Source organism: Zoogloea oryzae, assembly GCF_030161255.1.
GTDB classification, from domain to species: Bacteria; Pseudomonadota; Gammaproteobacteria; order Burkholderiales; family Rhodocyclaceae; genus Zoogloea; species Zoogloea oryzae.
Window position 1 is genome coordinate 1 of sequence record NZ_BSPX01000003.1, and the last position, 57,671, is coordinate 57,671.

General features: G+C 65.8%; 48 protein-coding genes and 1 tRNA gene (1 of these 49 running past the window's edge). 22 read left to right on the forward strand and 27 right to left on the reverse strand.

The window, feature by feature from the left end:
• Positions 1–289: 289 nt before the first annotated feature.
• The 8 genes from QQK25_RS01965 to QQK25_RS02000 all read right to left on the reverse strand — a co-directional run bounded on the left by QQK25_RS01965 (position 290) and on the right by QQK25_RS02000 (position 6,807).
• Positions 290–1,111 carry an ABC transporter substrate-binding protein gene (locus tag QQK25_RS01965; protein WP_284186498.1) on the reverse strand — a complete coding sequence of 274 codons (822 nt, stop codon included), beginning with the start codon at positions 1,109–1,111 and terminating at the stop codon, positions 290–292.
• A complete protein-coding gene (locus QQK25_RS01970) occupies positions 1,093–1,806 on the reverse strand; it encodes an ABC transporter ATP-binding protein (protein WP_284186499.1) in 714 nt (237 codons plus the stop codon). Before QQK25_RS01970 ends, QQK25_RS01965 begins: the two co-directional genes overlap by 19 nt.
• Positions 1,807–1,816: 10 nt before the next feature.
• Positions 1,817–2,521, reverse strand: a complete 705-nt coding sequence (locus QQK25_RS01975) for an ABC transporter permease (RefSeq protein WP_284186500.1) — start codon at positions 2,519–2,521, stop codon at positions 1,817–1,819.
• Positions 2,518–2,823: a hypothetical protein gene (locus QQK25_RS01980; protein WP_284186501.1), complete on the reverse strand. Its 306-nt coding sequence runs from the start codon at positions 2,821–2,823 to the stop codon at positions 2,518–2,520. Before QQK25_RS01980 ends, QQK25_RS01975 begins: the two co-directional genes overlap by 4 nt.
• An 8-nt stretch (positions 2,824–2,831) precedes the next feature.
• Entirely contained in the window at positions 2,832–3,083 is a 252-nt protein-coding gene (locus QQK25_RS01985; RefSeq protein ID WP_284186502.1) for a MoaD/ThiS family protein, read from the reverse strand.
• Between the two features lie 8 nt (positions 3,084–3,091).
• On the reverse strand, positions 3,092–4,378 hold the full coding sequence (locus tag QQK25_RS01990) for an NAD(P)/FAD-dependent oxidoreductase (RefSeq protein ID WP_284186503.1): 1,287 nt from the start codon (positions 4,376–4,378) through the stop codon (positions 3,092–3,094).
• A 96-nt stretch (positions 4,379–4,474) separates the two neighbouring features.
• Positions 4,475–6,322, reverse strand: coding sequence for an aldehyde ferredoxin oxidoreductase family protein (locus QQK25_RS01995; RefSeq protein WP_284186504.1), 1,848 nt, complete (start codon positions 6,320–6,322; stop codon positions 4,475–4,477).
• A gap of 11 nt (positions 6,323–6,333) precedes the next feature.
• Complete coding sequence (locus QQK25_RS02000) at positions 6,334–6,807, reverse strand: 4Fe-4S dicluster domain-containing protein (protein WP_284186505.1); 474 nt, start codon at positions 6,805–6,807, stop codon at positions 6,334–6,336.
• 210 nt (positions 6,808–7,017) lie between these two features.
• Between QQK25_RS02000 and moeA the strand changes: the two genes are divergently transcribed.
• Entirely contained in the window at positions 7,018–8,265 is a 1,248-nt protein-coding gene (moeA, locus tag QQK25_RS02005) for a molybdopterin molybdotransferase MoeA (protein ID WP_284186506.1), read from the forward strand.
• Positions 8,266–8,271: 6 nt separating this feature from the next.
• Here moeA and QQK25_RS02010 read toward each other — a convergent pair whose 3' ends face one another.
• The 5 genes from QQK25_RS02010 to QQK25_RS02030 form a co-directional block, all read right to left on the reverse strand.
• Positions 8,272–9,243, reverse strand: a complete 972-nt coding sequence (locus tag QQK25_RS02010) for a CapA family protein (protein ID WP_284186507.1) — start codon at positions 9,241–9,243, stop codon at positions 8,272–8,274.
• Complete coding sequence (locus tag QQK25_RS02015; protein ID WP_284186508.1) at positions 9,240–9,644, reverse strand: hypothetical protein; 405 nt, start codon at positions 9,642–9,644, stop codon at positions 9,240–9,242. The genes QQK25_RS02010 and QQK25_RS02015 overlap by 4 nt, the downstream gene beginning before the upstream one ends.
• Before the next feature lie 71 nt (positions 9,645–9,715).
• Entirely contained in the window at positions 9,716–11,608 is a 1,893-nt protein-coding gene (locus QQK25_RS02020; protein WP_153161052.1) for a propionate--CoA ligase, read from the reverse strand.
• 62 nt (positions 11,609–11,670) lie between these two features.
• On the reverse strand, positions 11,671–12,852 hold the full coding sequence (locus QQK25_RS02025; protein WP_284186509.1) for a GGDEF domain-containing response regulator: 1,182 nt from the start codon (positions 12,850–12,852) through the stop codon (positions 11,671–11,673).
• A 24-nt stretch (positions 12,853–12,876) separates the two neighbouring features.
• On the reverse strand, positions 12,877–13,884 hold the full coding sequence (locus tag QQK25_RS02030) for an oxidoreductase (RefSeq protein WP_284186510.1): 1,008 nt from the start codon (positions 13,882–13,884) through the stop codon (positions 12,877–12,879).
• 161 nt (positions 13,885–14,045) lie between these two features.
• Here QQK25_RS02030 and QQK25_RS02035 point away from each other — a divergent pair, with 161 nt between their 5' ends.
• Positions 14,046–14,930: an HDOD domain-containing protein gene (locus QQK25_RS02035; RefSeq protein WP_284186511.1), complete on the forward strand. Its 885-nt coding sequence runs from the start codon at positions 14,046–14,048 to the stop codon at positions 14,928–14,930.
• A 6-nt stretch (positions 14,931–14,936) separates the two neighbouring features.
• Here the strand turns inward: QQK25_RS02035 and QQK25_RS02040 are convergent, their stop codons facing one another.
• On the reverse strand, positions 14,937–16,850 hold the full coding sequence (locus tag QQK25_RS02040) for an ATP-binding cassette domain-containing protein (RefSeq protein WP_284186512.1): 1,914 nt from the start codon (positions 16,848–16,850) through the stop codon (positions 14,937–14,939).
• A 260-nt stretch (positions 16,851–17,110) separates the two neighbouring features.
• Between QQK25_RS02040 and QQK25_RS02045 the strand changes: the two genes are divergently transcribed.
• From QQK25_RS02045 to QQK25_RS02065, 5 genes are all read left to right on the forward strand, one after another.
• A complete protein-coding gene (locus QQK25_RS02045; protein WP_153161047.1) occupies positions 17,111–17,233 on the forward strand; it encodes a hemin uptake protein HemP in 123 nt (40 codons plus the stop codon).
• On the forward strand, positions 17,230–17,385 hold the full coding sequence (locus tag QQK25_RS02050; protein WP_284186513.1) for a hypothetical protein: 156 nt from the start codon (positions 17,230–17,232) through the stop codon (positions 17,383–17,385). The genes QQK25_RS02045 and QQK25_RS02050 overlap by 4 nt, the downstream gene beginning before the upstream one ends.
• Before the next feature lie 38 nt (positions 17,386–17,423).
• Entirely contained in the window at positions 17,424–17,654 is a 231-nt protein-coding gene (locus QQK25_RS02055; protein ID WP_284186514.1) for a (2Fe-2S)-binding protein, read from the forward strand.
• A complete protein-coding gene (gene bfr / locus QQK25_RS02060) occupies positions 17,651–18,130 on the forward strand; it encodes a bacterioferritin (protein ID WP_284186515.1) in 480 nt (159 codons plus the stop codon). The genes QQK25_RS02055 and bfr overlap by 4 nt, the downstream gene beginning before the upstream one ends.
• 78 nt (positions 18,131–18,208) lie before the next feature.
• Positions 18,209–18,283, forward strand: a tRNA-Arg gene (locus QQK25_RS02065).
• 163 nt (positions 18,284–18,446) lie between these two features.
• On the opposite strand, the gene lon is transcribed toward QQK25_RS02065, so the two are convergent.
• The 4 genes from lon to tig all read right to left on the reverse strand — a co-directional run bounded on the left by lon (position 18,447) and on the right by tig (position 24,231).
• Entirely contained in the window at positions 18,447–20,864 is a 2,418-nt protein-coding gene (lon, locus tag QQK25_RS02070; RefSeq protein ID WP_153161043.1) for an endopeptidase La, read from the reverse strand.
• Positions 20,865–20,951: 87 nt separating this feature from the next.
• Complete coding sequence (gene clpX, locus QQK25_RS02075) at positions 20,952–22,223, reverse strand: ATP-dependent Clp protease ATP-binding subunit ClpX (RefSeq protein WP_284186516.1); 1,272 nt, start codon at positions 22,221–22,223, stop codon at positions 20,952–20,954.
• A gap of 37 nt (positions 22,224–22,260) precedes the next feature.
• The gene (clpP, locus tag QQK25_RS02080) at positions 22,261–22,905 is read right to left on the reverse strand and encodes an ATP-dependent Clp endopeptidase proteolytic subunit ClpP (protein WP_153161041.1); all 645 of its coding nucleotides are present in this window, start codon (positions 22,903–22,905) and stop codon (positions 22,261–22,263) included.
• A gap of 21 nt (positions 22,906–22,926) precedes the next feature.
• Positions 22,927–24,231 (reverse strand): trigger factor, encoded by a 1,305-nt coding sequence (gene tig / locus QQK25_RS02085; RefSeq protein ID WP_284186517.1) that lies wholly within the window; start codon positions 24,229–24,231, stop codon positions 22,927–22,929.
• A 400-nt stretch (positions 24,232–24,631) separates the two neighbouring features.
• On the opposite strand from tig, the gene QQK25_RS02090 reads away from it, so the two are divergent.
• The 8 genes from QQK25_RS02090 to pgi all read left to right on the forward strand — a co-directional run bounded on the left by QQK25_RS02090 (position 24,632) and on the right by pgi (position 35,504).
• Complete coding sequence (locus tag QQK25_RS02090; RefSeq protein WP_284186518.1) at positions 24,632–26,554, forward strand: PrkA family serine protein kinase; 1,923 nt, start codon at positions 24,632–24,634, stop codon at positions 26,552–26,554.
• A gap of 57 nt (positions 26,555–26,611) precedes the next feature.
• Positions 26,612–27,880, forward strand: a complete 1,269-nt coding sequence (locus tag QQK25_RS02095; protein ID WP_284186519.1) for a YeaH/YhbH family protein — start codon at positions 26,612–26,614, stop codon at positions 27,878–27,880.
• The gene (locus tag QQK25_RS02100) at positions 27,877–29,415 is read left to right on the forward strand and encodes a SpoVR family protein (RefSeq protein WP_284186520.1); all 1,539 of its coding nucleotides are present in this window, start codon (positions 27,877–27,879) and stop codon (positions 29,413–29,415) included. Before QQK25_RS02095 ends, QQK25_RS02100 begins: the two co-directional genes overlap by 4 nt.
• Positions 29,416–29,478: 63 nt before the next feature.
• Positions 29,479–30,489, forward strand: a complete 1,011-nt coding sequence (locus QQK25_RS02105; RefSeq protein ID WP_284186521.1) for a DnaJ C-terminal domain-containing protein — start codon at positions 29,479–29,481, stop codon at positions 30,487–30,489.
• An 84-nt stretch (positions 30,490–30,573) separates the two neighbouring features.
• On the forward strand, positions 30,574–31,836 hold the full coding sequence (locus tag QQK25_RS02110) for a peptidase U32 family protein (RefSeq protein ID WP_284186522.1): 1,263 nt from the start codon (positions 30,574–30,576) through the stop codon (positions 31,834–31,836).
• A gap of 103 nt (positions 31,837–31,939) precedes the next feature.
• Positions 31,940–32,158, forward strand: coding sequence for a 50S ribosomal protein L31 (gene rpmE, locus QQK25_RS02115; RefSeq protein ID WP_153161035.1), 219 nt, complete (start codon positions 31,940–31,942; stop codon positions 32,156–32,158).
• A 93-nt stretch (positions 32,159–32,251) separates the two neighbouring features.
• Complete coding sequence (locus tag QQK25_RS02120; RefSeq protein WP_284186523.1) at positions 32,252–33,880, forward strand: ArnT family glycosyltransferase; 1,629 nt, start codon at positions 32,252–32,254, stop codon at positions 33,878–33,880.
• A complete protein-coding gene (gene pgi, locus QQK25_RS02125; protein ID WP_284186524.1) occupies positions 33,873–35,504 on the forward strand; it encodes a glucose-6-phosphate isomerase in 1,632 nt (543 codons plus the stop codon). Before QQK25_RS02120 ends, pgi begins: the two co-directional genes overlap by 8 nt.
• Before the next feature lie 52 nt (positions 35,505–35,556).
• On the opposite strand, the gene ftsB is transcribed toward pgi, so the two are convergent.
• From ftsB to QQK25_RS02160, 7 genes are all read right to left on the reverse strand, one after another.
• Positions 35,557–35,832 (reverse strand): cell division protein FtsB, encoded by a 276-nt coding sequence (gene ftsB / locus QQK25_RS02130; RefSeq protein WP_153161032.1) that lies wholly within the window; start codon positions 35,830–35,832, stop codon positions 35,557–35,559.
• A gap of 53 nt (positions 35,833–35,885) precedes the next feature.
• Positions 35,886–37,175 carry a phosphopyruvate hydratase gene (gene eno, locus QQK25_RS02135; RefSeq protein ID WP_153161031.1) on the reverse strand — a complete coding sequence of 430 codons (1,290 nt, stop codon included), beginning with the start codon at positions 37,173–37,175 and terminating at the stop codon, positions 35,886–35,888.
• Between the two features lie 82 nt (positions 37,176–37,257).
• Entirely contained in the window at positions 37,258–38,097 is an 840-nt protein-coding gene (gene kdsA / locus QQK25_RS02140) for a 3-deoxy-8-phosphooctulonate synthase (protein WP_153161030.1), read from the reverse strand.
• 11 nt (positions 38,098–38,108) lie between these two features.
• On the reverse strand, positions 38,109–39,743 hold the full coding sequence (gene pyrG / locus QQK25_RS02145; RefSeq protein WP_284186525.1) for a CTP synthase: 1,635 nt from the start codon (positions 39,741–39,743) through the stop codon (positions 38,109–38,111).
• An 88-nt stretch (positions 39,744–39,831) separates the two neighbouring features.
• Positions 39,832–40,380: a hydrolase gene (locus QQK25_RS02150; RefSeq protein WP_284186526.1), complete on the reverse strand. Its 549-nt coding sequence runs from the start codon at positions 40,378–40,380 to the stop codon at positions 39,832–39,834.
• A gap of 19 nt (positions 40,381–40,399) precedes the next feature.
• Positions 40,400–42,379: an acetoacetate--CoA ligase gene (locus QQK25_RS02155; protein WP_284186527.1), complete on the reverse strand. Its 1,980-nt coding sequence runs from the start codon at positions 42,377–42,379 to the stop codon at positions 40,400–40,402.
• Between the two features lie 72 nt (positions 42,380–42,451).
• On the reverse strand, positions 42,452–42,880 hold the full coding sequence (locus QQK25_RS02160; RefSeq protein ID WP_284186528.1) for an acyl-CoA thioesterase: 429 nt from the start codon (positions 42,878–42,880) through the stop codon (positions 42,452–42,454).
• A gap of 216 nt (positions 42,881–43,096) precedes the next feature.
• Between QQK25_RS02160 and QQK25_RS02165 the strand changes: the two genes are divergently transcribed.
• Entirely contained in the window at positions 43,097–44,740 is a 1,644-nt protein-coding gene (locus QQK25_RS02165; protein ID WP_284186529.1) for an electron transfer flavoprotein-ubiquinone oxidoreductase, read from the forward strand.
• A 127-nt stretch (positions 44,741–44,867) separates the two neighbouring features.
• Here QQK25_RS02165 and purL read toward each other — a convergent pair whose 3' ends face one another.
• On the reverse strand, positions 44,868–48,797 hold the full coding sequence (purL, locus tag QQK25_RS02170) for a phosphoribosylformylglycinamidine synthase (RefSeq protein ID WP_284186530.1): 3,930 nt from the start codon (positions 48,795–48,797) through the stop codon (positions 44,868–44,870).
• A 199-nt stretch (positions 48,798–48,996) separates the two neighbouring features.
• Between purL and QQK25_RS02175 the strand changes: the two genes are divergently transcribed.
• The 6 genes from QQK25_RS02175 (at position 48,997) to QQK25_RS02200 (ending at position 56,377) form a co-directional block, all read left to right on the forward strand.
• A complete protein-coding gene (locus QQK25_RS02175; RefSeq protein WP_284186531.1) occupies positions 48,997–50,439 on the forward strand; it encodes a diguanylate cyclase domain-containing protein in 1,443 nt (480 codons plus the stop codon).
• A 62-nt stretch (positions 50,440–50,501) separates the two neighbouring features.
• Positions 50,502–51,317: a phosphatase PAP2 family protein gene (locus tag QQK25_RS02180; protein WP_284186532.1), complete on the forward strand. Its 816-nt coding sequence runs from the start codon at positions 50,502–50,504 to the stop codon at positions 51,315–51,317.
• On the forward strand, positions 51,314–52,285 hold the full coding sequence (locus tag QQK25_RS02185; protein ID WP_284186533.1) for a lysylphosphatidylglycerol synthase transmembrane domain-containing protein: 972 nt from the start codon (positions 51,314–51,316) through the stop codon (positions 52,283–52,285). The genes QQK25_RS02180 and QQK25_RS02185 overlap by 4 nt, the downstream gene beginning before the upstream one ends.
• Before the next feature lie 5 nt (positions 52,286–52,290).
• Entirely contained in the window at positions 52,291–53,349 is a 1,059-nt protein-coding gene (locus QQK25_RS02190; protein WP_284186534.1) for a glycosyltransferase family 2 protein, read from the forward strand.
• 14 nt (positions 53,350–53,363) lie between these two features.
• On the forward strand, positions 53,364–54,926 hold the full coding sequence (locus tag QQK25_RS02195) for an ArnT family glycosyltransferase (protein ID WP_284186535.1): 1,563 nt from the start codon (positions 53,364–53,366) through the stop codon (positions 54,924–54,926).
• The gene (locus tag QQK25_RS02200) at positions 54,923–56,377 is read left to right on the forward strand and encodes an ArnT family glycosyltransferase (RefSeq protein ID WP_284186536.1); all 1,455 of its coding nucleotides are present in this window, start codon (positions 54,923–54,925) and stop codon (positions 56,375–56,377) included. Before QQK25_RS02195 ends, QQK25_RS02200 begins: the two co-directional genes overlap by 4 nt.
• 15 nt (positions 56,378–56,392) lie before the next feature.
• Here the strand turns inward: QQK25_RS02200 and QQK25_RS02205 are convergent, their stop codons facing one another.
• Positions 56,393–57,671, reverse strand: partial view of a DNA recombination protein RmuC gene (locus tag QQK25_RS02205; protein WP_284186537.1) — the 3' portion only. It continues 107 nt past the right edge of the window; 1,279 of the gene's 1,386 nt are visible here — the last part of the coding sequence; its start codon lies off the right edge, out of view — the gene reads right to left on this strand; its stop codon occupies positions 56,393–56,395.

Here is a 57,671-nt window from a genome sequence, read left to right on the forward strand (position 1 = left end):
GACATTACCGATTACATCGTCGGGTTCTACAACAACGTCCGTCTGCACTCGACGCTGGGCTACCTGCCGCCCACGGCCTATGAACGGAAAACCGCAGTACAGCACCCTATCGAGGTGTCCGGTATTACTTGACCACTACAGGGAGCAAATTGCTCCCGGTCGGGAGCGTTTAGCTCCCGGTTGAGGGCTTTTTGCTCCCACCCGGGAGCGAAATGCTCCGGGTAAGGAGCAATCTGCTCCCGGTTCGCAGCCTTTTGCTCCGACCCGGGAGCCCAGAGGCCCGAACCCGTCAGCGCGCTACCGGCAGCGGATAGAACAGCTGCTCGTTGCCGATCCGGTAGGCCGAGATCGCCCGGCGGCCTTCGGCCGAAGTGATCCAGCTGATGAAGCGCTCGCCCGCGGCGCGCTTGACGTGGGGGTGCTTCGCCGGGTTCACCAGGATCACGCCGTAGGGGTTGTAGAGCTTGGGGTCGCCCGCATAGACGATGGCCAGATCCTGGCGGTTCTTGAAGCTGGCCCACGTGCCGCGGTCGGCCAGGGTGTAGGCGCCCATGCCGGCGGCCATGTTGAGGGTCGGGCCCATGCCGGCGCCGGCTTCCTTGTACCAGCCCTGCCCTTTCGGATCGACGCCGGCGCTCTGCCAGAAGCGCAACTCGGCCGCGTGGGTGCCGCTGCGGTCGCCGCGGGACACCCAGTTGGCGCCCTTGCGAGCGATGCGCCCGAAGGCATCCACGGCGTCCTTGGCGCCTTTCACGCCGGCGGCGTCGGCGGCGGGGCCCACCAGCACGAAGTCGTTGTACATCACGTCGCGGCGATCCACGCCATAGCCTTCGGCGACAAACTTGTCCTCGGCGGCCCGGTCATGGACCAGCAGCACGTCCGCATCGCCCCGCCGGCCCACGTCCAGCGCCTGCCCGGTGCCCAACGCCACCACCTTCACCGCGATGCCCGAATCCTTCTCGAAGATCGGCAGGATGAAGTTGAACAGGCCCGACTGCTCGGTGGAGGTCGTCGAGGCCAGCACGATGGATTCGCCCGCCTGGGCCGTGGATGCCAGCGCGGCCAGGCCCAGCACCGCGGATTTGAGGAACTTCAAAAAGCCATGCGCCATGGTAGTTCTCCCTGGATGTAAAGCCGCGCGGCCTGGGAGGCCGGGCGGGCGAAAAAGCGTTGCACCGGCGCATGCTCGCACACCCGGCCGGCATCCATGAACACCACGTCATCCGCCAGCCGGGTGGCCTGGCCGAGGTTGTGGGTGGTCATCAGGATGCGGGTGCCTTCGGTGCGGATCTCGCGCACGATGCGTTCGATAGCCTCGACCGAGCTGGGGTCGAGGCTGGCGGTGGGTTCGTCCAGCAGCAGCAGGCGCGGCCGCGTCACCCACGCCCGGGCCAGCGCGAGGCGCTGACGCTCGCCGCCCGACAGCCCGCGGGCGCTGTCCGTCGCCCGGTGGGCCAGCCCGACCCGCTCCAGCACCGCCTGGGCCCGGCTGCGCCGCTCGGCCGCCGCTACGCCCAGCGGACGCAGGGCCAACTCCACGTTGCCGAGGAGCGAATCGCGCAGCATCTTGGGTTGTTGAAAGACCATCGCCACGCCGGACTCCGGCCGTGGCCCGCCGCCGAAATCGATGTGGCCGGATTCCGGCTCGATCAGCCCGCACAGGCTGCGCAGCAGCACGCTCTTGCCGGCGCCGTTGGGGCCCAGCAGGATCGTGATGCCATCACCGCCGAGCTCGAGGCTGAGGCCATCCAGCACAGCACGGCCCGCCACGCGCCAGCGCAAGTCGGTCACCTTTAGCGGAAACACGCGGCCCCCTTCATGCGTAGCGCCGCATCGCCCACTGGCGCAGGGCGTAGGCCACGCCGTTGAGCAGCAGGATCACCGCCAGCAGCACCATGCCCAGCGCCACCGCCAGGGGCAGGTCGCCCTTGCTGGTCTCCAGGGCGATGGCCGTGGTCATGGTACGGGTCGAGCGGTCGATATTGCCGCCGACGATCATCACCGCGCCCACCTCCGACATGGCCCGGCCCAGCCCCGCCAGCACCGCCACCATCAGCGAATGCCGGCAGTCGTGGAGCAGCACCCTCACCCGCCCGGCCCAGCGAAAACCCATCGCGGTGAGCTCCTCTTCGTATTCGCGCCAGGCGTCCTCCACCACCTGCCGGGCGATGGCGGCCATCAGCGGCACCACCAGCACCGTCTGGGCAATCACCATCGCGGTCGGCGAATAGAGCAAACCCAGGCTGCCCAGCGGCCCGGAGCGTGACAGGGCCAGATACACCACCACCCCGACCACCACCGACGGCAAGCCCATGCAGCCATTGAGCACGACAACCAGCAGCTGCCGGCCGGGAAAGCGCCCCACGCCCAGGCAGGCGCCCAGGGGCAGGCCGATGAGCGTGCCCAGCAACACGGCCAGCCCGCTCACCTCGAGGGACAGGGTGACGATCTCCGCCACCTGATGATCGAAGCCGGCAAGGAGCGCAAAGGCATCGGAAAAAGCCGCACCGAGCCCGCTCATCCGCCCCCCCGCTGCATGGCGCGGTCTAGGTGGGCCAGCAGCGCCGCCCGGTCGGGCACATCGCCGGCAACAAAACGGTAGCGGGCGGCAAGCACCGGCAGGCGAAACTGGCCCAGGCGACGTTCGGGGAGCTCAGTCAGATCGATGTCGAGCGTTACCCCGCCCGAGGCCACCCGCAGGCACCCTGGCGACGGCGCCGAGACGCCATCCGGCACGGCCAGCCGCAGCCCACGCTCAAACTCGGCCAGCGTTGCGCCGACCTCCCGGACGAAACCGCCCGGCGCGCTCACATCTTCCGCCATGGGCCGGGTCAGCCTCCGGCGATGGGCGGCCAGATCGCCAGTTCATCGCCCTCGGCCAGCACCCGGCCGGCGCGGGCCGCCGGCGCGATGTAATGGCCATTGACCAGCACCAGGTGGGCGCTCTTCTCGGGCACCCGGTAGGCGGTGATGAGATCGCCCACCGTGGTGCCTGGCACCACGTCCAGCTCGACGATGTTGCCCCGCCGGTCGGCCGGCAGGTAATCCGCAAGGGAGGCAAAGAGCTTGAAGACGACTCGCATGCAGGCTTTCAGGCAAAGGCAGCGGCGGCCTGCCGGCGGGCGACCGAATCCGGCTGGGTGGCGGCCAGATAGGCCTCGAAGAAACGCTGGGGCGACTCAAGCAGCACGTCCTTCCACTTGCCCAGCTTGAGCCGGCCCTGGATCAGCCCGCGCAGGGCGCCCACGTGCTGGGTCATGCCGATGGAGGTGGCGCCGATCAGCACGTCGTCCTTGAACTGGAGGCTGAGGTAGCGGAAGGCGGCTTCATCCACCACCTCGACGCCCTGCCCGTCCGGCTCGCCCCACCACTGCCCGAAGGACGTGGAGATGAGCCCCAGGGTGTCGAGCACGTTGATCGCCAGCACGCCGGGCATCCGCGCGTTGCCGCCGGCCATGTTGATGGCGGCAACGCGGGCCTGATCGGCCGCGTTGGGCTGGATGGCGGAAACCAGATGGGCGCCGGTGAAGAGATCCGGCGCCTCGGCCACGTCGCCGGCCGCGAAGATGCCGGGCACCGAGGTCTCCATCCGCGCATCCACCAGCACGCCCTTGGCCACGTGCACCGGGGTGGCGTCGAGGAATGCCGCGTTGGGCGCGACGCCCGCAGCGACGATCACCAGATCGCAGGCCAGCTTGTCGCCGGTGGAGAGGCTGACGGTGAGCGGCGCATCGCCCCCTTCAGCCCGGTCGATGCGCTCGACGCCGGCGGAGGTGACCACCCGGATCCCCTGCTCCTCGACCCAGCGCTTGATCATGCCGCCGGCCTTGGGCGTCATCATCCGCGGCACCATCCGGTCGCCCATCTCGACCACCGTGAGCTGCACGCCACGCTTGGCGAGGGCTTCCATGATGATGCAGCCGATAAAGCCGGCGCCCAGCTGCAGCACCCGGGCGCCGGGCTTGGCCAGCGCGGCGATGGCGCGGGCGTCGGTGAGCGTCCAGCAGGTCTGCACCTCGGGCAGGTCGACGCCGGGGATCGGCGGCCGCACCGGGTGGGAGCCGGTTGCCACCAGCAGCCGGTCGTAGCTTTCAAAGTGGCCGTCGGCAAACAGCACCGTCTGCTTGGCCGTGTCGAGCGCCACCGCGCGGCCCTCCAGCAGGCGCACGCCCAGGGCGTCGAAGTGGCCCGGCGTCTTGCGCAGGTAGGTGCCGGATTCGTCGATGTTGCCTTCCAGCAGGTAGGGAATCGCCATCCGCGAATAGGACGGCAGGTTCTCGCTGCCGACCATCACGATTTCGTCGCGGGGCGCAGCGCGACGCAGGGCCTCGGCGGCAACCACGCCGGCCGGGCCATTGCCCAGGATCAGATGCTTCATCGGGAAATCCTCATGTCGCAGGCACGACGACGCCGGCCGGAGCCGGCGTCGTGTGCGCTTGGATCAACAGCTCGGGAACCGTAGCGGACGCGGCCCTCAGAGGCCGAGGCGGGACAGCGTCTCGGGCGTGGGTACGCCTTCCTGGGTCCAGCCGCGCAGCTCATAGTACTCCGGCAGCATCTTATCGATGCCATTCACCAGCCCCTTGGCCGGGCCGGTCTTGGCCGGTTCGGTCTTGAGGCGCGGCGGCAGGTCGTCATCCTTGCGGGTGAGGCCGGCGGCGTTGTTGAACTGGCGCTCCATGTTCCAGATGCGCTCGCCCATCAGGTTGAGCTTGTCCATCGACCAGTCGCCCTCACAGGCGGCTTCGATCTGCGGCTGCACATCGGCCACCGTCCAGGCAAACGAGGTGAACACGCAGATGCCAGCCGAGTCGAACACCGCGGTGGCGTCCTGGAAGGCCTTCACCAGCTCGGGCTTGCCGTCGGTGGTAAGCGGATCGGTCTTGACCGGAATGCCCAGCACTTCGGACGCCACGGTGTAGGAACGCAGGTGGCAGGCGCCGCGGTTGGAGGTAGCGTAGGTGAGGCCCATGCCCTGGATCGCGCGGGAATCGTAGGCCGGGAATTCCTGCCCCTTCACCGTCATCGACAGCTCCGGGTGGCCATATTTGGTGCACAGCCGCTTCGAGCCCTGGCCGATTTCCTTGCCGAAGCCTTCGCCCCGGGCGGTCATCTCGGCCAGCCGGGCCAGCGCCTCGGCCGAGCCGAAGGGCGCGTCGATGCCGATCTGCTCCTTGGTAAGCACGCCCATCTCGTAGAGCTCCATCACCGCGCCAACCGTGGCGCCGAAGGAGATCGGGTCCATGCCCTGCTCGTTGCACAGCAGGTTGGCGTACTGCAGGGCTTCCAGATCACCCACGCCGTTGGCGGCGCCCAGTGCCCACGCGGCTTCGTACTCGAGGCCGCCGGAGGCGCCCCAGTATTCGGGCTTGTTCACCACCGTGAAGTGGCCCTTGTCGATCTCGGAGATGCGCCCGCAGGCGATGGTGCAGCCAAAGCACGCGGCGTTGGTGACCAGGTGCGGCTTGTTGTCGCTGGGGCGCTTCTCGTGCATGGCCTCGGCAGAAATCTTGCCGGCGTCTTCAAACTGTACGTCCCGGTGATTGCGGGTGGGCAGCCCGCCCATCTCGTTGATGACGTTCATCAGCACCTGGGTGCCGAACTTGGGCAGGCCCTGGCCGGTGACGGCGTTGTCGGCCAGCACCTTCTTCTTCTCGGCGGTGATCTTCATGAAGGCCTTCATGTCCTTCACGCCCGACACGCCCTTGGTGCCGCGCAGCGCCACGGCCTTGAGGTTCTTCGAGCCCATCACCGCGCCCACGCCCGAACGGCCCGCCGCCCGGTGCAGATCATTGACGATGCAGCCGAAGAGCACCTGGTTCTCGCCCGCGAGGCCGATGGACGAGACGCGAACCAGCGGGTCCTGCAGCTCGTGCTTGATGGTCTCCTCGGTGTGCCAGCAGCTGGTGCCCCACAGGTGGGTGGCGTCCTTCAGCTCGGCCTTGTCGTTTTCCAGGTAGAGGTAGACCGGCTTCGGCGAACGGCCTTCAAAGATAATCATGTCCCAGCCGGCAAACTTCATCTCGGCGCCAAAGAAGCCGCCGGAGTTGGAACAGGCGATGGCGCCGGTGAGCGGGCCCTTGGTGACCACCGTGTAGCGCCCACCGGTTGAAGCCATCGTGCCGGTGAGCGGCCCGGTGGACATGATCATCTTGTTGTCGGGGGACAGCGGGTCGACCTTCGGGTCGACTTCGGAGACGAAGTACTTGGTGGCGAGCCCGCGGGAGCCCAGGTAGTCCTGCGCCCATTCCATGTTGAGGGGTTCGGCGGTGCAGGTGCCGGTGGTGAGATTGACGCGCAGCAGTTTTCGGTTCCAGGCCATGGTCGGTCTCCTTATTCGGTCACAGCGGTGTTGGCCTTGGCGGCCCAGGCGCGCATCTTGTCGATCCCCGTCCAGTCGGCATCCACATAGGTGATCGCGCCGGTCGGGCAGGCTTCTGCACAGGCCGGTTCGCCGCCGCACAGGTCGCACTTCTGGACCTTGCCGCTATCCTGGTTGTAATTGATGGTGCCGAAGGGACAGGCGATGGTGCACACCTTGCACCCGACACACACATCGTCGAAGACCTGCTTGGCGCCGGTGGCCGCATCGACACGGATCGCATCGACCGGACAGGCGTTGAGGCACCACGCATCGGTGCACTGGGTACAGGTGTACGGCACCTTGCGGCCCTCGGTTTCGAAGCTGAAGACCTTGATGCGCGACTTGGACGGATTGATGGCCCCCGTGTGCTCGACCGAGCATGCCATCTCACACTGCAGGCAGCCGGTGCACTTCTTCGGGTCGATGTGAAGCGATTTCCACATGAATGTCTCCTCGTTTTTATTGGCCCGCAGTGGCGAACCGGGGCTGCGTCAGTCGCAATCCACCGCAAGCCATCCGGCCGCGCGAGGATTCGCGGTCAGGCCAGCATACGCAGGCGCGTAGCCGTGTCAATGCGCACCGCCGCAATGATTCCAGCGGTTCCGATTTGTGTTACTAATCAACCCTCTCGACCCACAGCCAGGAGCCCCTCGATGAGCCTCGACCCAGGATGCGCCGCCCCCCGCCAGACGCTGACCGTCCCTGAAGCGCGCCGGACCATCCTCGACGCCGTGGCACCGGTGGGCGGCCACGAATGCGTGGCCCTGCGGGCCAGCCTGGGCCGCCCCCTGGCGCGGGATGTGATCGCCCCGTGCAACGTGCCGGCCCACGACAACTCGGCGATGGACGGCTACGCCGTGCGGGCCGAAGACCTGCCCGCCGACGGCGAGGTGTCGCTGCAGGTGGTGGGCACCGCCTACGCCGGGCGGGGCTTTTCCGGCATCGTCGGGCGCGGCCAGGCGGTGCGGATCATGACCGGCGGCGTGATGCCGATGGGCGCCGACAGCGTGGTGGTGCAGGAGGTAGTGGGCGTCGACGGCGAGCGCATCACCGTGCCCGGCGGCTTGCGGCTCGGGCAGAACGTGCGCCGCGCCGGCGAGGATCTGGCCGAAGGCGGCGTGGCGATCCCCCGCGGCAAGCGCATGGGCCCCGCCGAGCTGGGCCTTGCCGCATCCCTCGGGCTGGCGGAGGTGGCCGTCACCCGGTGCCTGCGGGTGGCGTTCTTCTCGACCGGCGACGAGCTCGCCAGCGTCGGCCGCCCCCTCGCCCCGGGCGAGGTCTATGACTCGAACCGCTACACCCTCCACGGCGCCCTCGCCCGCCTGGGCTGCGAGCTGATCGACATGGGCGTGGTGCCCGACCGGCCGGACGAACTCGAGGCCGCCTTCCTCACCGCGGCCGGCAGCGCCGACGTGGTGCTGACCACCGGCGGCGTGTCGGTGGGCGAAGCCGATTTCATCCGGGATCTGATGCAACGCCTGGGCGAAGTGGGTTTCTGGAAGATCGACATCAAGCCGGGCCGTCCGATGGCCTTCGGGCGCATCGGCAAAGCCTGGATGTTCGGCCTGCCGGGCAACCCGGTGGCGGTGATGGTGACCTTCTACCAGTTCGTGCAGGACGCCCTGCTCAAGCTCTCTGGCGTCGATCCGCTGCCTGAGCGGCCGCTGATGCCGGCCGTGTGCGTGGCGCCGGTGCGCAAGCTGGCGGGCCGCTGCGAATTCCTGCGCGGCCGGCTGTTTGCCGAGGACGGCGTGTGGAAGGTGAAGCCGGCGTCGGCCCAGGGCTCGGGGGTGCTGCGCTCGCTCTCCGAGGCCAACTGCTTCATCGTGATCGACGAGACCCGCGGCGACGTGACGGCCGGCGAGACCGTGCCGGTGCAGCTCTTCGAGGGCCTGATCTGACGTCGCTCAGGGGTTGCGGCAGGCGCCCACGACGCGATCGCCCCGCCGGCCGCAGGGCGTGACGGCGCCAGTTGCGGGCGACGGTACGCCTTCTCCATCCATCCGCGCTTCAAAGGTGCGCCATTCGGCCACGCCGCGTCGGTCGAGCTCCAGCCGCAGCAGCCAGCCCACCCGCCCGGCGGGGACATCGTCAAAGCCGTCGAACACGAAGTTGCCCAGACTGTAGATGATGGGCTTGCCGCGATAAAGCTCTGCCCCTTGCGTGACGTGGGGGTGCCCGCCCACCACCGCCGCGGCGCCGGCGTCGATCATTCGCCGGGCCAGCGCACGCTGGCGGGCCGAGGGTTCGGGCTCGCGCTCCCAGCCCCAGTGCATGAAAGGGATCACCAGATCGGCCCCGGCCTTGCGGGCGGCGCGGATGTCGGCGATCACGTGACTGTCCTCGCTCCAGGCGATGCCGGGGTGGTCGGCGCCCGCCTCGAACACCCGCGGCTTGAATTCGTTGTAGCCGAGCACGGCGATGCGCAGCCCCTTGCGCTCGATCCACAGGGGCGCGTGGGCCTCGACCAGATTGCGCCCGCCCCCGAAGCGGCGGATGCCGGCGCCATCCAGCAGGGCCATCGTTTCGGTGAAGGCCCCCGGGCCATAGTCGCCCGAGTGGTTGTTGGCCAGCGACACCGCATCGAAGCGCCCCTGCAGCACCGACAGCACCCGCGGATGGGCGCGGAAGCTGTAGATCTTGTTGTCCAGCGGCGCGCCGGTGGTGGCCACCGGGCATTCCAGGTTGGCGATGCGGTAGTCCGCACCCGCCAGCAGCGGCGCGACCGCCGCGAGAGGATCGCGCCCGTCGGCCACCACCCGGCCCGGGCCGTCGTCGAGCATCACGTCGCCAGCGAAGATCAGGCTCAGGCTTTCGGCCGCGGCGGCCGGCGCCAGGGCGATCAGCGCGGTGGCGGCCAGCAGGCGTCGCAGGCTCATTTCCGCCCTCCCCCCGCGACTTCGCACCAGTATTCGAGTTCGCTGTCCCGCCGGGGCTCGTAGACCCGCTGCAGCCCGGTGAAGCCATACGCGCCGCGATTGGCGAGGGGCAGCGGATGGGTCGACTGGTGGATGAGCGTCGGGCCGTGATCGAGATCGGCGTAGGTGTAGATCTTCACGGCCGCCAGCTCGCGGGGCTGGCCCTCGAACACCACCCGGAACAGGAAGTGGCTGCCGATCGGTTCGCTCCCGACGCCGTAGGGCGAGGCCACCGGACGAGCCACGTGCAGGCGCGTCTCGCCCCCGTAGGTGGTGTGGCAATGGATGCGCGCGGCGGCTTCGGCCACGCCGGGCGCGACGCTGACGGCCAGGGCGAGGAGCGGGATCGGGAGTCGAATCATGTGTCGTGTTGCCAAGAAAAAAGCCGACCGCGGATTGGGCGGTCGGCTTCTGGTGCTGACTGGAAGCGGGATCAGGCGGTGAGGGCTGCCTTGATCTGTTCCAGGGTGCTCGGGTCTTCGATGGTGGTCAGATCGCCCGGATCACGGCCTTCAGCCAGCGCCTGGATCGAACGACGGAGCATCTTGCCGGAGCGGGTCTTGGGCAGACCGGAGATGAAGTGCACGCGGGCCGGGCGAGCGATGGCGCCGAGGCTGCCGTCCACGATCTTCATCACGGCCTTTTCGAGGGCCACGACCTTCTCGGGGGTGTCGATGGTGGTCGGGTCCTTCACGACGGCGAAAGCCATCGGCATCTGGCCCTTGAGCTGGTCGGCCACGCCCACCACCGCCACTTCGGCGATAGCCGGGTGGGACTGCACCGCTTCCTCGATCTCGCGGGTGCCGAGACGGTGACCGGCGACGTTGATCACGTCATCGGTACGGCCGAGGATCTTGTAGTAGCCGGCGTCGTCCTTGATGCCCCAGTCGAAGCTGGAGTAGACCATCGGGTCCTGGAACAGCGTGAAGTAGGTGGACACGAAGCGCTTGTCGTCGCCCCACACGGTGGACAGGCAGCCCGGCGGCAGCGGCGGCACGACGCCGACGATGCCCTTCTCGTTGGGGCCGCACTCGGAGCCGTCGTCGCGGAACAGGCGCACGTCGTAGCCGTACACCGGGAAGCCCGGGGAGCCCAGCTGCACGTCGTGCTTCTCGACGCCCGGCATCAGCGACAGCATCGCCCAGCCGGTTTCGGTCTGCCAGTAGTGGTCGATGACCTGGATGCCCAGCTCGTCCATCATCCACTGGTGGGAGGTCTCGTCCATCGGCTCGCCGGCGCAGTAGAGGGCGCGCAGCTTGGAGAGGTCGTACTTCTTGAGGAAGGCCGGGTCCTGCTTCTTGAGCACGCGGATGGCGGTCGGGGCGCTGAACATCACGGTGACTTCCTGCTCCTGGCAGATCTTCCACCAGATGCCGGCGTCCGGGCGCAGCGGGGTGCCTTCGTACATGATCGTGGCCATGCCGGCGATCAGCGGGCCGTAGATGATGTAGCTGTGACCCACCACCCAGCCGATGTCGGACGTGGAGAAGAAGGTCTCGCCCGCGTTGCCGCAGTAGATGTGCTTCATCGAGGCGGCCAGCGCCACAGCGTAGCCGCCGGTGTCACGCTGCACGCCCTTCGGCTTGCCGGTGGTGCCGGAGGTGTACAGGATGTAGCTGGGTTCGGAGGACTCGAGCCAGGTGACCGGCACGTTGGCGTCCATGTGGGCGGCGCGCAGGGTGGCGTAATCCACGTCGCGGCCTTCGACCACGACCATCTCTTTGTCGAGGCCACGGTTGACCATCAGCACCTTGGCGGGCTTATGCTCGGCCAGGCTGATGGCTTCGTCCAGCAGGTGCTTGTAGGGCACCGGACGGCCGCCGCGCATGCCGGCGTCGGCGGAGACGATCACGGTGGGCTTGGCATCGTCGATGCGGGTGGCCAGCGAGTGGGAGGCGAAACCGCCGAACACCACCGAGTGGATCGCGCCGATGCGGGCACAGGCCAGCATCGCGAAGCAGGCTTCTGCGATCATCGGCATGTAGATCAGGACGCGGTCGCCCTTCTTGACGCCGAGGCTCTGGTAGATCGCCGCCATGCGCATGACTTCGGTGCGCAGTTCGGAGAACGAATAGGTTTTCTCCTCGTCCGTCTCGGTGGAGATGTAAACCAGCGCCTTGCCGTTGGGGTTGCTTTCCGCGTGACGGTCGACGGCGTTGTAGCAGAGGTTGGTTTCACCGCCCTTGAACCACTTGACGAACGGCGGGTTGGAGAAGTCGTAGATCTGCTCGGGCTGCTTGTTCCAGTGGATCAGCTCGGCCTGCTCGCCCCAGAAGCCGTTGCGGTCTTCGATGGAGCGCTTGTGAAATTCCTTGTATGAAGCCATGGGTTCCTCCCCCAAATAAAGTCCGAACATGGGCAGCGGCGGCGGTGCGTCATGGCGCCCGCTCAGTCGTTGTGGTGCGCTGCCGTTTCCAGGCCGGCTTCTGCGACGCGTGCGAGGGTGGCAAGCGGCAGACCGGACGGGTGCTCGGATTCTATCAATTCCAGCAGAGGAAGGAGGGTCCGGATGGCATCCGGGAGTTTACTGCGCAGCGCGGCATCCGGCCCGGTGGTGGCCAGGTGCTGCAATAGCTGATCGATGCTCACCGGCGGGCGGGCCGGCGGTGCGAGCAGGTCGGGGGTCACCTCGCCGTTGTCGCCGATCACCCGGTTGCCCCCGGCAAGCTGCCCGGCGGTGAGGCGCTCGACGGCGATGCCGATCAGGTGGCTGACAGTCTGCTGCAGTTCGGGATCGGCGGCCGCGATGCCCATGGTCAGGCGGATGCGGATGCGCTCCTCCCGATAGGTCATCACGATGTGCTCGATCGCCCCGCGCAGGCGCATCGCAAAGCCGCAGGCGCCAAGCATGTCGGTGCTGGGCGAGACCACCGCAAAGCGCGCCGGGGCCAGTTCGGCCACGGTGTCTTCCTTGCGCAGCTTGGTGGCCATGATCTTCGACAGCTTGCGATTGACCAGCTGCGCCACGTGGGCGCCGTAGCGGGCCACGAGGGTGTCGAACTGGTCGATCTCGATGACCATCACCGACAGGGCGCCATGCTTGCGCTGGGCGAGCGAGAGCTCCTGGGAGGCGTGGTAGTGCAGATAAGACTGGGTGGCGAGCCCGGAGGCGGGGTCGACCGGACTGGCGGTGGCCAGCGCGGCGCGGCTTTCCTCGAGATCGCGCTGGGTGCGGGCAAGCTGGGTGAGCGCCTCGAGGCGCGCCAGGAGCTCGATGTTGCCGATGCTCTTGGAGATGAAGTCGGTGGCGCCGGCGCTCTTGGCCTTGACGCGCACGTCCGGCTCGTCGTCGCCGGAGATGACCACCACCGGCAGGGTGTTGATGCGCGACAGGCGCGAGGAGCGGATGCGTTCCAGCAGGCCGTAGCCATCGAGGTTGGGCATCCCGATGTCGGTGATCACCGCCTGGATGGTCGGGTCGACCAGCAGCGTCCGCCAGCCGGCCTCCCCGTCCGCTTCCTCACGTACATCAAAGCGGTCCCTCACGTGCCGGATGATCGATGCTCTGACCATCCGGGAATCGTCAATGATCAGAACACGCGGCAGGGCCTGATCGGTTGAATCGTTCATGCTGGGGACTCGCTGTTGGGGACTTCACCCCTTAACGGCAATCACCGTGCGCCCCTTGACCTTGCCGGCGATGAAGTCGTTAAAAACGCCCGGCAGTTCGGCAAACGGCACCGTGCGGGTCATGGCGGCGAGGTGGCGCGGCTTGAGATCGCCCGCCAGGCGCTGCCACACGCGGGTACGGGTCGGCTCACCCATGTAGCCGGAGTCAACACCCAGCAGGCTCACGCCACGCAGGATGAACGGGAACACCGTGGTGTCGAGCTTGATGCTCTGGGCGTTGCCGATGCTGGCCACGGTGCCGGCCTGCTTCATGGTCGAGAGCACCCAGGCGAGGATGTCACCGCCCACGTTATCCACCGCGCCAGCCCACAGGCCCACGTCCAGCGGGCGGGTCTTGGCCGGGTCGATGGTGTCGCGCAGCTTGATCTCGGCCGCGCCGAGATCCTTGAGATAGGCCTCTTCGTGGGCTTTGCCGGTGAGGGCCACCACGTGATAACCAAGGCCCGCCAGCATGTCGATGGCGAGGCCGCCCACGCCGCCGCTGGCGCCGGTGACGATCACCGGGCCATTGGCGGGCGCCAGGCCGTTGTCTTCCATCCGCACGATACCCAGCGCGGCGGTGAAGCCGGCGGTGCCCAGCGCCATGGCGTCAAACAGCGACAGGCCGTCGGGGAGCGGCACCACCCAGCCGGCCGGCACGCGGGCGTACTGGGCGTAACCGCCGTGGTGAGCCACGCCGATGTCGTAGCTGGTGGCGATCACGGCGTCGCCCGGCTTGAAGCGCGGGTCGGCGCTCTCGACCACCGTCCCGCTCATGTCGATGCCGCCCACGCACGGGAAGCGCCGGATGATCTTGCCGGTGCCGGTGGCGGCCAGTGCGTCCTTGTAATTGACGCTCGAATACGCCACTTCGATGAGAACCTCACCAGCATCGAGCTGGTCGACGGTGAGCGGCTCCATCGCGGCGAGCACCTTGCGGTTCTCGTCCTGCCGCAGAACAAAGGCCTGGAACGGGTTCGGGACGCTGGACATGGTTTTGCTCTCCTCGTGAATGGATGCGCAGCGGCATCCTTATGTGTTGGTCGGCCGATTATAGCCTTGGCAACCCGCCTGCCAGCCCCGCGTTCCGCCCCGGGCCTCAATCCCGCGACCGTCCTGCCGTAAATGAGGTCATCACCCGCCGGAGCATGACAATGGCCCTGATCCCACAGCCGTTCGACACCATCGACAGTTACATCGCCTTCTTCAGCCAGGAACCCCTGCCCGTGCTCAAGCACACGGTCAAGGAGCTGCAGGCGATGCTCGAACAGGAGGACAGCATCAACGGGCGAACAGTGGCCGCGCTGGTGCTGTCAGACCCGATGATGACGCTGAAGGTGCTGATCCACATCGAGGCCAACCGGCGCGCCCGGCAGAACCACGACATCACGACGATCGAGCGGGCGATCATGATGATGGGCATCTCACCCTTCCTGCGCGACTTTGCCGACCAGCCGACCATCGAAGGCCAGATTGCCCAGCATCCGAAGGCCCTGGTGGGCGTACTGCGGGTGATCAGCCGCGCCCGCCGGGCGGCCCGCTATGCCCGCGACTGGGCGATCGTGCGCCATGATCTGGACGTGGATGAGGTGACGGTGGCGGCGCTGCTGTCGGAGGTCACCGAGATCCTGTGCTGGTGCTTCGCCCCGACCCTCACCCAGCAGGTGTATGAACTCCAGCGGGTCGACCGCGGGCTGCGCTCGGCGGTGGCCCAGCGCTCGGTATTCAACTTCTCGGCCAAGGAACTGCAGCTGGCGCTGGTGCGCCACTGGCACCTGCCCGACCTGCTGGTGTCGATGATGGACGAGCGATACATCGACAACGCCCGGGTGCGCACCGTGCAGCTGGCCAACAGCCTCGCCCGCCACACCGCCCAGGGTTGGGACAACCCGGCGATTCCCGACGATCTTTCGGCCATCGAGAAGCTGATCCACATCAGCCGCGAGAACCTGCTGGCCCGCCTGCAGGTGCCCCACGAGTCGATCGAGAACCTGCTGGCGGCCGGCGGAGACCCCGACCGCGCCCTGCCTCAGGCCTGACCGGGCTTACTTGCCGCCCGAACGGGCCTCGAGCTCTTCCCAGCGCAGCATCGCTGCCTCGATCTCGCCCTCCAGCGCCTGCAGCCGCGCGTTTAGCTGCGGCACCTCCTGCGGCGCATCCCGATAAATGGCCGGGTCGTTGAGCCGGGCCTGGATCGCGCCCTGCTCGTCTTCCAGCGCCGCGATGCGGTCTGGCAGTGCTTCCAGTTCGCGCTGTTCCTTCCAGCTCAGCTTGGCCGGCTTGTTGCTCGCCGCAGGTGCGGGCGTGGCTTCCTTCTTTGGCGCAGCGGACTTGGGCGTCGCAGCTGGTGCGGCGGCTTCGCTGGTCTTGCGCACCCGCAGCCAGTCCTCGTAACCACCGGCGTATTCCTTCCAGCGGCCATCACCTTCGGCTGCAATCACCTGCGTCACCACGTTGTCCAGGAAGGCCCGGTCGTGGCTGACCAGGAACACCGTGCCGTCGTACTGCGCCAGCAGGTCTTCGAGCAGATCAAGCGTCTCGATGTCCAGGTCGTTGGTCGGTTCATCGAGCACCAGCACGTTGGCCGGCCGGGCGAACAGTCGGGCCAGCAGCAGCCGGTTGCGCTCGCCGCCTGACAGCGACTTGACCGGCGAGCGGGCGCGCTGGGGCGAGAACAGGAAATCCCCCAGGTAGCCGATGATGTGGGTGCGGTGGCCGGCGATCTCCACGTAATCCGAGCCCGGGCTGATGACCTCGGTGAGCGGCGCCTCCGGGTCGAGCTGCTCGCGCAGCTGGTCGAAGTAGGCCACCGTCTGGCGGGTGCCACGCCGCACACGGCCGTCGTCCGGCTCCAGCCCGCCGAGGATGAGCTTGAGCAGCGTCGTCTTGCCGGCGCCGTTGGGGCCGATCAGGCCGATCCGGTCGCCCCGCAGGATGCGCGTCGAGAAATCCCGGACGATGGTGCGCTCGCCAAAGCGCTTGTTGACGTTCTCGAGTTCGGCCACCATCTGGCCGCTGCCCTCGCCCCGGTCCAGCGCCAGCTTGACCGTTCCCAGCCGGTCGCGCCGTGCGCCGCGCTCCCGGCGCAGGGCCTCCAGCCGGCGCACGCGGCCTTCGTTGCGGGTCCGTCGCGCTTCCACGCCCTTGCGGATCCACACCTCCTCCTGGGCCAGCAGTTTGTCGAAGCGAGCGTTGGCCTTCTCTTCGGCGTCCAGCTGGTCGGCCTTGCGGGCCAGGTATTCGGAAAAACGCCCGGGATGGCTGGACAGGATGCCGCGATCAAGCTCGACGATCCGCGTCGCTACGTGGTCGAGGAACACCCGGTCGTGGGTGATGACCACCACCGCCCCGGCAAAGTCGCGGATCAATTCTTCAAGCCACAGGATGCCGTCGATGTCCAGGTGGTTGGTCGGTTCGTCCAGCAGCAGGATCTCCGGCTCGCCCACCAGCGCCCGGGCCAGCGCCACCCGCTTGATGCCGCCACCCGACAGGCTGCCCACCACCGCCTCGCCCGACAGCTTGAGCTGGCCCAGCACCTGCTCGACGCGCTGCTCCAGGCGCCAGGCCTGGGCATCCTCGATCCGGTGCTGCAGGTCTTCGAGCCGGGCCAGCGCGGCCTCGCTGGCGTCCTCGGCCACCGCCAGGGTTGCCGCGTGGTAATCCACCAGCAGCTGGGCCACGTCGCCCAGGCCGTCGGCCACGGTGGCGAACACGCTGCGCTCGAGGGGGAAATCCGCCTCCTGGGGCACGTAGGCCACCCGCGCGCCGGGCTGGCGCCACAGCCGCCCGTCGTCCAGCGTCGCCTGCCCCGCAAGCGCCTTCAGCAGGCTTGACTTGCCGCTGCCGTTGCGCCCGATGAGCGCAACCCGCTCGCCGGGGTCGAGCTGAAAGGCCGCCTTGTCGAGCAGGGCAACATGGCCGAAAGCAAGGCAGGCATCGTCGAGGGTGATCAGGGGCATGGCGAATCCGGGAGGCTGGCGCAGGAAAGCTGCGGATTCTACCCTGCCAGGCCGCCCGGAGCCCTTTCCGGCGGCTACCGGGCAGCACGAGGGCTGTCTGCAAGTGCGTCACACACCCCGCAAAACATGCTTGACGAACGATCGGTCAATCTGTTTAATACGAATTGTTCTCATTTGCTTTAACAACTACCGTGACAACCCCTGACGAAACAGCCAAGGCTGCGCATCACCCAGAGGCCCCACGGGTACAAGCCGGTCACATGGACACGCCGATCCGGAGCAAGGATCTGTTCGATAACCGCAGCTGCATCTTCATCGAACACGAAGGCATGATTTATGCGTTGCGTACCACACGTGCCGGCAAACTGATTCTCACAAAATGATGCTCACCACTCATCACCGCCATCCCGTGCTTCCGGTCTCATCCGGGTCTTCCCGCCTCTCTGCCACCGGCGTCGCGCTCTGGCTGGCTGTGGGGCTTGCCGGCGGGTATGCGGCGATCCAGCTGGTGCTGCAGCTCTATCCGATCCACTGAACGCCTGGCTGTCCAGAAGCGCTGGAGGAAACAGGACAATGTACGTTTGTGTTTGTCGTGCAATCACCGAAAAACAGATCGAATCCGCCGTCGCCGGCGGCGCTCGCCGACTCCGTGATCTTCGGGTAGAGTTGGGCGTCACCGAGGAATGCGGGCGGTGTGCCCGGTGCGCCAAGCAGTGCCTGCATCAGGCCCTCGACAAGCAGCACCCGCCCCAGCTCCTTTCGCACGGCATCCGTACATTTCCATTGATCCAGGAGGCAGCATGAAAGGCGACAAGAAGGTCATCCAGCATCTGAACAAGCAACTCACCACCGAGCTGACCGCCATCAACCAGTACTTCCTGCATGCACGCATGTACAAGAACTGGGGCCTCGGCAAGCTGGGCAAGCACGAGTACGAAGAATCCATCGAAGAGATGAAGCACGCCGACATGCTCATCGAGCGCGTGCTGTTCCTCGAAGGCCTCCCCAACCTGCAGAACCTCGACAAGCTGCTGATCGGCGAGAACGTCCCGGAATGCCTTCAGGGCGATCTGAAGCTGGAGCAAGGCGGCCACGCCCACCTCAAGGACGCCATCGCCTACTGTGAATCCGTCCGCGACTACGTGAGCCGCGACATCTTCCAGCACATCCTCGACGACACCGAAGAGCACATCGACTACCTCGAAACCCAGCTCGAACTGGTCGAGAAGGTCGGCATCCAGAACTACCTGCAATCCCAGATGGACGTGAGCGCGTCCTGACGAGGCGTCCCCCGACACCGCGGAAAGCATGAAGACGTGGCATTTTCCGGCGCTGCCGGGATAGAATGCCGCCCTCCTCTCTCCGTAGTTCAATGGATAGAACGGGCGCCTCCTAAGCGCCAGATACAGGTTCGATTCCTGTCGGGGGGACCAGACCCGGCAAGGCCCTCCTCGTGAGGGCCTTGTTCTTTTTGGGGCACGCTTCCGCGTCGCCGATTCGATTCCCCCGACAGGGATCGCGCCAATCTCCGGGCCGCAGCGCAAAAAAAGAGGCCGGCATCACAGCCGGCCTCTTTCTGCATCATGACGACGCGGGTCAGTGCTTCACGACTTCACCGTTCTCAGTCGGCTCGGCCGGCTTGGCGACGGCGACATCCGCGGCAGGGACTTCCGGCAGCGCCTCGGGCATGCGCTCCAGCGCGTGCTCGAGCACTTGGTCGATCCACTTGACCGGGATGATCTCCAGCTCGTTCTTCACGTTGTCGGGGATCTCGGTGAGATCCTTGACGTTCTCCTGCGGAATCAGCGCGCGGGTGATGCCGCCACGAACGGCCGCCAGCAGCTTTTCCTTCAGGCCGCCGATCGGCAGGACTTCACCACGCAGGGTGATCTCGCCCGTCATCGCCACGTCGCAGCGCACCGGGATGCCAGTGAGCACCGACACCAGACCGGTGCAGATCGCGATGCCGGCGGACGGGCCGTCCTTGGGAATCGCGCCTTCGGGCAAGTGAATGTGGATGTCGGACTTCTGATAGAAATCCTCCTGGATGCCCAGCGACTTGGAGCGCCGACGCACCACCGACAGCGCCGCCTGGATGGACTCCTGCATGACCTCGCCGAGCTTGCCGGTGGTCATGATCTTGCCCTTGCCCGGCAGGGCCACGGCTTCGACGGTCAGCAGTTCGCCCCCCACTTCGGTCCACGCGAGGCCGGTCACCTGGCCGATCTGGTTTTCCTTCTCGGCCACACCGAAGGTGTACTTGCGCACGCCCAGGTACTTGTCGATGTTCTTGGCGTTCACCACCACCTTGGCCTTGCGCTTGCCCAGGACCAGCGCCTTGACGACCTTCCGGCAGACCTTCGACACCTCACGCTCGAGACCCCGCACGCCCGCCTCGCGGGTGTAGAAGCGCACGATGTCGCGGATGGCGTCTTCGGTCACCGACAACTCTTCGCGCTTGATCCCGTTGTTCTTCATCTGCTTCGGAACAAGGTAGCGCTGGGCGATGTTGACCTTCTCGTCCTCGGTGTAGCCCGACAGGCGGATGAGTTCCATCCGGTCGAGGAGCGGCGCCGGGATGTTGAGGGTGTTGGCAGTCGCCACGAACATCACGTCCGACAGGTCGTATTCCACTTCGATGTAGTGGTCGACGAAGGTCGAGTTCTGTTCGGGGTCGAGCACCTCCAGCAGCGCCGACGACGGATCGCCGCGGAAGTCCTGGCCCATCTTGTCCACTTCATCCAGCAGGAACAGCGGGTTGCGCACGGCAACCTTGGACATGTTTTGCAGGATCTTGCCCGGCATCGAACCGATGTAGGTGCGACGGTGGCCGCGAATCTCGGCTTCATCACGCACGCCGCCGAGGCTCATGCGCACGAACTTGCGGTTGGTGGCGCGGGCCACCGACTGGCCGAGGGAGGTCTTGCCGACGCCCGGGGGGCCGACGAGGCACAGGATCGGCGCCTTGAGCTTGTCGACGCGCTGCTGCACGGCGAGGTACTCGAGGATGCGCTCCTTGACCTTTTCGAGGCCGTAGTGCTCGGTGTCGAGCACCTTCTCGGCTTCGGCCAGATCCTTGCTGATGCGAGATTTCTTCTTCCAGGGCAGGCCGACCAGGGTCTCGATGTAGTTCCGGACCACGGTGGCTTCGGCCGACATGGGCGACATCAGGCGCAGCTTCTTCAGCTCGGCCTGGGCCTTCGCCATGGCTTCCTTGGTCATGCCGGCGGCCTTGATCTTCTTGTCCATCTCCTCGAGATCGGCGCCGTCCTCGCCTTCGCCGAGCTCCTTCTGGATGGCCTTGACCTGTTCGTTCAGGTAGTACTCGCGCTGGCTCTTCTCCATCTGGCGCTTGACGCGGCCACGGATGCGCTTTTCAACCTGAAGGATGTCGAGTTCGGTTTCGAGCTGGTTGAGCAGGCGCTCGAGGCGCTCGCCCGGGTCGAACATCTCGAGGATTTCCTGCTTCTGCTCGAGCTTGAGCGGCAGGTGGGCGGCGATGGTGTCCGCCAGCCGGCCCGGCTCCTCGATGCCCGACAGGGAGCTGAGAATCTCCGGCGGGATCTTCTTGTTGAGCTTAACGTACTGGTCGAACTGGCTGATGATCGCCCGGCGCATGGCCTCGACCTCGTTGTCCGGCGTCTCGGCGGCGGGCATCGGCTGGGCCTTGGCGACGAACAGGGTGCGCAGGTCTTCGACCGACACCACACGGGCGCGCTGCACGCCTTCGACCAGCACCTTCACGGTGCCGTCGGGCAGCTTGAGCATCTGCAGGATGTTGGCGATGCAGCCCAGATCGTAGAGATCGTCGGCCGAGGGCTCATCTTTGGCGGCAGACTTCTGGGCAACCAGCAGGATGCTCTTGCCGGCCTCCATGGCGTTCTCGAGCGCCTTGATGGACTTGGGGCGACCCACGAACAGCGGGATCACCATGTGCGGGAAGACGACGACGTCGCGCAGCGGCAGCAGCGGCAGTTCGACTTGGTCTTCGGAGAGGTCAAGCGTGCTCGACATGATTATTCCTTTAAAGGCACTAAGGCCCCATATGGGGCCTCAGCGACATCAATTCAAGCAGTCGGATGAAACTTCTTCTGCCTGATTTCAGTTGGAGCCGGAGACCTTGGGTTGATCGGCGTAGATCAGGATCGGCTGGGCGCCGCCATCGATCATGCCCTCGTCGACCACGACTTTGGACACGTTTTCCATGGACGGCAAGTCGTACATGGTGTCGAGCAGCGTCGCTTCAAGGATCGAACGCAGACCGCGGGCACCGGTCTTGCGCTTGAGCGCCTTGCGGGCAATGGCCTGAAGCGCCGCCGGCCGTACCTCGAGTTCGACGCCTTCCATCGAAAACAGTTTCTGATACTGCTTGATCAGGGCGTTTTTCGGTTCGATGAGGATCTGGATGAGCGCTTCCTCGTCGAGCTCCTGCAGCGTGGCGACCACCGGCAGACGACCGATGAGTTCAGGGATGAGACCGAACTTGATCAGATCTTCGGGTTCGACATTGCGCAGGGATTCGGAGACGTTCTTGCTCTCGCGGCTCTTCACCTCGGCGCCGAAACCGATGCCGACCTGCTCGGTACGGTTGCGGATCACCTTGTCGAGACCGTCGAAGGCGCCGCCACAGACGAACAGGATGTTGGTGGTATCCACCTGCACGAAATCCTGGTTCGGGTGCTTGCGGCCACCTTGCGGCGGCACCGACGCGATGGTGCCTTCGATGAGCTTGAGCAGCGCCTGCTGCACGCCCTCGCCGGACACGTCACGGGTGATCGACGGGTTGTCGGACTTGCGGGAGATCTTGTCGATCTCGTCGATGTAGACGATGCCCTGCTGAGCCTTGTCCACTTCGTAGTCACACTTCTGGAGCAGCTTCTGGATGATGTTCTCGACATCCTCACCCACGTAGCCGGCCTCGGTGAGGGTGGTGGCATCGGCCATCACGAAGGGCACGTTGAGCAGGCGGGCCAGGGTCTGGGCAAGAAGGGTCTTGCCCGAACCGGTCGGGCCGACCAGCAGGATGTTGCTCTTCGAGAGTTCGACTTCGTCGTGGGTCTTGGAGAGGTGGCGCAGCCGCTTGTAGTGGTTGTACACCGCCACGGAGAGGATGCGCTTGGCCGCGCGCTGACCGATCACGTACTGGTCGAGGATCTCGGAGATTTCGCGCGGGGACGGGAGTTCACCCTTGATGCCCTTGGCGCTTCCGGTGTCCGCAGTAATTTCGTCGCGAATGATGTCGTTGCATAGCTCGATGCACTCGTCGCAGATGAACACGGACGGACCCGCGATCAGCTTGCGGACCTCGTGTTGGCTCTTGCCGCAGAACGAGCAATACAGGAGCTTTTCGCCGCTCGTTTTCTTGTCCGCCATTACTGCCTTCCTCTCTGTACTGGATGCTTGGAACCGATCAAGCCACGTCGGCGCGGCTGGTGAGAACCTTGTCGACGATGCCGTAACGCACGGCTTCTTCCGCCGACATGAAGTTGTCGCGATCCGTGTCCTTTTCGATGGCTTCGACAGGCTGGCCGGTGTGCTTGGCGAGCATGTCGTTGAGCTTGGCGCGCAGGGACAGGATCTCGCGGGCGTGGATCTCGATGTCCGAGGCCTGGCCCTGGAAACCACCCAGCGGCTGGTGAATCATGATGCGGGAGTTCGGCAGCGAGAATCGCTTGTCCTTGGCTCCGGATGCAAGCAGGAAGGCGCCCATGCTGGCCGCCTGCCCGATGCACAGGGTGCTCACGTCCGGCTTGATGAACTGCATGGTGTCGTAGATCGCCATGCCGGCCGTGACCGAGCCACCCGGAGAGTTGATGTAGAAGAAGATGTCCTTGTCCGGGTTTTCGGACTCGAGGAACAGCAACTGGGCCACGATCAGGTTGGCGGTCACGTCATTGACGGGGCCGACCAGAAACACCACCCGCTCCTTGAGCAGGCGCGAGTAGATGTCGTACGAACGCTCGCCGCGACCGCTCTGCTCGACCACCATCGGGATCAGGCCGAGACCGACCGGATCCCAGTCACTACGAGAAAACGGGGGTGTCAATGGATTCATTTCCTGTCGCTTTCCGCGGAATTAAGCCGCATTGCCCATAAGTTCGTCAAAAGAGATGGCCTTGTCGGTCGTCTTGGCGTTGCTCACGACCCACTCCACCACATTGTCCTCGATCACCAGCGCTTCGGCCTGGGCCAGGCGCTGGGGCTGGGAGTAGTACCAGCCGACCACTTCGCTCGGATCTTCGTAGCTGGCTGCGAAGTCTTCAATGGTGGCACGGATCTGTTCCGGCTTGGCAAACAGCTCCTTGCTCTTCACGAGCTCGGACATGATCAGGCCGAGCTTGACGCGGCGGGCCGCCTGCTCGCCGAACCAGCTGGCGTCGATCGGCAGGTCCTTGGTCTGCATGCCGCGGGCTTCGAAGTCACGCTTGGCGTTTTCGGCAAGGGTCTGGGATTCCTGAGCGACGAGAGCCTTCGGCACTTCGATCGGGTGGGTCTCGATCAGCACGTTCATGACGCGCTCCTTGATCTTGGCCTGGATGCGACGCTTCACTTCGCGCTCCAGATTGGCCTTCACTTCTTCGCGCATCTTGGTCACGTCGCCGTCGGCGATGCCCAGGGACTTGGCGAACTCGGCGTCGACTTCCGGCAGCTGCGGCGCTTCAACCTTCTTCACGGCCACGTCGAACTGGACGGTCTGGCCGGCCAGGTTGGCGGCGTGGTAGTCAGCCGGGAAGGTCATGTCGAAGGTCTTGGATTCGCCAGCGGAGAGGCCCAGGGTGGCGGTTTCAAAATCCTTGAGCATCTGGCCGCCGCCGATCACGAAGGCGAAATCGGTCGCCTTGCCACCTTCAAACTCGACACCATCCTTGCGGCCAGTGAAATCGACCACCACGCGGTCGCCATCCTGGGCGGCACGTTCGGCCTGCACGAAAGTGGTGCGCTGCTTGCGCAGGACGTCGAGGGTCTTGTCCACTTCGGCGTCGGTGACTTCGAGTTGCGGGCGCTCGACTTCCTGGCCGCTCACGTCGGCGATCACCACATCCGGGTAGACCTCGAAGACGGCGGTGAATTCCAGGGCTTCGGAGCCGGCGGCTTCCTTCGGCTCGATGTTCGGGTAGCCGGCAACGCGCACGTTCAGGGCGCGGATCTGTTCGCCAAGGACGCGCTCGACAGCAGCGCCGATGGCTTCGGAACGGGCTTGCGGGCCGTAGGTCTGCGCGACCATCCGGAACGGAACCTTCCCCGGACGGAATCCCGGCATCTTGACGGTGCGAGCCATCTTCTTCAGACGGGCATCCACGTCCTTGTCGATTTCAGCCAGCGGCACGGACATATCGATACGGCGCTCGAGTGCGCTCACCACGGTTTCCTGGTTGCTCATGAAAATTCCCTGATCGTTCTTGACAATAACGCCTCACGACACAGGCAGAGAACACAGAGCAAGACTCGTGCCTTCTCAAACCCGACTGCCATGAAGTCGTCGGAAAAACCTTTAGTCTAACACAGCACATGAAATGGCTTGCAGCACAGCCTGCAATGCCGCGCCGATGCGTCGTCTCGGCGCTACAGCCGTGACAAACTCCCGCTCGATCAATGGAACTCCAATTGATCTTCAGCTATCACACAAACTGTAATGACCCGAACTCCGAAGCCTTGATGGGATGCCCACAAGCTGACGAGGTGCTCAGCTCAACGTTCTGCGTAATGTGTCGTTATCCAGGCTGTTGGACGACGACGAAACCGGCACCCGCGCCTGGTGCCCTGCCCCCGGGAGACATCAGATGAGTATCTTCACCAGCTTTCAGACCCGTTACGAAACAACACGGGAAGAGGAAATGTCGGTCCAGGAATACCTGGAACTGTGCAAGTCCGACAAGATGGCTTACGCCAGCTCCGCCGAGCGGATGCTCCAGGCGATCGGCGAGCCGGAGCTTGTCGATACCCGTCTCGACCCCCGCCTCTCGCGCATCTTTTCCAACAAGATGATCAAGATCTATCCGGCCTTCCGGGATTTCTACGGAATGGAGGAATCGATCGAGAACATCGTGTCGTATTTCCGACACGCGGCCCAGGGTCTGGAGGAAAAGAAACAGATCCTCTACCTCCTCGGGCCAGTGGGTGGCGGCAAGAGTTCGCTCGCCGAAAAGCTCAAGTCACTCGTCGAGAAGATCCCCTTCTACGCCATCAAGGGCTCGCCGGTACATGAATCCCCGCTCGGGCTGTTCAGCATGGACGAGGACGGCGCGATCCTCGAAGACGACTACGGCATTCCCCGGCGCTACCTCAACACCATCATGAGCCCGTGGGCGGTCAAGCGCCTGCACGAGTTCAATGGTGACATCACCAAGTTCAAGGTGGTCAAGCTGCGCCCGTCGGTGCTCCGCCAGGTTGCCGTGGCCAAGACCGAACCCGGCGACGAGAACAACCAGGACATCTCGTCGCTGGTGGGCAAGATCGACATCCGCAAGCTGGAGCAGTATTCCCAGGACGACCCGGACGCCTACTCGTACTCCGGCGGCCTGTGCCTCGCCAACCGGGGGCTGCTGGAGTTCGTCGAGATGTTCAAGGCGCCGATCAAGGTGCTGCATCCGCTCCTCACCGCCACCCAGGAAGGCAACTACAAGGGCACTGAAGGCTTCGGCGCGATCCCCTTCGACGGCATCGTGATGGCCCATTCCAACGAATCGGAATGGGCAGCATTCAAGAACAACCGCAACAACGAGGCCTTCCTCGACCGCATCTACACCGTCAAGGTGCCCTACTGCCTGCGGGTATCGGATGAGGTGCGGATCTACGAGAAGCTGCTTACCAACAGTTCGCTGTCCCACGCCCCCTGCGCGCCCGACACCCTCAAGATGATGGCGCAGTTTGCGGTACTGTCGCGCATCAAGGAGCCCGAGAACTCCAGCCTGTTCTCCAAGATGCGGGTGTACGACGGCGAGAACCTGAAGGACACCGACCCGAAGGCCAAGAGCTACCAGGAATACCGCGACTACGCTGGCGTCGACGAAGGCATGAACGGGCTCTCCACCCGCTTCGCCTTCAAGGTGTTGTCCAAGGTGTTCAACTTTGATCACCGCGAAGTGGCTGCCAACCCGGTGCACCTCATGTACGTGCTCGAGCAGCAGATCGCCCAGGAGCAATACCCGCCCGAGAACGAAGCCAAGTACCTGGCCTTCATCAAGGAATTCCTCGCCCCGCGCTACGCCGAGTTCATCGGCAAGGAGATCCAGACCGCCTACCTCGAAAGCTACAGCGAGTACGGCCAGAACATCTTCGACCGCTACGTGACCTACGCCGACTTCTGGATCCAGGACCAGGAATACCGCGACCAGAACACCGGCGAGATCCTCGATCGCAACGCGCTCAACGACGAGCTCGAGAAGATCGAGAAGCCGGCCGGCATCAGCAACCCGAAGGACTTCCGCAACGAGGTGGTGAACTTCGTACTCCGCGCCCGTGCCAAGAACAACGGCAAGAACCCGAGCTGGACGAGCTACGAAAAGCTCCGCGCGGTGATCGAGAAGAAGATGTTCTCCAACACCGAGGATCTGCTGCCCGTCATCAGCTTCAACGCCAAGGCCAGCGGCGACGAGCAGAAGAAGCACCAGAACTTCGTCAATCGCATGATCGAAAAGGGCTACACCGAGAAGCAGGTCCGCTTGCTCTGCGAGTGGTATCTGCGCGTCCGCAAGTCGTCCTGACCGCACGACCGCCGGCCCCGTCGGGCTGGCGGCACGTCAACAGTTCGCGAGGCCCGAATGGTCCGAATCATCGATCGCCGGTTCGACAGCAAGAACAAGAGTGCTGTGAACCGGCAGCGGTTCATGCGCCGTTTCAAACACCAGATCCGCGAGGCGGTGGCCGATGCCATCTCCGGCCGCTCCATCAAGGATCTGGATAACGGCGAGAGCGTCTCCATCCCCGCCAAGGATCTCTCTGAGCCCCAGTTTCATCACGGGCGCGGCGGGGTATGGGAGACCATCTTCACCGGCAACGACCAGTTCTCCACCGGCGACCAGATCAACCGTCCGCAAGGCGGCGGCGGTAGCGGCACCGGCAAGGGCAAGGCCAGCAACGAGGGCGAAGGCGAGGACGATTTCGTCTTCAACCTCTCGCGCGAGGAATTCCTCGACGTGTTCTTCGACGACCTGGCGCTGCCCAACCTGGTCAAGACCCAGCTCGCCCGCATCCACGAGTACAAGAGCCAGCGCGCCGGCTTCACCAACGACGGCACGCCGGCCAACATCAACGTGGTGCGCTCGCTGCGCGGCGCGCTGGGCCGCCGGCTGGCACTGTCGTCGCCCTACCGCGGCAGCTTGCGTGAGTTGCAAAAGCAACTTGAAGAGTTGCTTTTGACACACCCAGAAGACGATCCCGAAGTCATCAAGCTGAAGGACGAGATCGGCATTCTCCGCGCCAAGATCGAGGCCATCCCCTTCATCGACACCTTCGACCTGCGCTACAACAACCGGATCAAGGTACCCAAGCCGACCACCCAGGCCGTGATGTTCTGCATCATGGACGTGTCGGGCTCAATGGACGAGGAGAAGAAAGCGACAGCCAAGCGCTTCTTCATGCTGCTGTACCTCTTCCTCACCCGCACCTACGAGCACATCGAGGTGGTGTTCATCCGCCACCACACAGTAGCCAAGGAAGTGAACGAGGAAGACTTCTTCCACTCCCGCGAATCCGGCGGCACCGTGGTGTCGAGCGCCCTCGAACTGATGAAGGACATCCTCCACCAGCGCTACGCCAACGGCGCCTGGAACATCTACGGCGCGCAGGCCTCCGACGGCGACAACTGGGAGAACGATTCGCCCCACTGTCGCGAGGTGCTCGCCAGTTCGATCCTGCCTTTCCTCCAGTACTTCGCCTACATCGAGATCACCCCGGGCGAGCCGCAGAACCTGTGGCGCGAATACGAAAAACTGGTCGGCCACCACACCAACTTCGCAATGCAGCACATCGAAGGGCTGCCCGACATCTATCCCGTGTTCCGCGAACTCTTCAAGAAGAAACTGGCATGAGCACAGCGACCAGAACCAAGCGCAGGAAATCCCTGCCCGCCCCAGGCGAGTGGACCTTCGAGCTCATCGAGACCTACCACGCCGAGATCGACCGCGTGGCGCGCAGCTTCGGGCTCGACACCTACCCGATCCAGATCGAGGTCATCACCTCCGAGCAGATGATGGACGCCTACTCGTCCGTCGGGATGCCCGTCAATTACCACCACTGGTCCTTCGGCAAGAGCTTCCTGCAGACCGAAAAAGGCTACCGCCGCGGCCAGATGGGCCTCGCCTACGAGATCGTGATCAATTCCAACCCCTGCATCGCCTACCTCATGGAAGAGAACACCATGACGATGCAGGCCCTGGTGATCGCCCACGCCGCCTACGGCCACAACAGCTTCTTCAAGGGCAACTACCTGTTCCGGCAGTGGACCAACGCCGACGCCATCGTCGACTACCTCCTCTTCGCCAAGAACTACCTCACCGAATGCGAAGAGCGCTACGGCGAAGAGGAGGTCGAGCTCCTCCTCGACTCCTGTCACGCCCTGATGAACGTCGGCGTGGATCGCTACAAGCGCCCCGCCAAGCTCTCGCTGGACAAAGAGCTCACCCGCCAGCGGGAACGCGCCGAATACCTGCAAAGCCAGGTCAATGACCTGTGGCGCACCCTGCCCGCCCAGCAGCAGCGCACCGCCACCGTCGAGGCCCGGCGCTTCCCGCCCGAGCCCCAGGAAAACCTTCTCTACTTCATCGAGAAGAACGCCCCGCTCCTCGAACCCTGGCAGCGGGAGATCGTGCGCATCGTGCGCAAGATCGGTCAGTACTTCTTCCCCCAGCGCCAGACCCAGGTGATGAACGAAGGCTGGGCCACCTACTGGCACTACACCCTGCTCAACACCTTGTACGACGAAGGGCTGCTCACCGACAGCTTCATGATGGAGTTCCTCCACTCCCACACCAACGTCGTCTATCAACCAAGTTACAGCGAACCCTGGTACCGCGGCCTCAACCCCTACGCCCTGGGTTTTGCCATGTGGCAGGACATCCGCCGCATCTGCGAAAGCCCCACCGACGAAGACCGCTACTGGTTCCCGGACATCGCCGGCAGCGACTGGCGCGAGACCTTCGACTTCGCCATGCGCAACTTCAAGGACGAGAGCTTCGTCGCCCAGTTCCTGTCGCCCAAGGTGATGCGCGACTTCCGCCTCTTCGCTATCCTCGACGACGACAAGGACAGCAAGCTCAAGATCTCCGCCATCCACGACGAGTCTGGCTACCGCCGGGTGCGCGAAATCCTCTCCGACAACTACAACCTGGGCAGCCGCGAGCCCAACCTGCAGGTCTGGAACGTCGACCTGCGCGGCGACCGCTCCCTCACCCTGCGCCACCAGATGTACCAGCGCCGCCCGCTGTCCGGCGATAACGACGAAGTCCTCAAGCACGTCGCCCGCCTGTGGGGCTTTGCCGTGAAGCTCGAAGTCGCCCAGGAAGACGGCACCGTGCACTGCATCAACGAATGCCGACAAGACAGGCGGAAGAGCGACCGGAGCTGAGCCCACCCGCTCACCCCCCAACAATCGCCCCCCGCCCACCGGCGGGCCGATTAAAATGGCGGGATGCCCGCCCGTAACGCCCACCAGATCCTAGGGGTCGATCCCGATGCCACCCTCGCCGAAATCAAGCGCGCCTACAAGCGCCTGGCGATGCGCTGGCACCCGGATCGCAACCCCGACCCCCAGGCCCAGGACCAGTTCCGCCTCGTCCGCCAGGCCTTCGAGCGCCTCACCCAGAAGCCCGATGACGCGTCGGACGACGTAGACACCGCGCCCGAACCGTCCGCCAGGCATTCAAAACCTGCCAAGCCCAAAGGCGAAGACCGTCGCCAGGAAGTTTTCGTCGATCTCCTCGACGCCGCCCGGGGCGCCACCGTCACCGTCACCGTAGAAGGCCGCGAGCCCTGCAACGATTGCAACGGCAGCGGTCACCGCAGCTATGGCCGCACCAGCATGTGCAGCCACTGCCACGGCAGCGGCCGGGTGCGCAGCGGCGGCGGGCTCAAGTCCTGCTCCCACTGCCACGGCAAGGGCTTCACCACCGACACCCGCTGCCCCAGTTGCGAAGGCCGCGGCTGGAACCCGGCCGACCGGCAGCTGGCCGTCAGCGTTCCGCCCGCCATGCTGCCCGGCGAAGAACTCCGCATCAGCGGCCAGGGCGGCCCCGCGCCGGATGACGGCGAGCCGGGCGACCTCTACCTCACCCTGCGCACCCACCCGCACCCGCTGTTCCGCCTCGACGGCCACGACATCCACGTCACCGTGCCGGTGAGCGTGTTCCGCGTGCTGGCCGGCGGCAGCATCGACGTGCCCACCCTCGACGGCGTGCGCGAGGTGCTGCTCCCCGAAGCCGCCACCAGCCCCGAGATCCGCGTGGCCGGCGCAGGCTTTCCGGGCCGCGGCCGCCGCAAGCCCGGCGACCTGCTGGTCCATCTCGACACCCAGCAGCTCCAGTTCCTCGGCAAGGAACAAAAAGCCATGCTCGAAATGGCCGAGCAGATGCTCCAGAACAACCTCAAGGCCCAGAGCCCGGTGCTGGCCCGCTGGAACGCGGTGGTCGACACCTACCGCTGACCCGCCCTCACCCCACAGCAACACCCACAACTAGACGGCAAAAATTGCCGCTTCCGGCCCAGCGCCAACCCAAGCAGAGATTCCATGTCCCGCAAAAAGCCCGAACTCCTCGCCCCCGCCGGCTCCCTGGCGATGCTCGACACCGCCTTCGCCTTTGGCGCCGACGCCATCTACGCCGGCCAGCCGCGCTACTCGCTGCGCGTGCGCAACAACGATTTCGGCGACCTGCCGGTGCTCGCCGACGGCATCAATCGCGCCCACAGCCAGGGCAAGCACTTCTATGTGGTCGCCAACATCTATCCCCATGGCGCCAAGATCAAGACCTTCATCAAGGACATCGCCCCGGTCATCGCCCTCAAGCCCGACGCCCTGATCATGTCCGATCCGGGCCTGATCCTGATGGTCCGCGAGAACTTCCCCGAGATGCCCATCCACCTGTCGGTGCAGTCCAACACCGTCAATGCCGCCGCGGTGCGCTTCTGGAAGATGGCCGGCATCTCGCGGGTGATCCTCTCCCGGGAACTCTCCATCGACGAGATCGCCAGCATCCGCCAGGATTGCCCCGACACCGAGCTCGAAGTCTTCATCCACGGCGCCCTGTGCATCGCGTATTCGGGCCGCTGCCTGCTCTCCGGCTACTTCAACCACCGCGACCCCAACCAGGGCACCTGCACCAACTCCTGCCGCTGGGATTTCAAGACCCACGAAGCCAAGACCAACAGCACCGGCGACGTGTATCTGCTCGAAGAACCGCAAAAGCGCGCCGGCGACTACATGCCCATCGAAGAGGACGAGCACGGCACCTACATCCTCAACTCCAAAGATCTACGCGCCATCGAGCACGTCCAGCGGCTCACCGAGATCGGCATCGACTCCTTCAAGATCGAAGGCCGCACCAAGAGCCCCTACTACGTCGCCCGCACCAGCCAGGCCTACCGCCAGGCCATCGACGACGCCTTCGCCGGCCGCGGGCTCGACCCGGCGCTGCTGGGCCAGCTCGAAGGCCTCGCAAACCGGGGCTACACCGACGGCTTCTACCAGCGCCACACGCCCCACGAGATGCAGAACTACCTGCGCGGCCACTCCGAATCCAACCGCAGCCTGTATGTGGGCGACGTGGTGGGCTACGACGCGGCGCGCGGATTTGCCGAAATCGCCTCGAAAAACGCGTTTTCGGTGGGCGACCGGCTCGAGCTGATCCACCCTTCCGGCAACGCCGAAATCCGCGTCGAACGCCTGATCGACGCCGCCGGCGAGCCCGTCGAGCGGGTGCCTGGCAGCGATCACCGGGTCTGGCTGCCGCTGCCTCCGGGCTGCGTCGGCGCCTTTGTCGCGCGATTTTTATAAATCTTCCCGGTTTTCTTGCCTAAGGCGCTGAAGTAGTTCAGAATGCCGTGTTTTCCGGGTGGCCAAATTCACCACCCACGTGTACTTCCCAAAGGACCAAGCGATGAAAGCCGATACCCACCCGAATTACAAAGAAGTGCAAGTGACTTGCTCCTGCGGCAACACTTTCACCACCCGCTCCACCATGGGCAAGCCCCAGTACCACGTGGAAGTGTGCTCTGCCTGCCACCCGTTCTACACCGGCAAGCAGAAGATCGTTGACACCGCGGGTCGCGTCGAGCGTTTCCGTCAGAAGTACGGTTCCGTGCAGCGCCTGGGCTAATATTCGCCCAACGCCGGCATCGTCCGAAAAAGGCAGCCGAGGCTGCCTTTTTTATTGCCGGTTGCACACCCACCGCCTCCAGATCGAGCACCCATGCCCCACGACGCCCCCCGCCTTTCCCTGCCGGCGCCGGTTACCGGCTGGCCTCTGGCCGTGCTCATCGCCGTCTATCTGCTGGTCGGTACCACCGGGCATCTTCCGTGGCGGGGTGACGACCTCACCCACCTCGGCCCGATCCACGCCATCCTCACCCGTGGCAGCTGGCTGATGCCCGAGATCGCCGGCGAAGCCTTCCACGACTTCCCGCCCCTCTACTACTGGGCCGGCGCCATCCTGGCCAAGCTCCTCGGCGGCCTGCTGCCGATCCACGACGCAGCCCGCCTCGCCAGCAGCCTGTTCACCGCCGCCTTCCTGTACTGGACAGGCATCGCCGCCCGTCGCCTGTATGGCGAAACCGCCTTCGCGCCGGCAATCCTGCTGGCCCTCGGCGCCGTCGGCCTCGTCGTCCACGCCCACGAAACCCAGCCCATCCTCGCCCAGCTCGCCGGCATGGCCGTGTGTTACGCCGGCCTTGGTCAGCTGGCCGAACGTCCGATCCGCGGCGGGCTCCAGGCCGGCCTTGGCAGTGGGCTCGCCTTCCTCGCCGGCGGCCTGCCCGGCGTGGTGCTCACCGTGCCCGTGCTGCTGGTGGCCCCAATGCTGTGCCCCAGCTGCCGCAACCGCACCATCGTCACCGGCATCGCCCTTGGACTGATCACAGGCTGCGCGATCGCCGGCGCATGGCTGGGCTCGGTCGCCCTGACCACCCCCAACGCCCTCGCCGCCTGGTGGGCCAACGAACTCACCACCAACACGCCCCACGCCTACCATCTGGCCGATTTCGGCAAGCTGCTCCAGCTGGCCGGCTGGTTCGCCTGGCCCCTGTGGCCGATCGCCGGCTGGGCGGTGTGGCGCAACCGGCACACCCTGGCCACGCCACCGCTGGCGCTTCCGCTCATGGCCAGCCTGCTGGCGATCCTGCTGGTTGCCACCACCGGCAACCTGCGCCCGGCCAACATGCTGCCGGTGCTGCCGCCGCTGGCACTGCTCGCCGCTCTAGGCGTTTCCAGCCTGCGCCGGGGCGCCGCCAATGCCTTCGACTGGTTCGGCATCATGGCTTTCGCCTTCTTCGCCCTGCTGGTGTGGGCGGGATGGAGCGCGCTGCACTTCGGCTGGCCGCCGGGCCTTGCCCGTTCGGTCGCCAAGATGGCCCCGGATTTCCCCCGCGACAGCCTGGTTGGCGGAACGCTGATCGGCGTGCTCATCAGCATTGCGCTGCTGGTCATGCCGCTGTTCGTGCGCCGCACGCCCGCCCGCGGTACCACCAACTGGGCGTTCGGCATCACGCTCCTGTGGTGTCTTGCCGTCATCCTGTGGCAGCCCTGGTTTGCCTACACCAAGAACTACCAGCCCGTTGCCGCCGAGCTGAAGGTTGCCCTGGCAGGCCAGCCCACCAGCTGCATCGCACGACGCGGCCTGGGTGACACCCAGCGGGCCGCCCTCGACTACTTCGCCGGCATCCGCACGGTGCCCAATGCCATTGGCGGCGAGTGCAAGCTGCTGCTCACCTACGCCACCAGCAGCCAGGCCCAGAAGGTCCGTGGCGAAGGGAGTCTGATCTGGGAGCGGCGCCTCGGTGGCGGCCGCAAGGCCGAGACCTTCAAACTCTACAACCGTGACTGATCGCGCCCATTTCCGGCTCGACGCGAGCCGCGCAGCCCAGGCCCTGCAAGGCCACCGTGATGCCATTGGTGACACCACCATGCGCGATCTCTTCGCGGGTGATGCGACGCGCTTCGAGCGCTTCTCGTGTGCGGCCGACGGCCTGCTGCTCGATTACTCCAAGCAGCGCATCACGTCGTCGGCGATGGCCGAACTGCTCGCCCTCGCCGACGAGGCCGGACTGAAGGATGGCATCGCCGCGATGCTGTCCGGCGAGCCGGTCAATTTCACCGAAAATCGTGCCGCCCTGCACTGCGCCGCGCGCATGTTCGAACTCACGCCGGCCGCAGCCCGCGCCGAAATCGCCGCCACCCGCAAGCGACTCGACACTTTTGTCGCGCGAGTGCACGCCGGCGAGTTCGTCGGCGCCACCGGCCGGCCGATCCGCCATGTGGTGCACCTGGGCATCGGCGGGTCTGATCTTGGTCCGCGCCTCCTCGCCGAAGCCTTCGCCCCTTCGCTACCCACGCGGCTCGAACTGTCGTTCGCCGCCAATGTGGACGACACCGAGATCCGCGCGATCCTCGACCGCGCCAACCCGGCCGAAACCCTGTTCATCGTCGCATCCAAGAGCTTCTCGACCGCCGAGACGCTCTTCAATGCCCGCGCCGCCCGTGCCTGGCTGGCTGCCGCACTGGGCGCGGATGCTGACCTCAGCCGGCATTTCGTGGCGATCAGCAACAACGTGGCTGCGGCTGCGGCCTTCGGCATCGCCGAAGACACCACCTTCCCGATGCCCGAATGGATCGGCGGACGATTTTCGGTGTGGTCGGCCATCGGCCTGCCGCTGATGCTGGCGTTCGGCACCGAGGTCTTCGACGACTTCCTCGCCGGCGGGCGCAGCATGGACACCCACTTCGCCACCGCCCCGTTCGCCGCCAACCTGCCAGTAATCGCGGCGCTGCTGGGCATCTGGAACGCCACCTTCCTCGGGCTCGATGGCCACGCGGTGCTGCCCTACAGCCACCGCCTGCGCAGCCTCCCGGCCTATCTCCAGCAGCTTGAAATGGAGAGCAACGGCAAGTCGGTGGATCATCAGGGCCAGCCGGTGGGCTGGCAGACGGCGCCGATCATCTTCGGCGGCCCCGGCACGGTGGGCCAGCACGCCTACCACCAGCTGTTTTACCAGGGCACCCGCAAGGTGGCGTTCGACTTCGTGCTGCCCATCTGCGCAACGCCTTCGGCCACGGACCGCAGCCTTTTCGGCAACGCCCTGGCCCAGTCCGCCGCGCTGATGCTGGGTCGCACACTGGACGAAGCCCGCACCGAACTGCGCGCCCGTGGCATCGACGACGCCGAGGTGGAGCGTCTCGCACCCCATCTGGTGTGCGCCGGCAACCAGCCCAGCACCACGCTGCTGATGCCGTCGGTCACGCCTTTCACCCTCGGGCAGATCCTGGCGCTCTACGAGCACAAGGTCTTCGTTCAGGGCTGGATCTGGGGCATCAACAGCTTTGATCAGTACGGCGTCGAACTGGGCAAGAACATGGCCCGGGACATCGAAGCCGGCTCGGATCGCCAGCGCGACAGCTCCACCGTCGGCCTGCTAGCTGCGATCGACGCGATGACGCGCAAGGCTGGCTGACGGACGAGCGCCACCCTGCCCGATGGGCTGGGAGAACTTCACTTCAAACCACTTACTTTTGCTGGGGAGTCTGGACGAAGACTTCGTCCGGCTTGGTCAGACCGAGCTCGAAACGGGCTCGTTCCTCGACGGCTTCGTAGCCTGTCTTGAGATCACGCACCTCGGCATCGAGACCGGTGTTTCGCTGTTCCAGCTTGCGATTGCCCTCTTTCTGGGCCGCGAGCTGCTTTTCCACGTCCCAGACACGCAGCCAGCCGCCCTTGCCGATCCATAGCGGATACTGCAAGGCAAGCACGAGCAAGGCGAGGATGAGGGTAGGCCAACGCATGGGAGCAGAACAGGAAAACGGGGCCGACCGGGCGGCCGGCCCCAGGCTACAACTTAGCGGTTACGCAGGTTGTAGAAAGCCGACAGGCCCGGGTAGAAGGCGGTATCGCCGAGATCTTCCTCGATGCGCAGCAGCTGGTTGTACTTGGAGATACGATCGGAACGGGACAGCGAACCGGTCTTGATCTGCATGGCGTTCAGACCCACCGAGATATCCGCGATGGTGGAGTCTTCGGTTTCACCGGAACGGTGGGAGATCACCGCGGTGTAACCGGCGCGCTTGGCCATCTCGACGGCGGCGAAGGTTTCGGTCAGGGTGCCGATCTGGTTGATCTTGATGAGGATCGAGTTGGCGATGCCCTTGTCGATGCCTTCCTTCAGGATGCGGGTGTTGGTCACGAAGAGGTCGTCACCAACGATCTGCACCTTCTTGCCGAGGCGGTCGGTCAGGTGCTTCCAGCCAGCCCAGTCACCTTCGGCCATGCCGTCTTCGATCGAGATGATCGGGAACTTGTCGGCCAGGGTGGCGAGGTAGTCGGTGAAGCCTTCGGACGTCAGCGACAGGCCTTCGCCGACCAGCTCGTACTTGCCGTTCTTGTAGAACTCGGAGGCGGCACAGTCGAGGGCCAGGACGATGTCGCGGCCCGGCTCGTAGCCGGCGTTGGCGGCGGCTTCGAGGATCATGTTGAGGGCTTCATCGGTGCCCGAGACGTTCGGGGCAAAGCCGCCTTCGTCGCCGACGGTGGTGGGGTAGCCCTTCTTGTCGGTGAGCTTCTTGAGGTGATGGAAGATCTCGGCGCCGCAGCGGAGGGCTTCGCGGAAGCTCTTCACGCCGACCGGCATGATCATGCATTCCTGGATGTCCAGGGAGTTGTTGGCGTGGGCGCCGCCGTTGATGACGTTCATCATCGGCACCGGCATGGCCATGCCGCCGGAACCGCCGAAGTAACGGTACAGGGGCAGGCCGGCTTCTTCAGCGGCAGCCTTGGCCACGGCCATGGACACGGCCAGCAGCGCGTTGGCGCCCAGGCGCGACTTGTTGTCGGTGCCGTCCAGGTCGATCAGGGTCTTGTCGATGAAGGCCTGCTCTTCGGCGTCGAGGCCGATCAGCGCTTCGGAGATCTCGGTGTTGACGTTCTCGACCGCCTGCAGCACGCCCTTGCCCAGATAGCGGGCGGCATCGCCGTCACGCAGCTCGATGGCTTCGCGGGAGCCGGTGGACGCGCCGGACGGCACGGCGGCACGGCCCATCACGCCGGATTCCAGCAGCACATCGGCTTCAACCGTGGGATTGCCGCGGGAATCGAGGACCTCGCGGGCAATGACATCAACAATGGCGCTCATGAACTTCCTTTCTTATCACTGAATTTACAGCGGCGACCTTCCGGCCGCCTCTAACTTCGAAACCGGAAAATCGCCTGCGGGCTCAGCCTTTCAGCTCTTCAAAACCCTCACCCTTGACCAGCGCGTCGATCGCCTTGAGGGTCGAGAGCAGCGCCTTGAGTTTGGGCAGCGGCCACGCGTTGGGGCCGTCGGAGAAGGCCTTGGCGGGGTCGGGGTGGGTTTCCATGAACAGGCCGGCAATGCCGACGGCGACCGCAGCCCGGGCCAGCACCGGCACGAACTCGCGCTGGCCGCCGGAAACCGTGCCCTGCCCGCCCGGCAGCTGTACTGAGTGGGTGGCATCGAAAACCACCGGGCAGCCGGTGTCGCGCATGATCGCCAGGGAGCGCATGTCGGACACTAGGTTGTTGTAGCCGAAGGACGCACCGCGCTCGCACACCATGATGGTGTCGGCGCCGCCGTTGGCCTCGCGGGCCTTGTCGACGACGTTTTTCATGTCACCCGGGGCGAGGAACTGGCCCTTCTTGATGTTCACCGGCTTGCCGGAAGCAGCCACGGCGTGGATGAAATCGGTCTGGCGGCACAGGAAGGCCGGGGTCTGCAGCACATCGACGACGGCCGCCACATGGGGCACTTCGGCTTCGGTGTGCACGTCGGTGAGGACGGGCACGCCGACCTTCTCTCGGACTTCGGCGAGGATCTCGAGGCCCTTCTCCATGCCCATGCCGCGGAAGGACTTGCCGGAACTGCGGTTGGCCTTGTCGTAGCTGGACTTGTAGATGAATGGGATGCCCAGTTCGCCACAGATGTCCTTGAGCGCCGTGGCGGTCTCGAAGGCCATCTCGCGGGACTCGATCACACAGGGCCCGGCGATGAGGAAGAAGGGTTTGTCGATACCGACGTCGAAGCCGCAGAGTTTCATGGGGTTTCCTTTCACTTGCCCTGCTGGTGGGCGAGCGCTGCCTTGACGAAGGCGGTGAACAGCGGGTGGCCGTTACGCGGGTTGGAGGTGAACTCCGGATGGAACTGGCAGCCCACGAACCACGGATGGACATCGGAGGGCAGCTCGATCATCTCGCACAGGTCGGTACCCGGCGCGCGGCCGGCAACCCGCAGACCCTGCTCTTCGAGCTTGGCCAGCAGCGTGTTGTTGACTTCGTAGCGGTGACGGTGGCGCTCGGTGATCTCGGCCTTGCCGTACACCTCGCGGGCCAGCGAACCTTCGGACAGGTTGCAGACCTGGCCGCCCAGACGCATCGTGCCGCCCAGGTCGGAATCCTCGCCGCGCTTCTCGACCTTGCCGGAGGCGTCGTGCCATTCGGTGATGAGGCCGATCACCGGGAAACCGGTGTGCTTGTCGAACTCGGTGCTGTGGGCGCCGTTCATGCCGGCCACGTCCCGGGCGAATTCGACTACCGCCAGCTGCATGCCGAGGCAGATACCCAGGTACGGCACCTTGTTCTCGCGGGCGTAGCGGATCGCGGCGATCTTGCCTTCGGTACCACGACGGCCGAAGCCACCGGGCACGAGGATCGCGTCCATCGACTTGAGCACGTCACAACCGTTCTTCTCGATGTCCTCGGAATCCAGGTAGTGGATGTTCACCTTGCTGCGGGTGTGCATCCCGGCGTGGTTGAGGGCTTCGATCAGCGACTTGTAGGACTCGGTCAGGTCGACATACTTGCCGACGAAGGCGATGTCCAGGCTGTTCTGCGGGTTCTGCAGGGCGTCGATCAGGCGCTCCCAGATCGACAGGTCGGCCGCGCGGGCCAGGATGCCCAGCTTGTGGCAGACGATCTCGTCGAGCATCTGGTCGTGCAGCATGCCCGGGATGCGGTAGATCGAGTCGGCATCGAGACACTCGATGACGGCTTCGGGCATCACATTGCAGAACAGCGCGATCTTGCGACGCTCGTCGGCCGGAACCGAACGATCGGCGCGGCACAGCAGGATGTCGGGCTGAATGCCGATCTCGCGCAGCTCCTTCACCGAGTGCTGGGTGGGCTTGGTCTTGAGCTCACCGGCGGTCGGGATGTAGGGCAGCAGCGTGAGGTGGATGAAACAGGTGCCCTGGCGGCCTTCTTCGATGCCCATCTGGCGGATGGCTTCGAGGAAGGGCAGCGATTCGATGTCGCCCACGGTACCACCCACTTCGACGATCGCCACGTCGGCACCTTCAGCGCCACGCTTGACGTAGGTCTTGATCTCGTCGGTGATGTGGGGGATGACCTGCACCGTCTTGCCGAGATATTCGCCGCGCCGTTCCTTCTTGATCACCGCCTCGTAGATCTGGCCAGTGGTGAAGTTGTTGCGCTTGCTCATCTTGGCGCTGGTGAAGCGCTCGTAGTGGCCGAGGTCGAGGTCGGTTTCGGCACCATCCTCGGTCACGAAGACTTCCCCATGCTGGAAGGGGCTCATCGTGCCGGGGTCGACGTTGATGTAGGGGTCGAGCTTGAGGTGGGTAACCTTGATGCCGCGGGATTCGAGAATCGCCCCGAGGGAGGCGGCGGCGATGCCCTTGCCCAGAGAGGACACGACACCACCGGTAACAAAGACGTATTTGGTCATGACACGGGGGACTTCTGGAAAGGGGAATGATAGCCGATCCACCCCCCTCTCTTCAACGGGCGAAGCCCCCGGTCGTGACATCAGATGCCTAGTTGTCCCGGATGAAATCCCGGTTTACTTCCCGAAACAGGTCGGTGGCGCTCTCGTGCAGCCATTCGAAGGCCACCATTTCGCGGGTGACGACCTCGATCCCGTGGCTGCGCATGCGGGCCAGCGCGGCTTCCCGGTCGGCCGGCTTGCGGGAGCCGACCGCGTCGGCCACCACGAAGACCTCCTTGCCCTGCCAGCGCAGTTCCAGCACCGTCTGCAGCACGCACACGTGGGCTTCAGTGCCGACCACCACCACCTGCCGGCGCGAATCCACGGCGGTGCCGTCGAGACAGCCGTCGGCCACGCAGGAGAAGTGCGTCTTGGTGACGACCGGCGCGTCGCCCACCGCCGCCAGCAGCGGATCGGCGGTGCGGCCGAGGCCTTCCGGATACTGCTCGGAAACCACCACCGGCACGCCAACCCGCCGGGCGACGCCGGCGAGCCACACGCAGTTGCGCAGCAGGGCCTCGCCATCGGCGATTTCCGGCAGCAGGCGGGCCTGCACATCGACGATGAGCAGGCTGCTCTTGTGACGATCCATCAACATGGCCGCACCTCTCCTTTGGTCAGGATTGCAGTTCAGGCCGCGCGCGGAACTCGTCCAGGGCCGCCGGATTGGCCAGCGCCTCGACGTTCTTCACCGGCTCGCCATGCACCACCGAACGCACGGCCAGTTCGACGATCTTGCCGCTCTTGGTGCGCGGGATGTCCTTCACCTGCACCACCTTGGCCGGCACGTGGCGCGGCGTGGTGTTGTCGCGGATGGTCTGGCGGACGCGGGCGATCAGCGCGTCGTCGAGGGCAAGGCCTTCGCGCAGCTTGACGAACAGCACCACGCGCACGTCCGCCGCATCGCCCGGCGGCCACTGCTGGCCGATCACCAGGGATTCGACCACCTCCTCCAGTTTTTCGACCTGACGGTAGATCTCGGCGGTGCCGATGCGCACGCCACCCGGGTTGAGGGTGGCATCCGAACGGCCGTAGATGATCAGCCCGTCGTGGGCGGTGATCTCGGAGTAATCGCCGTGGCACCACACGTTGTCGAAGCGCGCGAAGTAGGCGGCGCGGTATTTGGCGCCGTCGTCGTCCTTCCAGAAGCCGATGGGCATGACCGGGAAGGGGCGCGTGCACACCAGCTCGCCCTTCTCGCTACGCACCGGCGTGCCGGTCTCGTCGAACACATCGACCGCCATGCCGAGGCCCTTGCACTGGATCTCGCCAGCGTAGACCGGCAGCGTGGGATTGCCGAGAACGAAGCAGGACACGATGTCGGTGCCACCCGAGATCGACGACAGGCAGAGGTCGGCCTTGATCTCACGATAGACGTACTCGAAGCCCTCCGGCACCAGCGGGCTACCGGTGGAGAACATCGCCCGCAGCCTGGTGAGGTTGTGGGTGGAACCCGGACGCAGACCGGCCTTGGCGATGCCGTCGATGAACTTGGCGGAGGTGCCGAAATGGGTCATCCCCTCGGACTGGGCGTAGTCGAAGAGGATCGCCCCGTTGCCGATCATCGGCGAGCCATCGTAGAGCAGCAACGTCGCGCCAGCCGCCAGCCCCGAGACCAGCCAGTTCCACATCATCCAGCCGCAGGTGGTGAAGTAGAACAACTTGTCGCCGGGCTTCACGTCGCCGTGGAGCTTGAGCTCCTTGAGATGCTGCAGCAGCACCCCGCCGGCGCAATGCACGATGCACTTGGGCACGCCCGTGGTGCCCGACGAATACATGATGTAGAGCGGGTGATCGAAGGGCAGTCGCACGAAGGGGATTTCCGTCTCGGCCAGGAAGGGCTTGACGAACTCCGCCAGCACGCGCGCGTGATGCACGTGGGAAAGATCGTGCTTTGCATGCACGTAAGGCACGACCACCACCCGCTTGACCGACGGCAGCCCGTCGGTGATCGCCGCGAGACGATCGAGGCAATCCACGATCTTCCCGTTGTAGTAGTAGCCATCCACGGCCACCAGCACCTTGGGCTCGATCTGGCCGAAGCGATCCAGCACGCCCTGCACGCCGAAATCCGGCGACGCGGACGAGAAGATCGCCCCGACGCTGGTCGCCGCCAGCATCACCACGATGGTTTCGGGCAGGTTCGGCATCCACGCCGCCACCCGGTCGCCCGGCTCCACGCCCATGTCCTTCAGCGCTGCGGCAAAGTGCGCCACCTGACGATACAGATCGCCGTGGGAGAGGCGGTTGTGTACGCGATCCTCGCCCCAGAACACCAGCGCGTCGCTGTCGTCCCGCTGGCGCAGGAGGTTCTCGGCGAAGTTGAGGCGCGCGCCGGGAAACCAGCGGGCGCCCGGCATGCGGTCGCCGTCCTCGAGGACGACCTCGCCCCGGCTACCCTTCACCTCGCCGTATTCCCAGATCGACGTCCAGAACTCGGCGGGCTGATCGATGGACCACGCATGCAGCGCGGCGTAATCGGCAAAGCTGCGGTTCCAGCGGGCTTCGGCCTGGCGGGTGAAGGCGGTGATGTTGGCGTCCGCAATGCGGGCGGCGTCCGGCACCCACAGCGGGCGCTCGGCGATGGGATAACTCATGAACTTCTCCTCTTACCTTGTCTTATATGCGGATTCCGGCTCGACGTCCGGTTCCGTTGGTGCTTCAGTCCGTCAGCTTACCTTGGCGCGGATGTCCTCGGGGAGCGGCACCGACTTGCCGGTCCGGGGGTCCATCCACACCACCTTGGACGAACCCTCGGCGTAGATGCGCTCGTCGCCTTCCACGCCCAGCTCGTACCACGTCATCACGCTGCTGCGCCCCGGCTCACCGCCGTACATCCGCAGCACCACGGTGGCCGGATAGTTGATGGGAATGAGGAAGGTGCAACTGGCGTTGATGATCACCGGTGCCACGGGATTATTGGGCGTGACGGCAGAGCCGGATTGCTCCAGCCACTCCACCCGCGCCTGTTCGCAGTAGCGGAAATACACCGTGTTGTTCACGTGACCGTAGGCGTCCATGTCCCCCCAGCGCACCGGGATGCGGGTGGTCAGAAGCAGTTTTCGGTCAGGGTGTGCGTGCGGGGTCGGGTCATTCATTTCAGACTGTCTCTCCATCCGTTGTTTTTTGATTGCAGTGCCCGGCAGGATGCTATACAACTGCCCCGCGCGGGCCGACTCAATGTAACATACGCTTGCGTATGTTGCCTGCCATCTCCCATGCTGCAGCAGCCTTGCCGGCGCATCGGGAGAAGGAGAATGCGCGGGCTGTGCGCAGACAGAGAACAAATCAGAACAACTCAGGAGGTGACAGCGATGGAACGCGATTCCATGGAATTCGACGTCCTGATCGTCGGCGGAGGCCCGGCTGGCCTCTCGGCAGCGATCCGGCTCAAACAGCTTGCTGCAGAAAAAGGTCAGGACTTTTCCGTCTGCCTGATCGAAAAGGCCGCCGAGATCGGCGCCCACATCCTCTCCGGCGCGGTGGTCGACCCCTGCGCCATCAACGAGCTCTTCCCCGACTGGAAGGAACGCGGCGCCCCGCTCAACACGCCGGTCACCGAAGACCGCGTGATCTTCCTGTCCGAAACCGGCGGCCGCCAGGTGCCCAACGGCCTCCTGCCCGATTCCTTCCACAACCACGGCAACTACATCGTCCGTCTCGGCAACCTCACCAAGTGGCTGGGCGAACAGGCCGAGGCCATGGGCATCGAGGTCTACCCCGGCTTTGCCGGTGCCCAGCTTCTGTTCGACGACAAGGGCGCCGTGGCCGGCGTCATCACCGGCGACATGGGCGTGCTGAAGGATGGCACTCAGGGCCCCAACTTCCAGCCGGGCATGGAGTTGCGCGCCAGGTACACCCTGTTTGCCGAAGGCTGCCGCGGCCACCTGGGCAAGGAACTCGAAGCCCGCTTCAACCTGCGCGACGGCGTCGATCCGCAGACCTACGGCATCGGCATCAAGGAGCTGTGGGAGATCCCCGCCGCCCAGCACGTCCAGGGCCTGGTGGTGCACACCGCCGGCTGGCCGATGGACACCGCCACCTATGGCGGCGGCTTCTGTTATCACCTGGAAGACAATCTTGTGGCCGTCGGCTTCGTGGTCGGCCTCAACTACAGCAACCCGTATCTCTCGCCCTTCGAGGAATTCCAGCGTTACAAAACGCACCCGGAAATCCGCAAGTTCCTCGAAGGCGGCAAGCGCCTCGCCTACGGCGCCCGCGCGATTGCTGCCGGTGGCCTGCAGAGCCAACCCAAGCTGGTCTTCCCGGGCGGCGCGCTGATCGGTGACGACGCCGGCTTCCTCAACGCCGCGCGCATCAAGGGCACTCACGCCGCGATGAAGTCCGGCATGCTCGCCGCCGAAGCCGCCTACGACGCCCTCGCCGCCGAGCGCAGCCAGGATGAACTCAGCGCCTACCCGGAAGCCTTCAAGGGCAGCTGGCTGCACACCGAGCTCTACAAGACCCGCAACTTCAAGCCCTACATGAAGAAGGGCCTGTGGCTGGGCTCCGTGCTGTTTGGTGCCGAGCAGGTGCTGTTTGGCGGCAAGGTGCCCTGGACGCTCCACAACCATGCGGATCACACGGCCCTCAAGCCGGCCGCCGAGTGCAGCCCGATCAGCTATCCCAAGCCAGACGGCAAGCTCACCTTCGACCGCCTGTCTTCCGTCTTCCTCTCGAACACCAACCACGAGGAAGACGAACCCTGCCACCTGCAGCTGAAGGACGCCTCGGTGCCCATCGCCATCAATCTGGCGAAGTACGACGCCCCCGAGCAGCGCTACTGCCCGGCCGGCGTGTACGAGATCGTCCGCAGCCCGGAAGGTGACAATCCGCAATTGCAGATCAACGCCCAGAACTGCGTGCACTGCAAGACCTGCGACATCAAGGACCCGACCCAGAACATCAACTGGGTCACTCCTCAGGGGGGCGAAGGCCCGATCTACCAGGGGATGTAAGTCGAGTCGAACAAAAAACCGGGCCCTGCCCGGTTTTTTGTTGCAGCCGGTTCAAGCCGGCCAACCACAAAAACAACGAGGGGGCCGAAGCCCCCTCGTGTCATTTACCGCCCAAGCCCGTCGTCGATCAGCCGATCCACTTGCGGGCGTTGCGGAACATCCGCAGCCAGGGCGAATCCTCGCCCAGATCGGCCGGGTGCCAGCTCATCTGCACGGTGCGGGCGGTTCGCTCGGGGTGCGGCATCATGATGGTGAAGCGGCCATCCGGCGTGGTAAGGCCGGTGATGCCATCGGGCGAACCGTTCGGGTTGAACGGGTAGCGGGTGGCGATGGCGCCGGTGTTATCCACGTAGCGCAGCGCGATCCTGGCGTTGTCCTTGTCGTCCACACCCTGGAACACCGCACGGCCTTCGCCGTGGGACACCACGATCGGCATCCGGCTACCCGCCATGCCGGCGAGCAGGATCGACGGGCTTTCCTGCACCTCGACCATCACGAAGCGGGCCTCGAACTGTTCGCTGCGGTTGCGCTGGAAGCGCGGCCAGCAGTCGGCGCCCGGAATGATCTCGGCCAGGTTGGACATCATCTGGCAGCCGTTGCACACGCCCAGCGCGAAGGTGTCGGCGCGGTTGAAGAACGCCTCGAACTGCGAACGCAGCGCCGGGTTGAAGAGGATCGACTTGGCCCAGCCCTGCCCTGCCCCCAGCACGTCGCCGTAGGAGAAGCCGCCGCAGGCCGCGAGGCCCTTGAAGCCCGACAGATGCACGCGGCCGGCCTGGAGGTCGGACATATGCACGTCGAAGGGCGCGAAGCCCGCGCGCTCGAAGGCGGCAGCCATCTCGGCCTGGGAGTTCACGCCCTGCTCGCGCAGGATGGCAACCTTGGGACGGGCGCCGGTGATGATGAACGGGGCGGCGATGTCGTCGGCCGGATCGAAGCTGAGCTTGACCGACAGGCCGGGGTTGGCGTTGTCGGCCAGGGCTTCGAACTCTTCCTTGGCGCACTCGGCGTCGTCACGCAGGCGGGCGATCTGGTAGCTGGTGGCCGACCAGGTCTGCAGCAGCTCGGCCCGGGGCGCGGCGAAGACGATCTTGGCGTTGCGCCAGAAGCGCAGCTCGTCGCGGTCGTTGGGCTCGCCCACGAAGTGATACGACAGGCCGGCGGCGCGCAGCGCTTCGGTGAAGCGGCTGCGATCTTCGCGGCGGATCTGGATGACGGCACCGAGCTCTTCGGCAAACAGCGCCTTGAACAGCATGTCGTTGAAGCGGCCCTTGAGGGAATCCGGGCGCTTGTCGAGGCCATCCACGTCGTTCATGAACTGGTCGTAGGCCACCGTATCGAGCATCACCGACAGGCCGCACTTGGACGCGAAGGCCATCTCGCACAGGGTCGCGAAGAGGCCGCCGTCAGCGCGGTCGTGATAGGCGAGGATCAGGTCGTCCTGGCGCCACTGCTGGATCAGATCGAAGAAGGCCTTGAGCTGGGCGGCATCCACGTCCGGCGCGTGCTCGGCCACGGAGTTGTAGGCCTGGGCCAGCACCGAGCCGCCGAGGCGGTTGGCATTGTTGCCGAGGTCGATGAGGAGCAGCTCGGTCTCGACGCCTTCGGGGAACTGCAGCTGGGGCGTAAGGGTGCGGCGCACGTCCTGCACCGGCGCAAACGCGGTGACGATCAGCGACAGCGGCGAGACGACCTGCTTGGCTTCATCTTCGTCCTGCCAGGCGGTGCGCATCGACAGGGAATCCTTGCCCACCGGAATCGCGATGCCGGCCTGCTGGCAGAACTGCGACACCGCCTCGACCGTCTTGTAGAGCTTGACGTCCTCGCCACGGTGGCCAGCAGCGGCCATCCAGTTGGCGGAGAGCTTCACGTCACCCAGCGAGCGGATGTCGGCGGCGGCGATGTTGGTGATGGACTCACCGATCGCCATGCGACCGGAAGCCGGCGCATCCAGCGTGGCGACCGGGGTGCGCTCGCCCATCGCGAAGGCTTCGCCCAGGTAGCCGTGGAAGCTCATGGTGGTGACGGCCACGTCGGCCACCGGCACCTGCCACGGGCCGACCATCTGGTCGCGGGCGGTCATGCCGCCCACCGAGCGGTCGCCGATGGTGATGAGGAAGTTCTTGCTGGCCACGGCCGGCATCGACAGCACGCGGCGACAGGCGTCGTCGAGGCTGATGTCGGTCACGTCGAACGGCGGCACGAAGACCTGACGGCTAGACACGTTGCGGGTCATCTTGGGCGGCTTGCCCAGCAGCACCTGCATTTCCATATCGACCGGCTTGTTGTCGAAGTGGCGGTCGGAGACCACCAGATGGCCGTCGTCGGACGCCGAACCGACCACCGCGAACGGGCAGCGCTCGCGTTCGCAGATGGCCTGGAAGACCGGCAGGCTTTCGGGGGCGATCGCCAGGACGTAACGTTCCTGGGATTCGTTCGACCAGATCTCGCGCGGGCTCATGCCCGGCTCTTCGATGTGGACTTCGCGCAGCTCGAAGCGCGCGCCGAGCTCGGCGGAATCGGCGAGTTCGGGGAAAGCGTTGGAGAGGCCGCCGGCGCCCACGTCGTGGATCGACAGGATCGGGTTGGCGTCGCCCTTCTGCCAGCAGGCGTCGATGACTTCCTGGCAGCGGCGCTGGATTTCGGGGTTACCGCGCTGGACGGAGGCGAAATCGAGGTCGGCGGTGTTGGTGCCGGTGGCCATCGACGAGGCCGCGCCGCCGCCCAGGCCGATCAGCATGCCCGGGCCACCCAGCTGGATCAGCAGCGTGCCGGGACCGAACTTGATCTTGAAGGATTGCTGATCCTGGATACTGCCCAGGCCGCCGGCGATCATGATCGGCTTGTGGTAGCCGCGCACTTCGTCCTGCACGCTCTGTTCGAAGGTGCGGAAGTAGCCGGTGAGGTTGGGACGGCCGAATTCGTTGTTGAACGCGGCGGCGCCCAGCGGGCCTTCGATCATGATGTCGAGGGCCGAGGCGATGCGCTCGGGCTTGCCGTAGTGCTGCTCCCAGGGCTGCTCGAAGCCGGGGATCTCCAGGTTGGACACCGAGAAGCCGGCGAGGCCCGCCTTGGGCTTGGAGCCGCGGCCGGTGGCGCCTTCGTCACGGATCTCGCCGCCGGAGCCGGTGGACGCGCCCGGGAAGGGCGAGATCGCTGTCGGGTGGTTGTGGGTCTCGACCTTGGCCAGGATGTGGGTGAGTTCGTTGCGGAACTGCCAGGCGCCGTTTTCGTCCGGGTAGAGCTTGTCCACCGCCGCGCCTTCGATCACCGAGGCGTTGTCGGAATAGGCGACGACGGTGCCTTCCGGGTGGGCCTTGTGGGTCTCGCGGATCATGCCGAAGAGGGTCTTGTCCATCGGACGGCCGTCGATCACCCAGTCGGCGTTGAAGATCTTGTGGCGGCAGTGCTCGGAATTCGCCTGGGCGAACATCATCAGCTCGACGTCGGTCGGGTTGCGGCCCATCCGGGTGAAGTTTTCAACCAGGTAGTCGATCTCGTCCTCGGACAGCGCCAGACCCAGCTCGGAGTTGGCGATCACCAGTGCGTCGCGGCCACTGGCGATGATGTCGACGGTGGTGAGCGGCTGCGGCTGATAGTGGTGGAACAGCGCGTGCGCGGCGTCGGGATTGTCGAGCACCGACTCGGTCATGCGATCGTGGATCACCGGAAAGACGGCTTCGCGGTCGCGGGCGTCGAGGACGCCGCGCACATCGAAGGAGAACGCCGTGCCGCGCTCGACGCGGATGACCTTGTCGAAACCGCACTGGTGCGCGATGTCGGTCGCCTTCGACGACCACGGGGAGATGGAGCCCAGACGGGGCGTGACCACCAGCATCGAACCGGCCGGCGCGTCGCCTTCCGGGTGAGCGCCCAGCAGATCCGCCAGCCGGGCCAGTTCGTCCACATCGAGCGGAGCACTGACCTCCGCGAAATACCAGTGCTCGGCCGCCAGCCCCTTCAGGCGTGGCAGGGCGGATTTGACCGCGTCGTTGAGCCGGGCAAGGCGGGAACTGGAGAAGGCGGGCGCACCGCGCAGCTTGAGGATTTCGGACATGGCAGGGATGGGCGCGAAGTTGAAACCGGCCCGGATCGGGCGTGAGCAGCGATCCAGACACGTAAAGACCGGGCATTATACCCGAGCACTGCCAGTGCTCCGACCGCGCGTTTGATTGGCGCATCGCAACAACCGCCAAAATGGGAAGCGCCGGAATGTGAGATAATTATCGGTCGCCTCCATTTTACATTCGTGGCCCATGACAACCCGTCGCTCCAACTTCCTGTCGTCGCGCGTTTTCTGGGCCATCGCGGTGGTCTTCTGCGCCATCGAAGGAGCGATCCTCGCCCTGGCCTACGAACGCAACATCGACCAGATCGAGCTCTCCGACCAGGTTGCGCTGGTGCGCGAATCGACCATCGTCGTGTGGCGGCTGGCAGCCGGTTCCAGCGTGGTGTCCGGCAGCGAATTCCCCGACAACCCGACCGTCACCGACCCCCAGTTCGTGTGGCTGACCGCAGCCTTGCAGGGCCTGCGCACTGGGGGTGAGGTGCAGGGGCTCGACGGCACCATCTTCCATCTCTTCCCGATCGAAGCCGCCGACACCCGACACACCCTCACCGACGCCATCGTCCGCTGGAGCAGCTTCCTGCGCCTGCACACCCACGCCCCGGGCGCCAGCACCGCCTACGAAGAACTCCGCGCCCTCGGCCCCACCCTCGCCGGGCTGGGCATCCATCTGGCCGAAAAACGCGACGAAGCGAGCCGCGCCGCCATGCGGTTGGTGATCCTTGCGCTGGGCACCAGCGTGCTGGCCTTCGTGATCGTCGGCACCCTGCTCATCCGCCAGACCCGCCGTTTCGAACGCTCCGGCCAGCTGATGCGCTCGATGATGAATCAGATCGGCGCAGGGGTCTGCATCCTCGGCAGCACCGACAAGATCGCCGACGCCAACCGGGCCGCCTGCCGGATGCTCGGCCGCCCGCGCCGCGAGCTGCGCGGCAAACGTCTCGACGAGATCCTTCAGGAAAACGACGGGGTCTGGACGGGCGAGCGCCCCGACGGCATGCCACTGGCCATCGAACGCATCCCCGGCATGATCCAGAGCGAGAAAGGCCCGCTGCGCATCGTCACCCTCCTCGACATCACCGCCCGCCACCTCACCAACGAGTGCCTCCAGCATCTCGCCAACCACGACCCGCTCACCGGCCTGCCCAACCGGGGCTTCCTCGAAGGCTACTTCACCCGCGAACTCGCCCGCAGCAGCAAGCAGGGGCTGGTGCTTGGCGTCGCAGCGCTCGACCTCGACGGCTTCAAGCCGGTCAACGACACCTACGGCCATGCGGTCGGTGACGAGCTGCTCGTCCAGATCGCCCAACGCTTCACATCCGCCCTGCGCATCAGCGACCTAATCGCCCGCACCGGCGGCGACGAATTCGTCGGCATCTTCCCCGACGTGGGCAACCGCGAGAGCCTGTCCTTTCTGGGCGAAAGGCTGCTCGGCGTGTTCGACCACCCCTTCCAGGTCAGGGGCCACGTGATCTCGCTCACCGGCAGCATCGGCCTCGCCATCGCCCCGGATGACGGCGAGGATCAGGACAGCCTGGTCCGTGCAGCCGACGCGGCCATGTACCGGGCCAAGCAGTCCGGACGCCGCCGCCTCCAGCTGACCGCCGTCGGCACCCCGGGGCGAGCCGCCTGACGCCTGTTTCGGGGCAGGCCTGGTATCAGGTAAACTGCACTGTTTTGTCGCACGAACCTGCCTTGCAACTGCCCGCCTCCACCGACCACGCCGACCTGCCCGTCCGCGACACCTTCCCGCTGGGTTGGGCGCTCGCGCCTGCGCTCGTCCTCGCCGGGCTTGCCGGCGCAGTGGCCCTGGCCGGCAGCAACCAGCACCTGTTCGTCGAACTCAACGCCGCCAGCGGCAGTCTGCCGCCGCGCCTGTGGGCCATGATCACCGTCTGCGGATCGGTGCTCGGCGCCATCGCGATCCTCGCCGCCACCATCAAGACCCAGCCCCGCTGGCTGGCCTCCGCCTTCATTGGCGCACCGCTGGCCATCCTCTTCAGCGAAGGCGGCAAGCGTTATTTCGACGTGATGCGCCCAGCCGGCGTGCTGGAGCCCGAGAGCTTCAACCTCATCGGCCAGAAGCTCTACGTCCATGCGTTTCCGTCGGGCCACTCGGTCACCGCATTTTGTGTGGCCGCTGCGATCATCCTCAGCTGGCCGAAACCTGAAAACCGCTGGCGCGCCGGATTGGCCGGCCTGCTGCTCGCCAGCCTCGTCGCCTTTTCCCGGATCGCCGTCGGCGCCCACTGGCCACTCGACATCCTCACTGGGGCGGCCGGCGGCTGGCTTGCCGGCGCCGTCGGCGCATGGCTCACCACCCGCAGCGATTTCCTCCACTCGCCCCGCGGCGCCCGGGTGATGGCCACCATCGCCCTCGCCACCAGCCTGGCGATGCTGTTCATCGACCTTGGCCAGCCGGACGCGCGCCTGTTTCGCATCAGCCTCGCCGCCTGGGGTATCGGCGGCGCCGCAGCAGCCCTGATGAACGACCGGGAGCCGCGCACATGAACCTCAAACGACTTCTCGCCATCGCCGTCTCGGCGGGGCTGCTGGCCTGGCTGATGGCCGACGGCCGCTGGCGCGGGCTTGGCGAGGTGATCCAGCGCCTCAGCGGGCCGACTCTCGCCCTGTCGGCGGCGGGCTTCGCCCTCTCCTACCTGCTACGCGCGCTGCGCATCTATGACGAATTCCGTGCCCAGGCCGGCGGACGCTTCGGCACCTGCCTGCGCATCACCCTCATCCATAACGCGATGATCAACGTCGTGCCCTTCCGGGGCGGCGAGGCGGCCTTCCCGATCCTGCTCCGGCAGAACTTCGGCGTGCCGCTGCCCCGGGCCATTGCGTCGCTCTTCTGGTTCCGTTTGCAGGACGCCTTCGTGGTGATGGCGCTGGCCGCCGTGGTGTGGCCCGGCCTGCATCCTGCGCTCAAGGCACTGGCCGTGGCCGGCGTGCTGCTGACGGCCTGGTGGCTGCCCCGCTGGGCGCGGGCGCCCCACGCCTGGGCCGACGGCAGCGGCCTCACCGCCAAGTTCGCCAAGGTGCGCGATGCCTTCGCCGAAAGCACCAAACACGCCCGCTACGGCTGGGTATGGACCATCGCCAACTGGAGCGTGAAGCTCGCCGCCCAGGCCTGGCTGCTTTCCGCGCTGATCCCCGCCGCCCTCGACGTGGGCGCGGCTGGCGCCCTCGGAGCCGAACTCGCCGCGATCCTCCCGATACAAGGCGTGGCGGGCTTCGGCACCTACGAGGCTGGCGCCGCGGCTGCCCTGCTGCCCAGCGGCGTGCCCCTCCAGGCCGGCCTGCAGGTGGCGCTGGCGCTGCATCTTTTCGTGATCGCCTGTTCGGTCACTTCCGGGGCGATCGCCTGGCTTTTCCCTGCCGCAGCGGCACCGGAAACGCGCGCCGACGCCCCGTCCGACATACAATCCGCCTCGTCCGCCGCCGACGGGGCGCCCACCCGAACTTCAGCCGACTGACCACCATGACCGACGTCACCCAATACGATTCCCCGCTCCCGCCCGCCAAGGCGGAGATTCCCGCCGATCTGCCGCCCCATCGCCTGTCGGTGGTGGTGCCGCTCTACAACGAGGAAGACAACGTGGATCCGCTCCTCGCGCGCATCCACCTGGCCCTCGACGGCTATCCCTACCCGTGGGAAGTCGTGATCGTCGACGACGGCTCGTCCGACAACACCGTCCCCAACCTCGAGAAGGCCGCGGCCCGCCTCGGCCCCCACGTGCGCATCGTCGCGCTGATGCGCAACTTCAAGCAGACCGCCGCCATGCAGGCCGGCCTCGACGCCGCCCGCGGCGACGTGATCGTCACCATGGACGGCGACCTCCAGAACGACCCGATCGACATCCCCCGGATGGTCGGCCGCCTGCTGCGCGAGGATCTCGACCTCGTCGCCGGCTGGCGCAAGAACCGCAAGGACGGGATGATCCTGCGGAAGATCCCCTCCAAGATCGCCAACCGCCTGATCGCCCGCATCACCGGCGTCAAGCTGCAGGATTACGGCTGCTCCCTCAAGGCCTTCCGCGCCACCGCGATCAAGAACGTGCGCCTGTACGGCGAGATGCACCGCTTCATCCCGGCGTGGCTCGCCACCGTCACCACCCCGCGCAAGATCGCCCAGGAAGTCGTCACCCACCACGCGCGGATGTTCGGCGAATCCAAGTACGGCATCTCGCGCACCTTCCGGGTGATCCTCGATCTGATCTTCGTCTACTTCTTCATGCGCTTCCGCACCCGTCCGGGCCACTTCTTCGGTGGCATCGGCCTGGGCCTGGGCGCGCTGGGCATGCTGATCCTCACCTACCTCACCGGTCTCAAGCTCTTCACCGGCGCCTCCATCGGCACCCGGCCGATGTTCTTCGGTGGCTTCTTCTTCGTGATCGCCGGCATCCAGATGGTCACCACCGGCGTGCTGGCCGAGCTGCTCACCCGGGTGTACTTCGAATCCGGCCAGAGCCAGGCCTACGTCGCCCGCGAAACCTCGCCCCTCGACGACGGTCAGGGCTGGCACAGCGCCAAGGTCTGAACCGCCTTTCGCCCATGATCGGTCACGCCAGCGCCGAAAGGCGGCTCGCGGGTAGCACCCTCGGCCGCCTGATCCTCGTCCTGCCCTTCATCGCCTTCCTGCTCCGGCTGGGGGGCGCGCCGCTTTTCGACGTGGACGAAGGCGCGTTCTCCGAAGCCACTCGCGAGATGTTCGAGCGGGGTGATTTCCTGTTCACCTATCTCAACGGCGCGCCACGCTTCGACAAGCCGATCTTCATCTACTGGCTGCAGTCGGTGGGCTACCTGATCTTCGGCGCCAGCGAGTGGGCCTTCCGCCTGCCCTCGGCCGTGGCCGCCATCGTCTGGAGCTACGCCACCTACTTCTTCGCCCGCAAGCGCTTTGGCGAAGAAGCCGGGCTGCTGGCGCTGGCCGTGGCGAGCACCGCGCTGGGCCCCTTCGCCATCGGCCGCGCCGCCACCGCCGACGGGCTGCTCAACTGCCTGCTGGCGCTCACCCTGTTCGACGTGTGGCGTCATCTCGAAAGCGGCCAGCGCGCGCCGCTGCTGCGCGCCTTCGTGTGGATGGGCATCGGCGCCCTCACCAAGGGGCCTGTGGCGCTGGTGGTGCCGGGCGCGGTGAGCTTTCTCTACTGCGCCAGCCGCGGCGAATGGACGCGCTGGCTGAAGATGCTCTTCAACCCAGCTGGGCTGGCGATCCTCGTCGTCATCGTCGCACCCTGGTACGCCTACGCGCTCCACCTGCACGGCCAGGCCTTCATCGACGGCTTCATCCTGCGCCACAACGTGCAGCGCTTCTCGGGCTCCCTCGAAGGCCACGGCGGCAGCGCGTTCTACTACCTGCTTGCCGTGCCGCTGCTGCTGCTGCCCTGGAGCGGTCTCCTGATCAGCGCCCTCGCCCGCCTGCGTGCGGGGCTCGCCGATCCGCTGCAGCGTTTCCTGTGGATCTGGTTCGGCTTCGTGCTGGGCTTCTTCTCGCTGTCGGGCACCAAGCTGCCCCACTACGTGCTCTACGGCTGCACACCGCTGTTCGTCCTGATCGGCCTCCATTCCCAGTCGATCCGCCGGGCCTGGCCGCATCTGCTGCTGCCCGGGCTGCTGTTCATCCTGTTCCCGCTGCTGCCCAACCTGTTCGATGCCCTCTCCCGCAGCACCCTCGGCGACGGCTTCTACCGCGCCCAGCTGGCCCGGGCGCTGCCGATGGCCGACACCTTCTACATCGGCGCCACCATCGCCGGGCTGGTGATCTGGGCCGCGGTCGTGTTCTTCCCACGGATGCCCATGCTCGCCAAGCTGGTGGTGACCGGCGCGATGCAGGTCATCCTGCTCGCCGGCGTCGTGGTGCCCTACGCGGGCGAACTCGTGCAGGGCCCGGTCAAGGCGGCCGGGCTCAAGGCCCGGGAGCTTGGCGGCGAGGTCGTTTTCTGGCGCTTCACTACCGCGCCGAGCTTCAGCGTCTATCGCCAGGCCGTCACTTTGAAGGGTGATCCCAAGCCCGGCCAGTTGGCCCTCACCCGCATCGACCGCCTGCCGCCCGACGCCCCGGTCGACACCGTCTTCCAGGAAGGCGGCGTGGTGCTCGTGAAGGCCCGCCCGTGAATACCGGAGACAGCCGCGCCGCGCCCCTCGCGGTGATCGTCGCCGTGCTCACTGCCTACCGGCTGTGGGTGATCGGCCACCTGGGCATCGACCTTTATGTGGACGAGGCCTACTACTGGGGCTGGTCGCAGAACCTCGACTGGGGCTACTTCTCCAAGCCGCCGGTGATCGCCGCACTGATCGCCGGCAGCACGGCGATCCTCGGCAACAGCCTCATCGCCATCAAGCTGCCCTCGCTGCTGCTCTACCCGGCCACAGCCTTCGCGCTGTATGCGCTGGGCGCGCGGCTGTATTCGACACGGGTCGGCTTCTGGGCAGGCCTCGGCTTCATGTCGATGCCGCTGGTAGCCGCCCTCGGGCTGTTCGTCTCCACCGACGCGCCGCTGCTCCTGTGCTGGTCGCTGGCGCTGCTGTTCCTGCTGCGGGCGCTCGATGAAGAAGGCTGGGCCAACTGGCTGGCCTGCGGGGCGGTCATCGGCATCGGCCTGATGTCGAAATACACAATGGCCGCCTTCCTGCCGTCGGCGCTGCTGCTGATCGTCCTGTCGCCTCGTCACCGCCGCTGGCTGGCCCGGCCCCAGCCGTGGGTGGCGCTGGTCCTGGCCGCGGCCATCCTGTCGCCCAACCTTTACTGGAACTGGGCTCACGACTTTCCCACCTTCCGCCACACCGCCGAGATCACCCGCGTCGGCCACGGCGAGCGCGGCTGGCACCCGGGCCAGTTGGGCGAGTTCATCGGCGCCCAGTGGCTGTCCTTCGGCCCGCTGCTGGGCGTACTGCTGGGCTGGGCGCTGCTCCGCAGCTTCAAGCTGTGGCGCAATGATGCCCACCGAACCCTGCTGATCTTCATCGTCCCGCTGCTGCTGCTGGTGAGCTTCCAGGCCCTCACCGGCCGGGCCAACGGCAACTGGGCGGCGCCGATCTTCGTGGCCGCCTGCCTGCTGGTGCCGGCGGTGTTCCTGACCGATCGCCGGCGCTGGGTGATTGCCGGTGTGGTGGTCAATCTGGTGGCATCCCTCGGCGCCTACCACTGGCCTGACATCGCCCGGATCGCCGGCATCGACCTCACCGCGAAAAACGACCCGTACAAACGCGCCCGGGGCTGGATCAACATGGCCGACGGCGTGGCGCCCTATCTCGCCCAGCACCCTGGCGCCATCCTGGTGGGCGAAGACCGGGAGATCATTGCCCACCTCGTCTATCGCCTGCACCCCACCGCCTACGCAGCCTGGAACCCCGGTCACCTCCCCCGCGACCAGTACGAAGTCACCACCACCCTCGCCGACAAGCGCGGGCGCGACGTGCTTTACGTGGGCCGCAAGGCCGAGATCCCCGACATCGCCGCGCGCTTTGCTTCCAGCGAACAGCTCGGCAAGGTGGTAGTGCCGATCCACAAGGATTTCAAGCGGGAGGTGTATGTCTTCCTGCTGAGGGATTTCCAGGGCTATTGAGCCAGCCCGGCGCAATCAGCCCTGGCTGTTGTCCGGCAGCGCGCCCGGCAGATCGTCCAGCTGCGCCGCCTCGATGCGCTGAAAGTGCGCGCTGATCTTGCGTGATGAAGTCTGCACCTCGGCCACGTCTTCGCCGGCCTGGCGGATATGGGTGGCGAGCTTCTGCATCCGCTCGTCGAAGCGGTTGAAATCCTTGGCGAGCTTGCCCAGCGCATCCTTGATGACGTGGATCTGCTTGCGGGTTTCCACGTCCTTCAGCACCGCGCGGGCGGTGTTGAGCACGGCCATCAAGGTGGTCGGCGAGACGATCCACACCCGCCGGCTCATGGCGTAGGCGATCACCTCCGGGTGATAGGCGTGGAGCTCGGCGAACACTGCCTCGGCGGGAAGGAACATCACCGCCCCGTCCGACGTCACCTCGGGCAGGATGTACTTGCCGGCGATGGCATCCACATGCTTCTTCACGTCGCTGCGGAAGGCCGTCTGGGCCGCGCGGCGCTCCAGTTCGCCCACCTCGGCGGCGAACATCCGGTGATAATTTTCCAGCGGAAACTTCGAATCCACGATCACCATGCCGGTGGGCTCTGGCAGGCGCAGCACGCAGTCGGCGCGGGTGCCGTTGGGCAGCGTGAACTGAAAATCGAAGGACTCCGGCGGCAGCGCGTTGCGCACCAGCGCCTCCAGCTGGACCTCACCGAACGCGCCCCGGGCCCGCTTGTCGCCCAGCAGCTCCTGCAGGCTCACCACGTTGGTGGTCAGGTCGCCGATCTTCTTCTGGGCCTCGTCGATGGTCGCGAGCCGGGCCATCACGCTCGCAAAGGTCTCGTTGGTCTTGCGGAAGCCTTCATCGAGGCGCTGATTGACGTGACCGGTGATCGCTTCGAGGCGCTCGCCCACGGTGCGGTTCATCGCCTCGATGCTGGTGCCAAGCTGCTCGGACGCGCTCTTGAGGCCGTTCTGGAGGAGCTCCCGGTCGGCGCGGGCATGGTCGGCGAGGGTCTTGAGCGTCTCGGCCAGCATCTCGCTGCGGAGCTTTTCCTGGCCGGCGGCAAAGGCGTTGGCGAGATCCGCCAGGCGCAGGACGGTCTCCTCCTTCTGGCTGCCCAGCTGGCCTACGAGCGCGAGATGAAGCTGCTGCAAAGCCTGGCGCGAGGCGGCCTGCTCGGCGTCGAGCCGATCCCGCAGGTTATCCACCTCGGCGGCCACCAGATCGATGACCCGGTCGCTTCCGGCCACGGACGTAGCCTGCAACTCCTTCACCAGCTGCAGCTGCTGCTCGGCAAACCCTTGATCG

Bases quoted from the DNA above. Each gene is read 5' to 3' on its own strand.
- clpP (WP_153161041.1), bottom strand. From the start codon at position 22,905: ATGAATCCATTGACACCCCCGTTTTCTCGTAGTGACTGGGATCCGGTC.
- QQK25_RS02195 (WP_284186535.1), top strand. From the start codon at position 53,364: ATGATCGGTCACGCCAGCGCCGAAAGGCGGCTCGCGGGTAGCACCCTC.
- QQK25_RS02015 (WP_284186508.1), bottom strand. From the start codon at position 9,644: ATGATTCGACTCCCGATCCCGCTCCTCGCCCTGGCCGTCAGCGTCGCG.
- QQK25_RS02150 (WP_284186526.1), bottom strand. From the start codon at position 40,380: ATGTTGATGGATCGTCACAAGAGCAGCCTGCTCATCGTCGATGTGCAG.
- bfr (WP_284186515.1), top strand. From the start codon at position 17,651: ATGAAAGGCGACAAGAAGGTCATCCAGCATCTGAACAAGCAACTCACC.
- QQK25_RS02120 (WP_284186523.1), top strand. From the start codon at position 32,252: ATGCCCCACGACGCCCCCCGCCTTTCCCTGCCGGCGCCGGTTACCGGC.
- QQK25_RS02105 (WP_284186521.1), top strand. From the start codon at position 29,479: ATGCCCGCCCGTAACGCCCACCAGATCCTAGGGGTCGATCCCGATGCC.
- moeA (WP_284186506.1), top strand. From the start codon at position 7,018: ATGAGCCTCGACCCAGGATGCGCCGCCCCCCGCCAGACGCTGACCGTC.
- clpX (WP_284186516.1), bottom strand. From the start codon at position 22,223: ATGGCGGACAAGAAAACGAGCGGCGAAAAGCTCCTGTATTGCTCGTTC.
- QQK25_RS02160 (WP_284186528.1), bottom strand. From the start codon at position 42,880: ATGAATGACCCGACCCCGCACGCACACCCTGACCGAAAACTGCTTCTG.
- QQK25_RS02110 (WP_284186522.1), top strand. From the start codon at position 30,574: ATGTCCCGCAAAAAGCCCGAACTCCTCGCCCCCGCCGGCTCCCTGGCG.
- ftsB (WP_153161032.1), bottom strand. From the start codon at position 35,832: ATGCGTTGGCCTACCCTCATCCTCGCCTTGCTCGTGCTTGCCTTGCAG.
- pyrG (WP_284186525.1), bottom strand. From the start codon at position 39,743: ATGACCAAATACGTCTTTGTTACCGGTGGTGTCGTGTCCTCTCTGGGC.
- QQK25_RS01990 (WP_284186503.1), bottom strand. From the start codon at position 4,378: ATGAAGCATCTGATCCTGGGCAATGGCCCGGCCGGCGTGGTTGCCGCC.
- kdsA (WP_153161030.1), bottom strand. From the start codon at position 38,097: ATGAAACTCTGCGGCTTCGACGTCGGTATCGACAAACCCTTCTTCCTC.
- QQK25_RS01965 (WP_284186498.1), bottom strand. From the start codon at position 1,111: ATGGCGCATGGCTTTTTGAAGTTCCTCAAATCCGCGGTGCTGGGCCTG.
- QQK25_RS02090 (WP_284186518.1), top strand. From the start codon at position 24,632: ATGAGTATCTTCACCAGCTTTCAGACCCGTTACGAAACAACACGGGAA.
- QQK25_RS02050 (WP_284186513.1), top strand. From the start codon at position 17,230: ATGATGCTCACCACTCATCACCGCCATCCCGTGCTTCCGGTCTCATCC.
- tig (WP_284186517.1), bottom strand. From the start codon at position 24,231: ATGAGCAACCAGGAAACCGTGGTGAGCGCACTCGAGCGCCGTATCGAT.
- lon (WP_153161043.1), bottom strand. From the start codon at position 20,864: ATGTCGAGCACGCTTGACCTCTCCGAAGACCAAGTCGAACTGCCGCTG.
- QQK25_RS02030 (WP_284186510.1), bottom strand. From the start codon at position 13,884: ATGTCCAGCGTCCCGAACCCGTTCCAGGCCTTTGTTCTGCGGCAGGAC.
- QQK25_RS01995 (WP_284186504.1), bottom strand. From the start codon at position 6,322: ATGGCCTGGAACCGAAAACTGCTGCGCGTCAATCTCACCACCGGCACC.
- QQK25_RS02165 (WP_284186529.1), top strand. From the start codon at position 43,097: ATGGAACGCGATTCCATGGAATTCGACGTCCTGATCGTCGGCGGAGGC.
- QQK25_RS02010 (WP_284186507.1), bottom strand. From the start codon at position 9,243: ATGAGCCTGCGACGCCTGCTGGCCGCCACCGCGCTGATCGCCCTGGCG.
- QQK25_RS01975 (WP_284186500.1), bottom strand. From the start codon at position 2,521: ATGAGCGGGCTCGGTGCGGCTTTTTCCGATGCCTTTGCGCTCCTTGCC.
- QQK25_RS02055 (WP_284186514.1), top strand. From the start codon at position 17,424: ATGTACGTTTGTGTTTGTCGTGCAATCACCGAAAAACAGATCGAATCC.
- QQK25_RS02175 (WP_284186531.1), top strand. From the start codon at position 48,997: ATGACAACCCGTCGCTCCAACTTCCTGTCGTCGCGCGTTTTCTGGGCC.
- purL (WP_284186530.1), bottom strand. From the start codon at position 48,797: ATGTCCGAAATCCTCAAGCTGCGCGGTGCGCCCGCCTTCTCCAGTTCC.
- QQK25_RS02000 (WP_284186505.1), bottom strand. From the start codon at position 6,807: ATGTGGAAATCGCTTCACATCGACCCGAAGAAGTGCACCGGCTGCCTG.
- QQK25_RS02020 (WP_153161052.1), bottom strand. From the start codon at position 11,608: ATGGCTTCATACAAGGAATTTCACAAGCGCTCCATCGAAGACCGCAAC.
- QQK25_RS01985 (WP_284186502.1), bottom strand. From the start codon at position 3,083: ATGCGAGTCGTCTTCAAGCTCTTTGCCTCCCTTGCGGATTACCTGCCG.
- QQK25_RS02025 (WP_284186509.1), bottom strand. From the start codon at position 12,852: ATGAACGATTCAACCGATCAGGCCCTGCCGCGTGTTCTGATCATTGAC.
- QQK25_RS02035 (WP_284186511.1), top strand. From the start codon at position 14,046: ATGGCCCTGATCCCACAGCCGTTCGACACCATCGACAGTTACATCGCC.
- eno (WP_153161031.1), bottom strand. From the start codon at position 37,175: ATGAGCGCCATTGTTGATGTCATTGCCCGCGAGGTCCTCGATTCCCGC.
- QQK25_RS02155 (WP_284186527.1), bottom strand. From the start codon at position 42,379: ATGAGTTATCCCATCGCCGAGCGCCCGCTGTGGGTGCCGGACGCCGCC.
- QQK25_RS01980 (WP_284186501.1), bottom strand. From the start codon at position 2,823: ATGGCGGAAGATGTGAGCGCGCCGGGCGGTTTCGTCCGGGAGGTCGGC.
- QQK25_RS02040 (WP_284186512.1), bottom strand. From the start codon at position 16,850: ATGCCCCTGATCACCCTCGACGATGCCTGCCTTGCTTTCGGCCATGTT.
- QQK25_RS02045 (WP_153161047.1), top strand. From the start codon at position 17,111: ATGGACACGCCGATCCGGAGCAAGGATCTGTTCGATAACCGCAGCTGC.
- QQK25_RS02095 (WP_284186519.1), top strand. From the start codon at position 26,612: ATGGTCCGAATCATCGATCGCCGGTTCGACAGCAAGAACAAGAGTGCT.
- QQK25_RS02185 (WP_284186533.1), top strand. From the start codon at position 51,314: ATGAACCTCAAACGACTTCTCGCCATCGCCGTCTCGGCGGGGCTGCTG.
- rpmE (WP_153161035.1), top strand. From the start codon at position 31,940: ATGAAAGCCGATACCCACCCGAATTACAAAGAAGTGCAAGTGACTTGC.
- QQK25_RS02100 (WP_284186520.1), top strand. From the start codon at position 27,877: ATGAGCACAGCGACCAGAACCAAGCGCAGGAAATCCCTGCCCGCCCCA.
- QQK25_RS02190 (WP_284186534.1), top strand. From the start codon at position 52,291: ATGACCGACGTCACCCAATACGATTCCCCGCTCCCGCCCGCCAAGGCG.